This window comes from Sphingomonas sp. (genome assembly GCF_036387535.1).
Classification (GTDB): domain Bacteria; phylum Pseudomonadota; class Alphaproteobacteria; order Sphingomonadales; family Sphingomonadaceae; genus Sphingomonas_R.
Map to the genome: position 1 here is coordinate 1 of NZ_DASVTO010000088.1, position 49,220 is coordinate 49,220.

Annotated in this window: 53 protein-coding genes and 1 tRNA gene; 31 read left to right on the top strand and 23 right to left on the bottom strand. The window is 66.3% G+C overall.

From position 1 onward, the window contains the following. Window positions 1–1,283: sensor histidine kinase (locus VF649_RS07960; protein ID WP_331011428.1), on the bottom strand; the 1,283-nt coding region annotated here is incomplete at its 3' end. 71 nt (window positions 1,284–1,354) lie between these two features. Further along, the gene (locus VF649_RS07965; RefSeq protein ID WP_331011429.1) at window positions 1,355–1,507 is read right to left on the bottom strand and encodes a NepR family anti-sigma factor; all 153 of its coding nucleotides are present in this window, start codon (window positions 1,505–1,507) and stop codon (window positions 1,355–1,357) included. Between the two features lie 277 nt (window positions 1,508–1,784). On the opposite strand from VF649_RS07965, the gene VF649_RS07970 reads away from it, so the two are divergent. The 3 genes from VF649_RS07970 to VF649_RS07980 all read left to right on the top strand — a co-directional run bounded on the left by VF649_RS07970 (window position 1,785) and on the right by VF649_RS07980 (window position 3,549). Continuing rightward, complete coding sequence (locus tag VF649_RS07970; protein ID WP_331011480.1) at window positions 1,785–2,579, top strand: response regulator; 795 nt, start codon at window positions 1,785–1,787, stop codon at window positions 2,577–2,579. A gap of 69 nt (window positions 2,580–2,648) precedes the next feature. Beyond that, on the top strand, window positions 2,649–2,786 hold the full coding sequence (locus VF649_RS07975; RefSeq protein ID WP_331011430.1) for a hypothetical protein: 138 nt from the start codon (window positions 2,649–2,651) through the stop codon (window positions 2,784–2,786). A gap of 103 nt (window positions 2,787–2,889) precedes the next feature. Further along, window positions 2,890–3,549 (top strand): sigma-70 family RNA polymerase sigma factor, encoded by a 660-nt coding sequence (locus VF649_RS07980; RefSeq protein WP_331011431.1) that lies wholly within the window; start codon window positions 2,890–2,892, stop codon window positions 3,547–3,549. 31 nt (window positions 3,550–3,580) lie between these two features. On the opposite strand, the gene VF649_RS07985 is transcribed toward VF649_RS07980, so the two are convergent. After that, the gene (locus VF649_RS07985; RefSeq protein ID WP_331011432.1) at window positions 3,581–3,745 is read right to left on the bottom strand and encodes a hypothetical protein; all 165 of its coding nucleotides are present in this window, start codon (window positions 3,743–3,745) and stop codon (window positions 3,581–3,583) included. A gap of 105 nt (window positions 3,746–3,850) precedes the next feature. Here VF649_RS07985 and VF649_RS07990 point away from each other — a divergent pair, with 105 nt between their 5' ends. From VF649_RS07990 to xth, 6 genes are all read left to right on the top strand, one after another. Further along, window positions 3,851–6,550 (top strand): bifunctional [glutamine synthetase] adenylyltransferase/[glutamine synthetase]-adenylyl-L-tyrosine phosphorylase, encoded by a 2,700-nt coding sequence (locus tag VF649_RS07990; RefSeq protein ID WP_331011433.1) that lies wholly within the window; start codon window positions 3,851–3,853, stop codon window positions 6,548–6,550. Then, window positions 6,550–7,038 carry a peroxiredoxin gene (locus VF649_RS07995; RefSeq protein ID WP_331011434.1) on the top strand — a complete coding sequence of 163 codons (489 nt, stop codon included), beginning with the start codon at window positions 6,550–6,552 and terminating at the stop codon, window positions 7,036–7,038. Before VF649_RS07990 ends, VF649_RS07995 begins: the two co-directional genes overlap by 1 nt. Continuing rightward, window positions 7,028–7,846 carry a ferritin-like domain-containing protein gene (locus VF649_RS08000; RefSeq protein WP_331011435.1) on the top strand — a complete coding sequence of 273 codons (819 nt, stop codon included), beginning with the start codon at window positions 7,028–7,030 and terminating at the stop codon, window positions 7,844–7,846. The genes VF649_RS07995 and VF649_RS08000 overlap by 11 nt, the downstream gene beginning before the upstream one ends. 104 nt (window positions 7,847–7,950) lie before the next feature. Next, on the top strand, window positions 7,951–8,679 hold the full coding sequence (locus VF649_RS08005) for a M23 family metallopeptidase (protein ID WP_331011436.1): 729 nt from the start codon (window positions 7,951–7,953) through the stop codon (window positions 8,677–8,679). A 39-nt stretch (window positions 8,680–8,718) separates the two neighbouring features. Next, window positions 8,719–9,048, top strand: a complete 330-nt coding sequence (locus VF649_RS08010; protein WP_331011437.1) for an iron-sulfur cluster assembly accessory protein — start codon at window positions 8,719–8,721, stop codon at window positions 9,046–9,048. A 44-nt stretch (window positions 9,049–9,092) separates the two neighbouring features. After that, window positions 9,093–9,869 (top strand): exodeoxyribonuclease III, encoded by a 777-nt coding sequence (xth, locus tag VF649_RS08015; RefSeq protein ID WP_331011438.1) that lies wholly within the window; start codon window positions 9,093–9,095, stop codon window positions 9,867–9,869. A gap of 70 nt (window positions 9,870–9,939) precedes the next feature. Here the strand turns inward: xth and VF649_RS08020 are convergent, their stop codons facing one another. Beyond that, window positions 9,940–10,419 (bottom strand): Lrp/AsnC family transcriptional regulator, encoded by a 480-nt coding sequence (locus VF649_RS08020; protein WP_331011439.1) that lies wholly within the window; start codon window positions 10,417–10,419, stop codon window positions 9,940–9,942. A gap of 174 nt (window positions 10,420–10,593) precedes the next feature. Between VF649_RS08020 and VF649_RS08025 the strand changes: the two genes are divergently transcribed. Next, on the top strand, window positions 10,594–12,249 hold the full coding sequence (locus VF649_RS08025; protein WP_331011440.1) for a HAMP domain-containing sensor histidine kinase: 1,656 nt from the start codon (window positions 10,594–10,596) through the stop codon (window positions 12,247–12,249). Between the two features lie 195 nt (window positions 12,250–12,444). On the opposite strand, the gene VF649_RS08030 is transcribed toward VF649_RS08025, so the two are convergent. Together VF649_RS08030 and VF649_RS08035 are read right to left on the bottom strand one after the other, a co-directional pair. Further along, window positions 12,445–12,519 (bottom strand) — tRNA-Ile (locus VF649_RS08030). A gap of 57 nt (window positions 12,520–12,576) precedes the next feature. After that, the gene (locus tag VF649_RS08035; protein ID WP_331011441.1) at window positions 12,577–12,726 is read right to left on the bottom strand and encodes a hypothetical protein; all 150 of its coding nucleotides are present in this window, start codon (window positions 12,724–12,726) and stop codon (window positions 12,577–12,579) included. Between the two features lie 183 nt (window positions 12,727–12,909). On the opposite strand from VF649_RS08035, the gene VF649_RS08040 reads away from it, so the two are divergent. The 3 genes from VF649_RS08040 to VF649_RS08050 all read left to right on the top strand — a co-directional run bounded on the left by VF649_RS08040 (window position 12,910) and on the right by VF649_RS08050 (window position 16,307). Then, complete coding sequence (locus tag VF649_RS08040; RefSeq protein WP_331011442.1) at window positions 12,910–15,150, top strand: VacB/RNase II family 3'-5' exoribonuclease; 2,241 nt, start codon at window positions 12,910–12,912, stop codon at window positions 15,148–15,150. A gap of 164 nt (window positions 15,151–15,314) precedes the next feature. Further along, window positions 15,315–15,653, top strand: a complete 339-nt coding sequence (locus VF649_RS08045) for a tetratricopeptide repeat protein (protein WP_331011443.1) — start codon at window positions 15,315–15,317, stop codon at window positions 15,651–15,653. A gap of 99 nt (window positions 15,654–15,752) precedes the next feature. Continuing rightward, window positions 15,753–16,307 (top strand): CHAP domain-containing protein, encoded by a 555-nt coding sequence (locus VF649_RS08050; protein ID WP_331011444.1) that lies wholly within the window; start codon window positions 15,753–15,755, stop codon window positions 16,305–16,307. Between the two features lie 15 nt (window positions 16,308–16,322). Here VF649_RS08050 and VF649_RS08055 read toward each other — a convergent pair whose 3' ends face one another. Both VF649_RS08055 and VF649_RS08060 read right to left on the bottom strand, forming a co-directional pair. Further along, a complete protein-coding gene (locus tag VF649_RS08055; protein ID WP_331011445.1) occupies window positions 16,323–16,796 on the bottom strand; it encodes a group 1 truncated hemoglobin in 474 nt (157 codons plus the stop codon). Then, window positions 16,796–17,641: a DUF3034 family protein gene (locus tag VF649_RS08060; protein ID WP_331011446.1), complete on the bottom strand. Its 846-nt coding sequence runs from the start codon at window positions 17,639–17,641 to the stop codon at window positions 16,796–16,798. The genes VF649_RS08055 and VF649_RS08060 overlap by 1 nt, the downstream gene beginning before the upstream one ends. 134 nt (window positions 17,642–17,775) lie before the next feature. Here VF649_RS08060 and VF649_RS08065 point away from each other — a divergent pair, with 134 nt between their 5' ends. Both VF649_RS08065 and VF649_RS08070 read left to right on the top strand, forming a co-directional pair. Continuing rightward, window positions 17,776–18,366 (top strand): methylamine utilization protein, encoded by a 591-nt coding sequence (locus tag VF649_RS08065; RefSeq protein WP_331011447.1) that lies wholly within the window; start codon window positions 17,776–17,778, stop codon window positions 18,364–18,366. Next, window positions 18,363–20,696, top strand: coding sequence for a putative bifunctional diguanylate cyclase/phosphodiesterase (locus VF649_RS08070; RefSeq protein WP_331011448.1), 2,334 nt, complete (start codon window positions 18,363–18,365; stop codon window positions 20,694–20,696). Before VF649_RS08065 ends, VF649_RS08070 begins: the two co-directional genes overlap by 4 nt. A gap of 21 nt (window positions 20,697–20,717) precedes the next feature. Here VF649_RS08070 and lepB read toward each other — a convergent pair whose 3' ends face one another. Next, the gene (gene lepB, locus VF649_RS08075; RefSeq protein ID WP_331011449.1) at window positions 20,718–21,476 is read right to left on the bottom strand and encodes a signal peptidase I; all 759 of its coding nucleotides are present in this window, start codon (window positions 21,474–21,476) and stop codon (window positions 20,718–20,720) included. Window positions 21,477–21,605: 129 nt separating this feature from the next. On the opposite strand from lepB, the gene pgi reads away from it, so the two are divergent. Together pgi and gorA are read left to right on the top strand one after the other, a co-directional pair. Next, complete coding sequence (gene pgi / locus VF649_RS08080; RefSeq protein WP_331011450.1) at window positions 21,606–23,120, top strand: glucose-6-phosphate isomerase; 1,515 nt, start codon at window positions 21,606–21,608, stop codon at window positions 23,118–23,120. Window positions 23,121–23,302: 182 nt separating this feature from the next. Next, window positions 23,303–24,649 carry a glutathione-disulfide reductase gene (gene gorA / locus VF649_RS08085; protein ID WP_331011451.1) on the top strand — a complete coding sequence of 449 codons (1,347 nt, stop codon included), beginning with the start codon at window positions 23,303–23,305 and terminating at the stop codon, window positions 24,647–24,649. Window positions 24,650–24,713: 64 nt separating this feature from the next. On the opposite strand, the gene VF649_RS08090 is transcribed toward gorA, so the two are convergent. Continuing rightward, window positions 24,714–26,771: a transglycosylase domain-containing protein gene (locus VF649_RS08090; protein ID WP_414713649.1), complete on the bottom strand. Its 2,058-nt coding sequence runs from the start codon at window positions 26,769–26,771 to the stop codon at window positions 24,714–24,716. Window positions 26,772–26,854: 83 nt separating this feature from the next. Further along, window positions 26,855–27,643, bottom strand: a complete 789-nt coding sequence (locus VF649_RS08095; RefSeq protein ID WP_331011453.1) for a GcrA family cell cycle regulator — start codon at window positions 27,641–27,643, stop codon at window positions 26,855–26,857. 50 nt (window positions 27,644–27,693) lie between these two features. Between VF649_RS08095 and VF649_RS08100 the strand changes: the two genes are divergently transcribed. From VF649_RS08100 to VF649_RS08135, 8 genes are all read left to right on the top strand, one after another. Beyond that, a complete protein-coding gene (locus VF649_RS08100; protein WP_414713650.1) occupies window positions 27,694–28,527 on the top strand; it encodes an ABC transporter permease in 834 nt (277 codons plus the stop codon). Window positions 28,528–28,840: 313 nt separating this feature from the next. Beyond that, on the top strand, window positions 28,841–29,308 hold the full coding sequence (locus VF649_RS08105; protein ID WP_331011455.1) for a hypothetical protein: 468 nt from the start codon (window positions 28,841–28,843) through the stop codon (window positions 29,306–29,308). A gap of 156 nt (window positions 29,309–29,464) precedes the next feature. Next, complete coding sequence (locus VF649_RS08110; protein WP_331011456.1) at window positions 29,465–30,655, top strand: aspartate aminotransferase family protein; 1,191 nt, start codon at window positions 29,465–29,467, stop codon at window positions 30,653–30,655. Window positions 30,656–30,738: 83 nt separating this feature from the next. Continuing rightward, on the top strand, window positions 30,739–31,671 hold the full coding sequence (gene argF, locus VF649_RS08115) for an ornithine carbamoyltransferase (protein ID WP_331011457.1): 933 nt from the start codon (window positions 30,739–30,741) through the stop codon (window positions 31,669–31,671). A gap of 95 nt (window positions 31,672–31,766) precedes the next feature. Next, the gene (locus VF649_RS08120; protein ID WP_331011458.1) at window positions 31,767–32,711 is read left to right on the top strand and encodes an Hsp33 family molecular chaperone HslO; all 945 of its coding nucleotides are present in this window, start codon (window positions 31,767–31,769) and stop codon (window positions 32,709–32,711) included. A 187-nt stretch (window positions 32,712–32,898) separates the two neighbouring features. Further along, window positions 32,899–33,588, top strand: coding sequence for a 7-cyano-7-deazaguanine synthase QueC (queC, locus tag VF649_RS08125; RefSeq protein ID WP_414713651.1), 690 nt, complete (start codon window positions 32,899–32,901; stop codon window positions 33,586–33,588). Continuing rightward, window positions 33,585–34,232 (top strand): 7-carboxy-7-deazaguanine synthase, encoded by a 648-nt coding sequence (queE, locus tag VF649_RS08130; protein ID WP_331011460.1) that lies wholly within the window; start codon window positions 33,585–33,587, stop codon window positions 34,230–34,232. The genes queC and queE overlap by 4 nt, the downstream gene beginning before the upstream one ends. A 75-nt stretch (window positions 34,233–34,307) precedes the next feature. Beyond that, window positions 34,308–34,691 (top strand): VOC family protein, encoded by a 384-nt coding sequence (locus VF649_RS08135; protein ID WP_331011461.1) that lies wholly within the window; start codon window positions 34,308–34,310, stop codon window positions 34,689–34,691. A 16-nt stretch (window positions 34,692–34,707) separates the two neighbouring features. On the opposite strand, the gene VF649_RS08140 is transcribed toward VF649_RS08135, so the two are convergent. The 3 genes from VF649_RS08140 to lipB form a co-directional block, all read right to left on the bottom strand. Beyond that, entirely contained in the window at window positions 34,708–35,451 is a 744-nt protein-coding gene (locus tag VF649_RS08140) for a hypothetical protein (RefSeq protein ID WP_331011462.1), read from the bottom strand. Between the two features lie 191 nt (window positions 35,452–35,642). After that, window positions 35,643–35,900, bottom strand: a complete 258-nt coding sequence (locus VF649_RS08145; RefSeq protein ID WP_331011463.1) for a hypothetical protein — start codon at window positions 35,898–35,900, stop codon at window positions 35,643–35,645. A 110-nt stretch (window positions 35,901–36,010) separates the two neighbouring features. Then, window positions 36,011–36,706: a lipoyl(octanoyl) transferase LipB gene (gene lipB / locus VF649_RS08150; protein ID WP_331011464.1), complete on the bottom strand. Its 696-nt coding sequence runs from the start codon at window positions 36,704–36,706 to the stop codon at window positions 36,011–36,013. 145 nt (window positions 36,707–36,851) lie between these two features. Between lipB and VF649_RS08155 the strand changes: the two genes are divergently transcribed. Further along, window positions 36,852–37,664 (top strand): hypothetical protein, encoded by an 813-nt coding sequence (locus VF649_RS08155; protein ID WP_331011465.1) that lies wholly within the window; start codon window positions 36,852–36,854, stop codon window positions 37,662–37,664. Here VF649_RS08155 and VF649_RS08160 read toward each other — a convergent pair. From VF649_RS08160 to VF649_RS08170, 3 genes are read right to left on the bottom strand one after another with little or no spacing between them, the layout of a single operon-like run. Further along, window positions 37,625–38,224 (bottom strand): GNAT family N-acetyltransferase, encoded by a 600-nt coding sequence (locus VF649_RS08160; RefSeq protein ID WP_331011466.1) that lies wholly within the window; start codon window positions 38,222–38,224, stop codon window positions 37,625–37,627. The genes VF649_RS08155 and VF649_RS08160 overlap by 40 nt on opposite strands. Then, a complete protein-coding gene (gene hemF / locus VF649_RS08165; protein ID WP_331011467.1) occupies window positions 38,221–39,054 on the bottom strand; it encodes an oxygen-dependent coproporphyrinogen oxidase in 834 nt (277 codons plus the stop codon). Before hemF ends, VF649_RS08160 begins: the two co-directional genes overlap by 4 nt. A 21-nt stretch (window positions 39,055–39,075) precedes the next feature. Beyond that, window positions 39,076–39,531 (bottom strand): tRNA (cytidine(34)-2'-O)-methyltransferase, encoded by a 456-nt coding sequence (locus VF649_RS08170; protein WP_331011468.1) that lies wholly within the window; start codon window positions 39,529–39,531, stop codon window positions 39,076–39,078. A gap of 190 nt (window positions 39,532–39,721) precedes the next feature. On the opposite strand from VF649_RS08170, the gene petA reads away from it, so the two are divergent. From petA to VF649_RS08185, 3 genes are read left to right on the top strand one after another with little or no spacing between them, the layout of a single operon-like run. Continuing rightward, entirely contained in the window at window positions 39,722–40,297 is a 576-nt protein-coding gene (gene petA, locus VF649_RS08175) for a ubiquinol-cytochrome c reductase iron-sulfur subunit (protein ID WP_331011469.1), read from the top strand. 10 nt (window positions 40,298–40,307) lie between these two features. Beyond that, window positions 40,308–41,621: a cytochrome b/b6 gene (locus VF649_RS08180; protein ID WP_331011470.1), complete on the top strand. Its 1,314-nt coding sequence runs from the start codon at window positions 40,308–40,310 to the stop codon at window positions 41,619–41,621. A 22-nt stretch (window positions 41,622–41,643) separates the two neighbouring features. Next, window positions 41,644–42,483 carry a cytochrome c1 gene (locus VF649_RS08185; RefSeq protein ID WP_331011471.1) on the top strand — a complete coding sequence of 280 codons (840 nt, stop codon included), beginning with the start codon at window positions 41,644–41,646 and terminating at the stop codon, window positions 42,481–42,483. A 77-nt stretch (window positions 42,484–42,560) separates the two neighbouring features. Here VF649_RS08185 and VF649_RS08190 read toward each other — a convergent pair whose 3' ends face one another. The 4 genes from VF649_RS08190 to ychF all read right to left on the bottom strand — a co-directional run bounded on the left by VF649_RS08190 (window position 42,561) and on the right by ychF (window position 45,942). After that, complete coding sequence (locus VF649_RS08190; protein ID WP_331011472.1) at window positions 42,561–43,016, bottom strand: energy transducer TonB; 456 nt, start codon at window positions 43,014–43,016, stop codon at window positions 42,561–42,563. Between the two features lie 308 nt (window positions 43,017–43,324). Continuing rightward, complete coding sequence (locus VF649_RS08195; RefSeq protein WP_331011473.1) at window positions 43,325–43,783, bottom strand: MaoC family dehydratase; 459 nt, start codon at window positions 43,781–43,783, stop codon at window positions 43,325–43,327. A 66-nt stretch (window positions 43,784–43,849) separates the two neighbouring features. Continuing rightward, entirely contained in the window at window positions 43,850–44,836 is a 987-nt protein-coding gene (locus VF649_RS08200) for a threonine ammonia-lyase (protein ID WP_331011474.1), read from the bottom strand. 5 nt (window positions 44,837–44,841) lie between these two features. Beyond that, window positions 44,842–45,942: a redox-regulated ATPase YchF gene (ychF, locus tag VF649_RS08205; protein ID WP_331011475.1), complete on the bottom strand. Its 1,101-nt coding sequence runs from the start codon at window positions 45,940–45,942 to the stop codon at window positions 44,842–44,844. A 147-nt stretch (window positions 45,943–46,089) separates the two neighbouring features. Here ychF and VF649_RS08210 point away from each other — a divergent pair, with 147 nt between their 5' ends. Beyond that, window positions 46,090–46,659, top strand: coding sequence for a DUF4142 domain-containing protein (locus VF649_RS08210; protein ID WP_331011476.1), 570 nt, complete (start codon window positions 46,090–46,092; stop codon window positions 46,657–46,659). A gap of 155 nt (window positions 46,660–46,814) precedes the next feature. Here VF649_RS08210 and pth read toward each other — a convergent pair whose 3' ends face one another. Continuing rightward, entirely contained in the window at window positions 46,815–47,381 is a 567-nt protein-coding gene (gene pth / locus VF649_RS08215; RefSeq protein WP_331011477.1) for an aminoacyl-tRNA hydrolase, read from the bottom strand. Window positions 47,382–47,460: 79 nt separating this feature from the next. Beyond that, window positions 47,461–48,111 (bottom strand): 50S ribosomal protein L25/general stress protein Ctc, encoded by a 651-nt coding sequence (locus VF649_RS08220; RefSeq protein ID WP_331011478.1) that lies wholly within the window; start codon window positions 48,109–48,111, stop codon window positions 47,461–47,463. 229 nt (window positions 48,112–48,340) lie between these two features. Between VF649_RS08220 and VF649_RS08225 the strand changes: the two genes are divergently transcribed. Beyond that, entirely contained in the window at window positions 48,341–49,213 is an 873-nt protein-coding gene (locus VF649_RS08225) for a glycine--tRNA ligase subunit alpha (protein WP_331011479.1), read from the top strand. Window positions 49,214–49,220 lie beyond the last annotated feature (7 nt).

The window sequence follows — 49,220 nt, forward strand, 5'->3', positions numbered from 1 at the left end:
TCCTGCGTGCAGAATGCGGTCATCAGGTTGAGCGTGATGCCGAACCCGCCGGCGCCGGGTGCTGCGGTCGCACGCAGATTGGCGGCCAGTTCCCCGATCAGCGCCCGCAAGCCGACGCCGCGATTGGCCTCCAGCTCCGCAAAATGGTTGCGATGGACGACCGCCAGTGCGTCCACCCGGCGCTGGATCGACGCATAGGCCGCCGCTACCGCCGGGTCATCGACGCCGCGGGCGTGGATGTTGATCAGGCTGGCGACGACCTGCAGGTTGTTCTTGACGCGGTGGTGCACCTCCCGCGTCAGCTTGGTCTGGCGGGCGAGGCCTTCGGCCAGTTCGGCATCATGCCGGCTGATCCGGTCGGTCATCATCCGGAATGCCGCGCCCAGGTCCCGGATTTCCCGCGCTGGGGTGGTCAGCCGCGGCAGCGCCATCGGGCCGGCATCGGGCCGATACCCCGCCACCACCCGTTCCAGCAGGCGCAGCGGCCGGATCATCAGCCGATCAACCACCAGCCATCCGATCGCCGCCGCCGCCACCCACATCAGGATCGGCAGCAACGCGAGCAGCAGTTCGATGGCGCCGATCGGCACCGCATTGATGACCAGATCGAGCGCGATCTGACCGCTGGCGACCGGCGCGCGGACGACCAGCTTGCGCCCCAGCGCAGCACGATTGACGAACGGGCGGACGATCAATTGCTCGGCATCCTGCCGCAGGACGATGCCGTAGCGGAGCGTGGCGCGCTCTGGCGTGGTGACCAGTCGGGCGAGCGTGGCGAGCGGTGCTTCTGCCACGCCGTAGAGCGCGCCGCCGGGCGATCGCGCTTCGAACTGGACCCGCGCGGCTTGACCAAGCAGTCGGAGTTCGGTTGCGAAGATGTCCTGCGGTCGCCGCGGGACAACGCCGCTGAACCCCGCGGTCGCGCAGACCTTGCGACCACCGATCGTGACGACGGCGAATTCATATTGCCCGCCGCGAGCATCGCGTAAGGCGGCCAGCGCGGGGCGGCACTGATCCCGCAGCGTCGCCGGCGTCATAGGCGCATAGTCCAGCCGGGCGGTGACCGCCCGCAAATCGAGCGAGGTCCGGCCGATCGCCACGCTCAACTGGCGTGAGGCTTGCGACGCCAGCACGCGCGCTTCCTCGCTCCGGCGCAACCGCGCCGTCTGCGCGCTTTCGATCGATGCAAAGATCGCGATCAGCCCCAGCGGCAGCAGGGCTACCGTCAGGATCAGCAGCATTTTCAGGCCGGTCGACAGCCGTGCGAACGAGGGAAGGGTCATGCCACCTGTCTCACCATGCCGACCGGGCGCGGAGGGCGGGCCCATGGCATGGCAACATCAGCGCGTGATCGTCAATCGAGCTTGCCGAGAAGATCGAGCAGATCCGCCGGAATATCCTCGTTCACGGTCCGCTGATAGGCAGAGCGCAACGCCTGTCCGACGTTGGCATCGCCCAGCCCGTTGCCGGTGCCGGTTCGCTTCGGCGGCTTGGCGGTCTTCTTCACTTCAGGAGCCAACTGGTCCGTCCCCCGTCCCTTTTACGCGCGTCGACAGCGCCCGAAAACCTGCGGTCGTGGGCGCGCCGCCCGCCCATTATCGGGATGGTTCGGCGCGATCACGACAGCAGGCAAAATTGCGATCGTGCGCATGGAAACAAAAAACTGTGCGGTTGGTTCCCACTGCGGACAACAAGATCAGGCCGATCGCAAATGGATCGGGGCGGCTTGCCTTGGCGTGCGCCCACCGCGATATGATGGCCTGAAACAGGAGTATAAGTACGATATGTCGCTCGGCCAGGATCTCGCTCCGCACCTTCCCTTCCTGCGGCGCTATGCCCGCGCCCTGACCGGCAGCCAGGCGCACGGCGACAATTATGTCCGCGCGGCGTTGCAGGCGATCGTCGATGCACCGGGAGATTTCCCGCGCGATGTCGATGCGCGGCTGGGCTTGTACCGGACATTCCAGGCGATCTGGTCGTCGACCAACAGCGAACTGGAGAACCGCGACGCCGGCGATACCGGCAGTGAGGGTATCGCCCAGGCGCGGCTGGCGCAGGTGACGCCACGGTCGCGCCAGGCGCTGCTGCTGACGGCGATGGAAGGCTTCACGCCCGAAGATGCGGGTTATCTGATCGATGCGGAGGTCGGCGAGGTCGAAGCGTTGGTGGCGGAGGCGCTGGACGAGATCGAGCGGCAGACGCATGCCGACGTTCTGATCATCGAGGATGAGCCGATCATCGCGATGGACCTGGAAACGATCGTCCGCGATCTGGGGCATTCGGTGAACGGTGTCGCCGTGACGCGGGACGAGGCGGTGGCGCAGGCGCTGGCAAACCGGCCGGGCCTGGTGCTGGCCGACATTCAGTTGGCGGACGACAGTTCGGGGATCGACGCGGTCAAGGATATTCTGGCCGAGTTCTCGGTCCCGGTGATCTTCATCACGGCGTTCCCCGAACGGCTGCTGACCGGTGAGCGGCCGGAGCCGACCTTCCTGATCACCAAGCCGTTCCAGCGTTCCACCGTCAAGGCGGCGATCAGCCAGGCGCTGTTCTTCGATCAGGCGACCGTTCCGGCCTGATGGAACTATCCCGGTGACGGGTACGTTGCCCGTCACCACGATGTGGTACGAACATTCGGAGATGACGACATGGCGGAACAGCCGATTGAAGCGACGCGTGTCGAAGCCCGCGCAGGCGCCAGCACCCATGTCACGCGCTACGTCCTGCCGATCTCGCTGGGGCTGATCGTCGGTCTGTTTCTGGTCCTGCTGCTGATGTACGCCTGACCGCCGGGCCGTTTGTCAGAAACCGGTCGCAATCCGGCTGTAGCATTCCTATTTTCAAGGCATTGGTCGCGCATCGACCGGCCGCGGGGGCATGATATTGGTGATGAATGAGGATCATGGCCGGAGCGACGCCGACGATCTCGACGAGGATGATGTTGATGTCGTTGCGGTCGAACCCGTGCCGTTGCCGGACAACGAGTTCAAGGACGAACTGGCCCGTGTTATCCCGCATTTGCGGGCGTTCGGGCGTTCGCTGTCGGGCAATCGTGACCTGGCGGACGATCTGGTCCAGGAAACGCTGTTGAAGGCATGGGCCGCGCGGAAGCGATTCCAGGCCGGTACCAACATGCGGGCATGGACCTTCATCATCCTGCGCAATCTGTTCCTCAGCCAGATGCGGCGGGCGCGGTTCAAGGGTGAGTGGGACGAGATTACCGCGTCCAAGCTGCTGGCGGCGCCGGCCAGCCAGGACCGGCATGTCGAGCTGGGCGATATGCAGCGTGCGTTGATGCACCTGCCGCAGCCGCAGCGCGAGGCGTTGATCCTGGTCGGCGCGGGCGGTTTCGCTTATGAGGAGGCCGCCGAAATCTGCGGCTGTGCAGTGGGCACGATCAAGAGCCGCGTCGCGCGCGGTCGTGTCGCGCTGGAAACGCTGCTGAGCGAGGGCAAGCTGCCGTCGCGGCGGTCGTATGTGTCTGACCCCGACAAGACCGCGCTGCAATCGATCATGGGTGATGTGGACGAACTGAGCCGTCCGCGCTGAGCGGACGGCCCATGGCGGTGGTCATCCCGGCTTAGTGGAGTCGGTCCAGCAACATCTGCATATCGTGCGGCAGCGCGCCGCCGCCCGGCGTGTAGACCGAACGTAGGGCGCGGCCGATGCCCTTTGCCGGATCGGGTGCGCCGACGATGACCGCCGCGCAGGCCGTCTGCCGGCCGCGATCGATGGTCCTCAACATCGGTTCATCTCCCTTCTTCATGCACCCTGAACGTCCATTTCGCCATGAAGTTGCGGAGAAAAGGTCAGACAGGACAAGTTCGGTCACACTGTGTCATGAAGAGACATGACGGATAGCCGCCGATTTGCCGAAGCGCTGGATCGTGCCCGCGCTCATGCGCCCTTCCTGCGGCTGCTGGCGAACCGCCGGCCCGAGGTCCTCGCGCGGCTGATGGAGAGCGGGATCGATTCCGCGCTTCAGGCCGCCGTCGAGCCGGGTGACACCATTGCGGAGGTTGCGACGGCGTTGCGGCGCGAGCGCCAGGCGCTGGCGCTGGTGGTGGCGCTGGGCGATCTCTCCGGTACGCTGACGCTGGAGCAGGTGGTGGGTCGCCTGTCGGATTTTGCCGATCGTGCGGTCGACCGGGCGTTGACCGCAATCTTCCGCGAGCGTGGCGCACCCGATGTAACCGGGTTCACGCTGTTGGCGTTGGGCAAGCATGGCAGTCGCGAGCTGAATTATTCCAGCGACATCGATCCGATCCTGCTGTTCGACCCCGACACGCTGCCACGGCGGCGGCAGGAAGAGCCGGTCGAGGCGGCTGCCCGGATCGCCCGGCAACTGGTCACCATGCTGCAGGCGCGCGACGGCGACGGCTATGTGTTTCGCGTCGACCTGCGGCTGCGGCCTTCGCCCGAGGCGACGCCGCCTGCTTTGCCGATCGGGGCGGCGATCAGCTATTATGAGTCGAGCGCATTGCCGTGGGAACGCGCGGCCTTCATCCGGGCGCGCGCGGCGGCGGGCGACGTCGCGCTTGGCGGCAGCTTCCTGGCGGCGATCCGGCCGTTCGTGTGGCGGCGCGGGTTGGGGTTCGGCGCGGTCGGCGAGATCCGCGAGATTTCCCGCCGGATCCGCGGCCATCATGGCGGGCAGGCATTCGGCCCGGGTTTCGACCTGAAACGCGGGCGCGGCGGAATCCGCGAGGTGGAGTTCTTCACGCAGATCCAGCAGCTGATCCATGGCGGGCGCGATCCCGCCCTGCGCGCGCCCGCGACGCTGGACGCGCTGGCGGCGCTGACCGTCGCGGGCCATGTCGCGGCGGATGATGCCGCCATGCTGGGAGACGCATACCGCCTGTTCCGCACGATCGAGCACCGGTTGCAGATGGTGGACGACCGTCAGACGCACAGCCTGCCCACCGATCCGGCGGCGCTGGACAGCGTGGCGCAGCTCGACGGGCACGGCGATGGTGCGGCCCTGCTGGATCGGTTGCGCCCGCAGGTCGGGGCCGTCGGCGCGCTTTATGATTGCCTGGATCCCGCAAGCGATGCCGGTGTGCCCCGCACGGCCGACGCGCTGGAGACAGCGGCCGCGGCGGCGGGGTTCGCCGATCCGGCGATGATCCGGGGGCGGATCGACGGGTGGCGGGCCGGTACGCCGCGGGCGCTCCGCACCCCGGCGGCACAGGCGGCGCTGGAAGCCGCGCTGCCGGGGTTGCTGGCGGCGCTGGGCGGCGCGAGCGACCCGGATGCCGCCTTCGTCCGGCTCGATCGAATGGTGTCGGGGCTGCCGACCGCGATCGATTTCTTTCGGCTGGTGGAGGCGCGGCCGGCGCTGGGGCGGCTGGTGGCCGACATCCTGGCCGTGGCACCGGCGCTGGCGGATCAGCTTGGCCGGCGCCCCGCGTTGCTGGACGGGTTGATCGACGCCAGCGCGTTCGACCCGCCGCCTCCCGTAGACAGGCTCGCGGCCGAACTGGTCGCCGGGGAGAGCGGCGAGGATTATCAGCGGCTGCTCGACCGCGTGCGGACGCGGGTGAATGAACGCCGCTTTGCGCTGGGCACCCAGATCGTGGCGGCGGCGGCCGATCCGCTGGTGGTGGCGAACGGCTATGCCCGCGTCGCGGAAGCGGCGATCGCCGCACTGGCGGCGGCCGCGACCACCGAATATGCGAAGGCGCACGGCCATGTTCCGGGTGGCGAGCTGCTGATCCTGGCGCTCGGCCGCTTCGGGGGCGGGGCGCTGACGCATGCGTCGGATCTAGACCTCGTCTATCTGTTCACGGGCGATCATCTGGCGGAATCGGATGGTGCCCGCCCGATCGGTGCGACCACCTATTTCAACCGGCTGGCGCAGCGCGTGACGGCCGCGTTGAGCGTACCCACGCCGGCCGGGCCGCTTTACGACATCGATACGCGGTTGCGGCCTTCCGGTGCGCAGGGGTTGCTGGCGGTTTCGACCGAAAGCTTCGCGCGGTATCAGCGCGAAAATGCCTGGACGTGGGAGCATATGGCGCTGACGCGGGCGCGGCCGGTGTTCGGGTCGGCAGCGGCGCGCGCGGACCTCGATGCGACGATCGCGGCCGTGCTGCGCCGCCCGCGCGATGCCGCCACGCTGATCGCCGATGCGGTGCGGATGCGCGGCGAGATCGCGCAGCACAAGCCGGCGGCAGGCCCGTTCGATGTAAAGCTGCTGCCCGGCGGACTCGTCGATGCGGAATTTTCGGTCCACGTCCTGCAATTGCGCCACGGCGTCGGGCTGGACCCGCGATTGCGCGTCGCGATGACGGTGTTGGGGGAGGCGGGACTGCTGAACCCGGAGATGGCGGCGGCGCATGCGCTGTTGTCGCGAATGCTGGTCGTCATGCGGCTGGTGTCGCCGGATTCGACCGAGCCGCCCCCGCCGGCGCGCGCGCTGATCGCATCGGCATGCGGCCAGGCCGACTGGTCGGCGCTGGTGGCGGCGCGAGACGCCGCAATGCGGTTGATCGCGGACGAATGGGCGCGCATCAGCGGCGGCGGACCCGTGGTGGAAGGACCCCGATGATGCTCGACACGAACGATCGCCTGCCTGACCTTGCGCTGGAAACGCCCGACGGCGGCACGCTGCGGCTGCATGACATGATCGGGGAAAACCTGGTGCTGTTCTTCTATCCGAAGGACGACACGTCGGGATGCACGACCGAGGCGCAGGACTTTTCGCGCCTGAAGGCGGCGTTCCAGATGGAAAGCACGCAGATCCTTGGTATTTCCAAGGGCACATCGAAGGGCAAGGCCAAGTTCATCGAGAAAGCCGGGCTGACGGTCGCGTTGGCCACCGATGCCGACGACAGTGTGTGTGACGCGTTCGGCACCTGGGTCGAAAAGAGCATGTATGGCCGCAAATATATGGGCATCGACCGCGCGACGTTCCTGATCGATCATGACGGGCGGATCGCGCAGGTCTGGCGCAAGGTGAAGGTTCCGGGCCATGCGGAGGCGGTGCTGGAGGCGGCGCGGGCGTTGAAGGTCGTGCGCGGGCCGAATGCCGGCTGAACGCAGCGTCGCGGCGGCGGCGCTGGCGGTCCTGTCGGCGGCGCATCCGGCCGACAAGGTGAAGGCCGCGCGCGCGGCGGCGCGCGATTGGCGCGCCGGGCGGCTGGTAGTGATATGGGACCGCACGATGCCGGACCGGCCGGCGCGGCCCGATCGTCCGGAGCTGTTACCCGCCACCCGGATGCCGCGGCGCGGGCGTGGCGGTAGCGCCGCCGGGCGGATCGCGATGCTGCACGCGCTGGCGCATATCGAGTTCGCCGCAATCGACCTGGCGTTCGACCTGATCGGCCGGTTCGCTATGCTGTTCCCGCCGACGTTTCTGGACGACTGGTTCGGGGTCGGCGCGGACGAAGCGATGCATTTCGCACTGATCGACCGACGGTTGCGCGTGCTCGGCAGCTTCTACGGCGCGCTGCCGGCGCATGACGGTCTGTGGGAAGCGGCCGGCAACACCTCCGACGACGCGCTGGCGCGACTGGCGATCGTACCGATGGTGCTGGAGGCGCGCGGGCTGGACGTGACGCCGGTGACGATCGATCGCTTCGCAGCCGGGGGCGATGCGACCTCCGCCCGCATCTTGACCCGGATTGCGGCGGACGAGGTGCGACATGTGTCGGCCGGGGTGCGCTGGTTCCTGGCCATGTGCGCAGATCGCGGATTACCGCCGGTCGAAACCTGGCGCCGGTTGGTGTCGGAGCGATTTGCGGGTCCGATTAAGCCCCCGTTCAACGACTCGGCGCGCCACGCTGCCGGTCTGACGAAAGGCTATTATACCGACCTTCCCAACCGACCCGATCGTGCCGCATGAAGGATCAACGCCGTCGGGGGGGAGCATTTCCCGATGTCGACCTGATCTTCCAGCAGGCATGCTGCCCCTCCGGGCGGTTTGCAGGCGCCGATACCGGGGTTTGAATGACCTTCACCGCTTCCAACGTCCTGTTTTCTCTTCGGTTCCTGGCCGGGGTCGCGATCATGGCGGGATGCACCGCGGCGCAGGCTTCGCCGCAGGAGGGCGCGGCGATGGATGGCGGCTATGAAATGGTGGACGGCGACGCGCAGGCGGAGCCCGCCGATGCCCAGTTCCATGCGCTGTTCACCACCTGGAAGCGTGCCGATGCGCTGAACGACGGCGGCGCGATGACGATGCCGGGCACGCCGGAGGTCAACGTGCCGTCGCTGCGCCCGGTGACGCTGAAGACCATCAACTTCACCAGCGGGTTTGGTGTGCGATCCGATCCGTTCCGGCACAGCGCGGCAATGCATGCCGGGATCGATCTGGCCGGGCCGCTCGGCACGCCGATCTATGCCACCGCCGATGGTGTGGTGAGCAAGGCCGGGTGGGGCAATGGCTATGGCAACATGGTGGAAATCAGCCACGGTGCCGGCATGGAGACGCGCTATGGCCACATGTCCAAGTTGCTGGTCAGCCCCAACACCCGCGTGCACCGCGGGCAGCTGATCGGGCTGATGGGATCGACGGGCCGATCCACCGGCAGCCATCTGCATTATGAGGTCCGCATCGACGGGCGTGCGGTCAACCCGATCCCGTATCTGCGTTCCGCCGAATATGCCGCGACGTTCGAACAGCGCGCGACCACGGGTACGCAGCTGGCGGCGGTGGGCGGACCAACCGTCAACTGATCCATTGCGGCAGGGGTGGCGCACGCCTATCTCCCACCCATGTCCGAGCCCATCGACCTGACCCCCTCCGCTGCGAAGCGCGTCGCCATGATTGCCGAAAGGCAGGGCAAGCCGCCGATCCTGCGGTTGGCGGTCGACGGCGGTGGTTGCGCAGGGTTCCAGTACAAGTTCGGGCTGGCCGATCTGGTCGAGGCGGACGATGTCGCGGCGGTTCGTGACGGCGTGACCCTGGTGGTCGACTCCGTCAGCCTGGATCTGGTGCGCGGCAGCGCGGTCGATTTCGTGGACTCGCTGGGCGGATCGGCGTTCCGCGTCACTAATCCCAACGCGGCGTCCGGCTGCGGATGCGGGACCAGCTTCTCGATCTGACCGACGGGGGTGCGTCCGGGCGTCGGACCCGCTAGACCCGCCGCATGAAGATCGCGACGTTCAACATCAACGGCATCCGTGCCCGGCTCCCCCGCCTGATCGAATGGCTGGAGGAGACGCAGCCCGACGTCGCCTGCCTGCAGGAAATCAAGGCGCAGGACGAGAGTTTTCCCGAAGCCGACATCCGCGCCGCCGGTTATGGCGCGATCTGGCATGGGCAGAAGGGTTTCAACGGTGTCGCGATCCTGGCGCGGGGATGCGATCCGGTCGAGATCCGCCGCGGCCTGCCCGACGATCCCGATCCGGCGCACAGCCGGTATCTGGAAGCGGCGGTGAACGGCGTGGTGATCGCGTCCATCTATCTGCCGAATGGCAACCCGCGGCCGGGGCCGAAGTTCGACTACAAGCTGGCGTGGTTCGACCGGCTGATCGATCATGCCGCCACGCTGCTGGCGACCGAGCAGCCGGTGGTGCTGGCCGGCGACTATAATGTGATCCCGACCAGAACGCGCGACGACACGTTTTCGGTCCGGGCGATGGCGGACGACGCGCTGCTGCAACCCGAATCACAGGCGGCGTTCCGGCGGCTGTGTTTTCAGGGTTGGACGGATGCGATCCGCGCGCGCCATCCGGGCGGACCCGTCTATACCTTTTGGGATTACCAGGCCGGCGCCTGGGCGCGCGATGCCGGGTTCCGGATCGATCATCTGATGCTGAGCCCCGCCGCGGCCGATCGGCTGATCGATGCCGGGGTCGACAAGGCGACACGCGGCAAGGAAAAGGCGTCGGACCACGCCCCGACCTGGGTGTCGTTGCGGTAGCGCCCGAAGCGTGGGGCAAAAGTCCTGCCGCATAAGGTCACCGGCCGGAACGTCTCGCACCGCGACGTGATCAGTCCGGGTCGACCGGAATCCCGCTCTCGTCCTTTGCGGTACGGATCGTCAGCGATGTCTTGACGCTGGCGACATGCGGGGCCGTGGTGAGTTCCGATGTCAGGAAGCTCTGGAAGCTTTGCAGGTCGTGCGCGACGATCTTCAGGATGAAGTCGATCTCGCCATTCAGCATGTGGCATTCGCGCACCTGCGGCAGCGCCGCCATATGTGCTTCGAACGCGCGAAGGTCCTCCTCCGCCTGCGATCGCAGCGATACCAGCGCGAAGACCATGATGCCGTAGCCGAGCGCGGCGGCGTTGAGCTTGGCATGATAGCCCTCGACGATCCCCGCTTCTTCCAGCGCGCGCACGCGGCGCAGGCAGGGCGGGGCGGTCAGGCCGGCACGGCGGGCAAGATCGACATTGGTGATTCGACCTTCGTCCTGCAGCGATGTGAGGATGGTGCGATCGATGGAATCAAGGGGATAGCGGTTTGCCATGGCATAACCCTATACTGATCTGATCCGACATTGGAATAATCTATCAACGAAATGGAATCGTCTCATAATGTAACGGGGCCAAAACGGGTGTTTCCACTTTGGCGACTTCCCGCTACCGACGGGATGCGCCGGGTGGATCGTCCGGATGGCAGGCTCGCAAAGGATCGACCCCGGGTGCGTTACGATGACATGATCCGCACCGTGATCGATCAGCCGCTGGCCACGGCGGACGCCCGCGATGCGGTATGGGTGCAACTGATCGATCTGATCACGCAGGGGCGCGGGGGATCGGCGATGGCGCACGCCTATGCCATGCTGCGCGACATGCGGGCCGATACCACGATCGCGACGCGGATCCGCGCGGCCCGGATGGTTGCAGGTCGCCGGTTGTCCGCCGCGATGATCCAGCTGTTTGCGGACGATGTTCCCTCGGTCGCGGCGCCGGTCTTGGGCACGGCGCGATTGATCGGTGGCGACTGGGCCGCCATCCTGCCGCAGCTGTCGCCCACGGCGCGTGGCGTTCTGCGCCACCGGCGTGACCTGGACGCGGCCACCCGCCGCGCGCTGGCCGCATTCGGAGCCACCGATCTGGTGCTGAATGCCCCCGCGATGGATGTCGTGGCCGAGCCGGCGTCGCCCGTCGTCACGCAAACCGCCGTCGAACGTCCGGTCGAGCCGATCGTCAGCGCCATGGGCGTGTCGATCAGCGATCTGGTGAAGCGGATCGACGCCTATCGCCGCGATCGCCCGTTGCCGGGCACGGCGATAGCGGCGGAGCCGGTGGTGCCGGCGAGCGAGTTCCGATTTGAAGCGGCGGGTGATGGCGTGATCTTCTGGGTCGACGGTGCGCCGCGGGAAGCGATCGTTGGCGAGACGCTGGCCGAGGTGGCCGGGGACGAGGCCGGGCACGGCGTCGATGGCCACGTCGCCGGGGCGTTTCGCCGGCGCAGCCCGTTTCGCGATGCCCGGTTGAGCGTCGCGGGCGCCGGGCCGGCGGCGGGCGATTGGCGCATTTCCGCGGTTCCGTTGTTCGCGCCGCTGGACGGTCGGTTCATGGGATATCGCGGGACCGCGCGCCGGCCGCGCCCGGACGAGATTGCCACCCCGTCCCGGCGCGACGGGGCGGTGCTGGGCGGGATCGCGCCGGATTCGCTGCGGCAACTGGTGCATGAGCTGCGGACGCCACTGAATGCGATCGTCGGATTTGCCGACATGATCGAGGGGCAGATCCTGGGCCCGGTCGCGGGCGACTATCGCGATCATGCCGGGTCGATCTCCGACGATGGTCGCCGGCTGCTTGCAGCGGTGGACGACCTCGACATGGCGGCGCGGCTGGAAGCGGAGCGGGTCAACGTGGAGGTCGATCCGATCGAGCCGGCGGCGTTGTTGGCGGAGATCGCGTCGCGCCATCAGCCACGCGGAGTGCATGACCCGAGGCTGGACGTGACGATCGCATCCGGGCTGGTCGGTCAGGTCGGCGATCCGATCCTGTTCGACCGGATGTTGTCGCGGATGATCGCCGCCGCCATCGGTTTGGCGGAACCGGCGGAACGTGTCCCGGTGACGCTGGAGTCGGACGGTGCGGGCGGGCTGGTGTTCACGGTGGCGCGTCCCCGTCGCCTGCACGGCCGCGACGAACGCACGCTGCTCGACCCGGGCTATGCGCCCGATGGCGATTGGCCGGATGCGCCGCTGCTCGGGCTTGGCTTTTCCCTGCGCCTGGTGCGCAACCTGGCGTCGCTGGCGGGTGGGAAGCTGTATATCGACGACATGCAGTTCCGGCTGCGATTGCCGCGACCGGTGGCGGACAGCGAAGCCGGCAGCGCCTGATCGAGGGGCAGACCGAGTCCGGGAAAGGGCCCCCGGTCGACCAGAAAGCCGTTGCCGGATGTGATGCAGATATGCCGGACCGGGTATGAGCCGTCGGCACCATCTTGCGGCACGAGAACAAGCCCGCCGGGTCATGCGCAGGGATCGGGCGATCGGGTCATGCTTCGGGACGATCACGGATCGTTGCGGTGCATGTGGTGGGCCCGGCAGGATTCGAACCCGCAACCTAGCCGTTATGAGCGGCCGGCTCTACCATTGAGCTACAGGCCCCGACCGCGCGGATAGCGGAGGCAGGCGCGGCGTGGCAAGTGCCCGTTTCCCTGCGGATCAATGAAGCAGGATCACCAGACAGGCGATGGCGCCCCATGCAGTGGCCGACAACAGCCCGGAACAGAGCAGTGCCTTGGGCACCGTGTAATTCTCCGTCACGACGCGATCCTGCGAGTCGCCGCCAGGGCCGATCAGGTTCGTGGCCATCAGTTCCGCTCCTTCCGACTTATGTTGTAGTATTTTTTATTGATGTGCCATCCCGGCACGAATCTTACAATCGGAATCGATGCGGTTGCGCGAAGTTGCGCATGATTTTCACCTGGCTGTCACCAAAGCAGGATAACCTGCTGGCAGGTGACGCGGCGCATGGCGGAGCCTAAGAGCAGAGCCATGCCAAAACGACACGCCCCGGGGCTGCCCAGCCGCCAGCAAATCCTCGATTTCATCGCCTCCAGCGAAACTCCGGCCGGCAAGCGGGAGATCGCACGCGCTTTTGGCCTGCATGCGCAGGACAAGATCCTGTTGAAAGGGCTGCTGAAGGATATGGCGGATGAAGGGCTGATCGACAGCGCGCCGGGCCGTGCGTTCCACAAGATGGGCGGCGTGCCGAAGGTGACGGTGCTGCGGATCGTGGACGTGACCGATGAGGGCGTGCCGATCGCGGTGCCGGAAAATTGGGACAGCGACCAGCCGCCGCCGCGGTTGCGCGTGATGGCGCGCGGGAAACGCGCGCCGCTGGGGCCGGGCGACCGGATCCTGTCGCGGACCGAAGAGGCGGGATCGGGATGGCTGGCGCATCCCATGAAGACGCTGGCGCGCGGCGAGGAGCAGGTGCTGGGCGTGCTGCGGCGCGAGGGCGATCGGTTGTGGTTGAAGCCGGTCGACAAGCGCGAGAAGCGCGACTGGCCGGTGTCGGACGCGGGCGAGGCCGATGCCGGTGACCTTGTGCTGGCGGAAAAGACCGGGCGTCCGCCGCGGATGACGGTGCGCGTGACCGACCGGCTGGGCGATCCGTTCGCGCCGCGCAGCTTCAGCCTGGTCGCGATTCACAAATTCGGCATTCCGGACGTGTTTTCGGAGGATGTGCTGGCGGAGGCGACCGCCGCGGCCGCACTGCCGATCGGGGAAGGGCGTGAGGATCTGCGCCACCTGCCGATCGTGGCGATCGATCCGGTCGATGCGCGCGATCATGACGATGCGGTGTGGGCGACGCCCGACGATGATCCCGGCAATGTCGGCGGATATCGCGCCATCGTCGCGATCGCCGACGTGGCTTATTATGTCCGCGCCGGTTCCGATCTGGACCGATCGGCGCGCAAGCGCGGCAACAGCGTCTATTTCCCCGATCGCGTCGTGCCGATGCTGCCAGAAATCCTGTCGGCCGATGTCTGTTCGTTGAAGGAAGGCGTCGATCGTGCGGCGCTGGTCTGTCACCTGCGCGTCGCGTCGGACGGCACGCTGAAGGGGTGGCATTTCACGCGCGCGCTGGTTCGGATCGCGGCGAACATCGCGTATGAGGATGCGCAGGCAGCGATCGACGGCGAGCCTGGGCGGGTGTCGCCGGAACTGGTGGACGGCGCGCTGAACCCGCTTTGGGCGTGCTGGCGCCTGTTCGCGGGTGCGCGCGATCGGCGGGCGCCGCTCGATCTCGACTTGCCGGAACGCCGGGTCGTGCTGGACGAAACCGGACGGATCGCGTCGGTGGCGCCGCGGGAACGGCTCGATTCGATGCGGCTGATCGAGGAATATATGATCGCGGCCAACGTCGCGGCGGCCAAGGCGCTGGAGGCGAAGAAGGCGCCGGTCATGTACCGCGACCATGAGCCGCCAAGCCGGGAGAAGCTGGTCGCGCTGAAGGAATATCTGGATACGTTCGGTGTGTCGTTCGCGCTGGGACAGGTGGTGAAACCGGCGACGTTCAACCATCTGCTCGATCGGATCGACGATCCCGCGATCCGGCCGCAGGTGATGGAGCAGATCCTGCGATCGCAGACGCAGGCCTATTATGCGCCGGCCAATACCGGCCATTTCGGACTGGCGCTGGGCAGTTATGCGCATTTCACCAGCCCGATCCGGCGCTATGCCGATCTGCTCGTCCACCGATCGCTGGTCGGGGCGTACGGGCTAGCGCCGGCGGTGCCGGAGACGCGCCTGCCGGTGGCCGATGCCGAGCGGATGACGGAGCTGGGCGAGGCGATCAGCCGGACCGAGCGCCGCGCGATGGAGGCGGAGCGCGAGACAGTCGATCGCTATGTCGCGGCCTATCTGGCGCGGTTCGTGGGGAAGGTGGTGGAAACCCGGATCACCGGCGTGCGCCCGTTCGGCTTCTTCGCGACGGTTCAGGACATTGGCGGCGACGGGCTGGTGCCGGTGTCGACGCTGGGCAGCGAGTATTTCCATTATGACGAAGCCGCGCAGGCGCTGGTCGGCGAGGAGAGCGGCGATCGCTATGTCAGCGGGCAGCTGCTGAAATTGCGGCTGGTGGAATCCGATCCGATCAGCGGTGCGCTCCGGTTCGAACCCGTCGCAGGCGCGAGCCACCGTCCGCCGCTACGGGCGGGACGGTCCGAACGGCCGAGGATGGGGCGCCCGGGCCGACCGCGCAACATTCGGCATCAGGGAAAACGCTGACGCCTGCACCGGTCGTCATAGGCGATATCCGTATCGAGACCCTGCACCCCCTTCGCCGACGCGGAGGGGGTTTTTATTTTTCCGGGACAAAATCAGCCTATTTACAGCTTTTCTTAAAAGCGTAGCCTTCATGTCATCAAGATGTAACACAAATGGAGGGTGTCATGATTCGTTTGCTCGGAGGTGCGTTGTTGCTGTCGGTGGCGGGGGCCGCACTGGCCGCGGATCCGGTCGCGTTTCAGGCGATCGCCGCAAAGGATCTGACCGGCGCTGCGCGGCAGCTGGAAACGGAACTGGCGGCGGGATCGAACGAGCCCGGCGTGCTGCTGAACCTGGCGCATGTCTATCGCCAGACGGCGCGCGACGTGGATGCCGACGCGCTGTATCGGCGCGTGCTGGCGACCCCGAACGTCCAGATGGCGACGCCGGACGGCAATCCGGCGTGGTCGCATACGCTGGCCAAGCGCGCACTGGCGCGTAATGCACAGTTTGCCGCACGCTGAGCACGGTTTGTCGCCACAGCCGATGGGCAGGGGGTGAAGCAGGCTTTTGTTAACCCGTCTTGGACATTTTTCCGTATCCAGAATGGATAGGGGGTGTCGATGCGCTGGTCGAGTCTGCTGTTCCTGTCGGGTTTGCTGTCGGCGGCGGCCGTTCAGGCCGAGGTGACCGGCGAGACGGTTGGGGAATGTGTGCCCTTTGCCCGCGCGATGTCGGGCATCCAGTTGTACGGCGATGCGTGGACATGGTGGACGCAGGCGGACGGGCGCTATGCGCGTGGCAACCGGCCGAAGGTCGGCGCCGTGCTGGTGTTTCGCCCGATCGGCGCGATGCGGCTGGGCCATGTCGCGGTGGTAAGCCAGGTGGTGGGTCCGCGCGTGGTGATGGTCACGCACAGCAATTGGTCGCGGATCGGCGGAACGCGCGGGCAGGTCGAGCGCGACGTGACAGTCACCGACATATCGGACCAGGGCGACTGGAGCCGAGTGCGCGTGTGGTATCACCAGGACGACGCGCTCGGTGGATCGGGCTATCCCACGTTCGGGTTCATCTATGGCGCGTCGGTATCCGACGCCGTCCGAACCGCGGCTCCGTCGCCGAAACTGAGTGGTCCGTCACCCGACATCATCGGTGCGGTGATCGACTCGATCGGGTGAAGGCCGGCGGCGGACTTACCGAACGATGACGTCGCGGTGCATCGGGGCCAGCATGGCGAGCAACCGGTTCTGGGCACCGAACGGCACCCCCTCCGCCCGCATCGCCGCCTGAAGATTTTCGACCAGCGCGTTGAAATCCTTTTGCTGGATACCAAGGTCCTTGTGGCTGCTCTTCATGTCGCGGCCGGAATAGTGGCAGCCTGCACCGACGACATAGCAGAGATGTTCGAACAGTGTGCGGCGCAATCGGACCAGATCCTGCCCCTTGAAGATGTCCCCGATCCGCGGATCGGCCATGTTGCGATCGACCAGGCCATCGACGATGCGGCGGATGCCTGGCTGGCCGTGGAATGCCGCGACCAGCGCGGGGTCGGTCGCGGGCCGCGCGCCGGCGTTGGTGTCCGCCTGCACAAAAGGTGCGACCGGATCCTCGCCGGGCGCGACAGCCGGTACGGCCTGGAGCGCGAGCAGCAATGGCGCGAACATCATCAGAATCTTCCCCTCAGCGACAGGAACAGGCTGCGCTGCTTCTTGAAGGTCGCGATCGATCCCAGGTCGGCATAGGCGACGGTGGCGGTGATGTTGCGGCTGACCGCATAGGCCGCGAACATGTCGCCCCAATCCTGTTCCTTCGCGAACCGAAGATTGTCCGGCTTGGTGCGATATTCGGCGCCGATCACGAGCCGCGGCGACAGCATGACGCCGGCCGATGTCTCGATCTGCGCGCGGTAGCCGGGCCTCTTGTCACCGCCAAAGCCCAGCAGCCCGCCCTGGTTGGCCTTGGTCATGCGCAGCGTGGCATTCAGCAGCACCCCGCGTTTCAGAACCAATTTGGTCGCGGCGACATAATAATCGGTGCCGGTGTCGGATCTGGCCCCCAGCGCCGCGACGAGCGCGGACCGGTTGGCACGCTTGCGCTGCACGCCGACGGCGATCTGGGGAAGGGCGGTGTCCTGATCATAGACCAGATTGCCGATCAACCGGACCTTCGCTCCGAAAACATCCTGCGCGATGCGGTATCCGCGACCGAGCCCGAGTGCGGTTCCCGCCTTGTCCGTATCCAGCGACTGGCGGGCGTAGGAAAGCTCGACCCGGTCGAACAGGCCGGTGGCGATGCCCTGGCTCCGCAACGTGAAATCGGGCGCCAGCACGGCGGTGGCATGGACCGTTCCGCCAATGCCGTTCCGGGTTTCGGCTCCGGCGATCGTCGCCCAGGTCGCGATCCCGCCGCCGGCGGATCCCTCGATCGCCGTCACGCCGTCGGTCAGCAGCATCCGGCCGCCGCCGCGGCGATCATTGGCGTGCGCCGGCGCCGCGACCAGCATCATGGCCATCAGGAAAGAGAGGATCAGACGTAGCATCCAGTCGGCTGGTAGCGCCGAAAGTTTAACGACCCGTTATCCATGCGGCGTCGGCGGGACTTAACCCAATGTTCAAGATCGGCTGTCAGACCGCTAGCATGCGATCCATGTCCTGTCTCCTGCTGCTCCTGTTGCCGGTCCCCGCAATTGCGGCGGATGCTCGGCTGACGATCACCGATCCGGGCGGGCGACCGCTGGCCGACGCGGTGGTCAGCGCCTATCCCGCCGGGGCGCCGAAGGCGGTGCTCCGCGCGGCCGGCCCGTACCGGGTCGCGCAGCAGGACGTGCAGTTCAAGCCGGGCGTGCTGATCGTGCCGGTCGGCGCGAGCGTCGCCTTTCCCAATCTCGATCGGGTGCGGCACCATGTCTATTCCTTCTCGCCCGTCAAACGTTTCGAGCTGAAGCTATATGGTCGGGACGAAAGCCACAGCATCGTGTTCGACAAGCCGGGGACGGTGGCGCTTGGATGCAACATCCATGACGGCATGTCGGGGTTCGTGCGGGTAGTCGACACGCCTTTCGCGGGCAAATCCGCCGCGAACGGCGCGGTGCTGCTGACGGGCCTGGCCCCCGGCACGGTGCGGCTGCGCCTGTGGCATCCCCGCCTGAAAGGGCGCGGGAACGAACTGGAGATCCAGGTCGCGGTTCCGCCGGGCGGCCTGACGCAAACGCTGGCGATTCCGGTGCGGGCGGAATGATCCCGCGCTTCACGCTGCTGCGCACGCGGCTGACGCTGGCATTTGCCGGCATGTTCGCGGTGGTGCTGTTCGTGGCGGGGCTGACTTTGCAGGTCGCGATTTCGCGCACTGCGGAAAAGAGCGTGGCGCATGACCTGAGCGGTGGCGTGGTGGTGTTCGACCGGCTGTGGACGCTGCGATCGGATCAGTTGCGGCAGGCGGCCGCCATGCTGGCGCAGGATTATGGATTCCGGGCCGCGGCGGCGACGGGCGACACCGCGACAACCGAGTCGGCGCTGCATAATCTGCGCAAGCGGATCGGCATCCCGGCCGCGTTCCTGCTGACAGTCGACGGGCAGGTCGTGGGCCTGAACGCGACGGATGCGCGATCGGCAGCGCTGCTGAGCGACCGCCTGGATGACGGAAAATCCGAAGGTATCGTGCAGATCGGCGACGCGCTGTATCAGGCGGTGGCGACACCGGTTCGGGCACCGACCCTGATCGGCTGGGCGGTGTTCGCGGTGCGGCTGGACGGCCGCGCGATGCAGTCGCTGACCAAATTGTCGGCGATCCCCTTCGATGCCAGCGTCGTCCGGCGCGATGCCCATGGGCTGTGGCGGAGTGGTGGAGCGGCAGTTGTGCCGGAACTGGCGGCGGCGCTGACCCCGCTGGACGGGCGCCGTAGCGCGACGCTGGCGCTGGATACGGCGCGCGGCCGGACGCTGACGCGGGTGGAGCCGCTGGCCGGTTTCGATCCCGCCCGCCCGGCGTTGCTGGTCCTGCAATATCCGTTGGATGCGGCGCTGGCCGTGTATCGCCCGCTTGAATATCTGCTGTGGGGGATCGGCCTGATCGGGCTGGCTGCGGTCGCGCTGGGCACCGCGCGGCTGTCGAAATCGATCACGCGGCCGATCGCGGTGCTGGACAATGCCGTGCGCCGGCTGGAGTCTGGCGACGCGGTGCAGGTGGAGATCCGATCGGGCGACGAGATCGAACGGCTGGCCGGCAGCTTCAACCGCATGGTCGCCGCGATCGGCGAACGCGAGCGCAAGATCAGCCATCTGGCGTTCCACGATCCGTTGACCGGACTGCCCAACCGCGCGCTGTTGCGCACGCAGGTCGACGAATTGCTGCGCCGCAGCCTGCATCAGGGGCGCGAAGTGGCGGTGTTCGCGCTCGACCTCGATGATTTCAAGGGGATCAACGACTCGCTTGGCCATCTGGTGGGCGACGCGGTGCTGACGCGGCTTGCCGCGATCATGACGGAGGTTGCCGGCAACGCCTTCGTCGCGCGGCTGGGCGGAGACGAGTTTTCGATCCTGCTGGAATGTGGCGGGCGGCAGGCACCTGAGGCGCTGGCCCGGGCGTTGCTGGACCGGCTGTCGCGCCCCATCGAGGTGGAGGGCCATAGCGTGCCGGTCGGCACCAGCATCGGCATCGCCATGGCGCCCGGCGACGGGAGCGATTCCAGTACCTTGCTGAAGAATGCCGATCTGGCGCTGTACCGCGCGAAGGCGGAGGGACGCGCGACGTTTCGCTATTTCGAGGCGGGGATGGACGCCGCCGCGCGGGCGCGCCGCGTGCTGGAAGCCGACCTGCGCCAGGCGTTGCAGGAGGGCGCGTTCGAACTCCATTATCAGCCGTTGTTCGACCTCAGCAGCAACCGGGTGACCGCGTTCGAGGCGCTGGTGCGGTGGCGGCATCCGGTCCGCGGGCTGGTGTCGCCGATCGAGTTCATTCCGGTCGCGGAGGAAACCGGGCTGATCGTGCCACTGGGCGAGTGGGTGATCCGCCAGGCGACGCGCGAGGCCGCGACCTGGCCCGCGCCGGTGCGGATTGCCGTGAATGTCTCGCCGATCCAGTTCGGCAGCCCCGGACTGCTCGCCACGCTGGTCGACGCGCTGGCGCGATCGGGGCTGGAACCCGGCCGGCTGGAGGTGGAGATCACCGAGTCGATCTTCCTGGCGGACAGCGGGACGACGCTGGCGACGCTGCACAGCCTGCGCAGCCTGGGCGTGCGGATCGCGCTGGACGATTTCGGAACGGGGTTTTCCAGCCTGAGCTATCTGCGCAGTTTTCCGTTCGACAAGATCAAGATCGACCGGTCGTTCATCACCGACCTGTTGAAAGGGCACGAGAATATCGCGATCGTGCGCGCGATCACGCATCTGGCGCGCGCGATGGGGATGGAAACCACGGCCGAAGGCGTGGAGGATCCCGAACAACTCGCGGCGTTGCGGCTGGAGGGGTGCACCAATGTCCAGGGCTTCCTGTTCAGCCGCCCGGTGCCAGCCAGTCAGGTGATCGGACTGTTCGAGATGAGCCAGGCGCCCGAACGCAAGGTGGCGTAGCGAACCGGCGTCCGGCGGCCGTCAGCGGATTCCGCGACCAATGCGATCCCAGCGCGTTGCACGCCACCAGGAGCGTGGCGAATGCCACCGCCCACTGCCGTCCGTCGACCATAGCAAGACGGTGGCGCGGCCGAGCAGCCGGTCCGCAGGGATCATGCCGAGACCGCCATCGTCCCGTGCCAGCCGGCTGTCGGCGCTCTCGTCACGATTGTCGCCCATCAGGAAAAGGCTGTCCGCCGGCACGCGTCGTTCCGCCATCCGGTCGCGCGCGGTGATGCCGCCGTCCAGAACCGGGTGGGGCGCCAGCCCAGGCAGGGTTTCGGCATAGCGGTGGTAGCGGCAGCCGTCGGGCGTGATCCCGACCCCGCCGCAGCGATCGTCCGGTCCGGTCGGCATCACGAAATCGCCGATCCTGAGCCGGGGCAGCGGCCGACCGTTCAGCGACACCGCACCGGCGTCGAGCGCGATGCGGTCGCCGGGCAGGCCGATGACCCGTTTCACGACGTTGCGATCATCATCGCGGATCACCACGACATCGCCGCGCGCCGGCAGCGCCCCCGCCAGCCGCCCGGCGAACAGCGGCGCGCCGCCGATCAGGCCGTAGCGCGACCAGCCATAGGGCCATTTCGCCACCAGCAGATAGTCGCCCGGCCACAGCCCCGGCAGCATCGATACGCTGGGGATCGCGAACAGCCCGAAGGCGACGCTGCGCACCAGCCAGCCCGTGACGAACAGCGTCGCCAACAGACGCAGTGTTTTCAACAGGCTGGTGCGCGACATGCGGCATGCGATGCCGCTGCGATCGGCCAGAGGTCAAGCCGGGCCGCCATTTTCCGCCGAGAAGAGGCATGACGTGGCCCCGACCGCAGGATATGGCGCGCGCGGACCCCCTGATCATGGAGCTTCAGCATGACCGACGCCACCGCCACCCCCGCCGCCGCATGGGACGCGTTGCGGGCCGTGCCGACGCCGCGGCTGACCGACCTGTTCACCGCGGAGCCCGATCGCCTGTCGCGGATGGTGATCGAGGAAGCGGGACTGCGCTTCGATTTTGCGAAGACGCATCTGACGCAGGCGACGCTGGCGGCGTTCCTCGACCTGGCGACGGCGCAGGATTTCGCGGCCAGGCGCGACGCCCTGTTCGCGGGTGCGGCGGTCAACGGCAGCGAGGGCCGCGCGGCGGAGCATGTCGCCGAGCGCGGGCAGGGCGCGCCCGACAGCGTGGCGGCGGCGCGCGCCCTGCATGCGCGGATGCGCGGGCTGATCGACGCGATCGAGGCGGAGGCGATCGGGCCGTTCCGGCACGTCCTGCATATCGGGATCGGCGGATCGGCGCTGGGGCCGGACCTGTTGATCGATGCGCTGGGCGACGATGCCGGGCGCTATGACGTCGCGGTGGTGTCCAACGTCGACGGACTGGCGCTGGAGCGCGTGTTCCGGCGGTTCGATCCGGCGGCCACGCTGATCGTGATCGCGTCCAAGACGTTCACGACCACGGAGACCATGCTGAACGCCGCCAGTGCGCTGTCGTGGCTGGCGGAGCATGATGTCGAGGATCCTTACGGCCAGGTCATCGCGCTGACGGCGGCGCCGGACAAGGCCGTGGAATGGGGCGTCGACGAAACCCGGGTGCTGCCGTTCGCGGAGAGCGTCGGTGGGCGCTATTCGCTGTGGTCGTCGATCGGGTTTCCGGCCGCGCTGGCGCTGGGCTGGGATGCGTTCGAAACGATGCTGGAAGGCGCGGCGGCGATGGATCGCCATTTCCGGCTGGCGGAGCCGCTGGCGAATGCGCCGCTGCTCGCCGCCTTTTCCGACCTGTATTATGCGGTCGTCCGCGGGGCGGAGACGCGCGCGGTGTTCGCCTATGACGAACGGCTGGCGTTGCTGCCAAGCTATCTGCAGCAGCTTGAGATGGAGTCGAACGGCAAGCGCGTGACATCCACCGGTGCGCCGCTCGAAGTGCCCAGCGCGCCGATCACCTGGGGCGGGGTCGGCACCGATGCACAGCATGCGGTGTTCCAATTGCTGCACCAGGGCACGCATCTCGTTCCGGTCGAGTTCGTCGCGGTGATCGAGCCCGGCGACGCGCTGGACGAGGCGCATCATCATGCGTTGCTGGTCAATTGTTTCGCGCAGGGCGCGGCGCTGATGGCGGGGCAGGCGCATGACGATCCGCAGCGCGCCTATCCGGGTGACCGGCCGTCGACCACGATCCTGCTCGACCGGCTCGATCCGGCCCGGCTGGGCGCGCTGCTCGCCTTCTACGAACAGCGGACCTTTGCGAATGCCGCGCTGCTGGGCATCAATCCGTTCGATCAATGGGGGGTGGAACTGGGCAAGGCGATCGCCCGGTCGATCGCCGAGGAAGGAACGGAGCGGTTCGATCCGTCGACCCGCGCGCTGATCGCACGCGCGCTGGGGTGACGGGACGCCCCTACTCGTCATCCCGGCGGAGGGCGGGATCTCCCTTGGGCTTGGGGTCAGTTCTTCACCGAAGGAAGATCCCGGCCTGCGCCGGGATTACGGCGGGTGTGGAAGGAACATATGAGTAGTTTTCCGAAGGCCGCGCCCCATCTACGAACCCTATCGAATCTCCGGAGCCCGGCATGCCGCATTACGACTATGATCTCTTTGTTATCGGCGGCGGTTCCGGAGGAGTGCGGGCGTCCCGCGTGGCCGCGGCTTACGGCGCGAAGGTCGCGCTGGCGGAGGAATATCGCGTCGGCGGCACCTGCGTCATCCGCGGCTGCGTGCCGAAGAAGCTGCTGATCTACGGCGCGCATTTTGCCGAGGATCTGGCGGATGCAAAGGCGTTCGGATGGGATGTGCCGGATTGCCGGTTCGACTGGATCCGGCTGCGCGACGCGGTGCTGGCCGATGTGACGCGGCTGGAGGGACTGTATACCAACACGCTGGAAAACAACGACGTCACGTTATTTCATGAGCGCGCGACCGTCACCGGGCCGCATGGCGTAAGGCTGGCGTCCGGGCGCGAGATCAGCGTCGAGCGTATCCTGATCGCGACCGGTGCCTGGCCGGACGTGCCGACGTTTCCGGGGTCCGAACATGGCATCACGTCGAACGAGGTGTTTCACCTGGATGCGGTGCCGCGCCGCATGATGATCGCGGGCGCGGGCTATATCGCCAATGAATTCGCCGGCATTTTCCACCAGTTCGGATCGCATGTGACGATGGTCAACCGGTCGGACGTGATCCTGCGCGGCTATGACGCGCAGATCCGCGACCGGCTGCTGCATATTTCGACGGTGAAGGGGATCGATTTCAAGTTCCACGCCGCGTTCGAGAAGGTCGAGAAACAAGCCGACGGATCGTTGAAGGTGTTCATGACCAACCATGACCCGATCGACGCCGACGTGCTGATGTTCGCCACCGGGCGGCGTCCGCATACCCAAGGGCTGGGGCTGGAGGAAGCGGGCGTGATGCTGGGCGACCGCGGCGCGATCATCGTCGATGACGACAACCGGTCGAACGTGCCGAGCATCTATGCGGTCGGCGACGTCACCGATCGCGTGCAACTGACCCCGATCGCGATCCGCGAAGGGCAGGCGTTTGCGGATTCGGTGTATGGCGGCAAGCCGCACCGCGTCGATTACCACAATATCCCGAGCGCGGTGTTCAGCCATCCGCCGATCGCTGCGGTCGGGATGACCGAGGCGGAGGTCCGCAACCGCTACGGTTCGGCCAAGGTCTACACATCCGATTTCCGGCCGATGAAGAACGTCCTGGCCGGCCGCAACGAACGCGCGCTGTACAAGATGGTCTGCCATCCGGAAACCGAGGTCGTGCTGGGGCTGCACATGATCGGGCCGGACGCGCCCGAAATCCTGCAGGCTGCGGCGGTGGCGGTGAAGGCAGGCCTGACCAAGCGCGCGTTCGACGACACCGTCGCGCTGCACCCGTCGATGGCGGAGGAACTGGTGCTGTTCAAATAAGGGGGGAGGCGCCGTTCATATCGCCGCTGCCCGAACAGGAGGGCCGAGCCGGTTCCTGAAGATATTACGGCCCCTCGTCCTCAGGCGGTATGTCATCGTCCCGCGGCGGCGGGAGCGGCGCGAAATCGTCGCTGCGTCGCGGTGACGGCGGTGCGCGGTCGGGCGCGGGCGTGAGGGTCAGCCCCTCGTCGTCGACACCGATCGTAACGTCGCCGATCGTGATGGGTGGAATGGTGATGTTGTCGAGATCGGGAAGGGAATCCTGCGCCGGCGGTTCCGGGCGTTTTGGCGCTTCGCGCACCAACGGCGCGCTGCCGATCGCGCTGGCCATGAAATCGCGCCAGATCCGCGCTGGCAGGCCGCCGCCCGCGACGCCCTGCAACGGCGTGTTGTCGTCGCGGCCGATCCAGACGCCGGTGACGATATCGCCGGCAAAGCCGATGAAGATCGCGTCGCGGTTGTTCTGCGTCGTACCGGTTTTCCCGAACACCTGCGTGCGGAGCGCCGCGTTGCGGCCGGTGCCCTGATTGACGGTGGCGGAGAGCAGATCGAGCAGCATCTTGTGGCGATCGCTGCCGAAATTGCTCTGCCGGTCCCACAGCCTGTCGAACCAGCTGCGTTCTTCGGTCGGCAGGCCATGCGGCTTCACCGGATAGGCATTGTCGGCGATCGCCGCGAACGCCGACGTCAGTTCCAGCAGCGTCATGCCCGATGTGCCGAGCGCCAGGCTGGGATCGGTGCGCAGCGGGCTGGTAACGCCCAGGTCGCGCGCGGCACGGATCACCTTGTCGCGGCCGATCTTCTCCTGCAACCGCACCGCGGCGACGTTGCTGGACCGCGCGAATGCCTCGCGCAGGGTGATATCGCCGCGATAGCGCTTGTCGCTGTTGGCGGGGGACCAGCCGTCGACCGTCAGCGGACGATCGGAAATCCGGTCGTCCGGGGTCATGCCGGCGCGGAGCGCGGCCAGATAGACGAACAGCTTGAACGTCGATCCGGGTTGTCGCCGCGCCTGCGTCGCGCGGTTGAAGCTGCTGTCGCCATAGTCACGGCCGCCGATCATCGCGACGACCTCGCCATCGGGGCGCATCGCAACCAGCGCGACCTGCGCCCCGGCCAGCGGTGCGCGGTTGATCGCGCGGATCGCGGCGCGCTGGATTCGATCGTCCAGCGTGGTCTGCACCGTCTGTTCGGCATAGACCATGCCGGCGCGGTCGCGCGCCTGCGGCATCGCCCAGTCCGCGAAATAGGTGCCGGTCGGCAAGCTGCCGACGGTACGGACATGCAGCCGCGCGGGGCGGACGCGCGCACGGGTCCGGGCATCGATGAAGCCGGCCTCCGCCATCGCCTGCACCACCAGTTTCTGGCGCGCGCGGGCGCCCGCCAGGTTCGTGGTCGGCGCCAGTCGTGACGGCGCCTTCATCAACCCAGCCAGCATCGCCGATTCACCGATGTTCAGCTGTTCCGGGCGCTTGTCGAAATTATGGCGGGCGGCGGCGCGCAGCCCGTAGACATTGTCACCGAAGTAGACGTTCGACAGATAGCGCGACAGGATCTCGTCCTTGCTCAGCCACGCCTCCAGCCAGAAGGCGATCATCACCTCGCGCAGCTTGCGTGCGGCGGTGCGATCCGAATCCAGGAACGCGACCTTGGCGAGCTGCTGCGTGATCGTGCTGCCACCCTCGCGTACGCCGCCGGCGCGCAGATTGTGCCATGCCGCGCGGGCGATGCCGTAGGGATCGATGCCGAGATGGCTGCGGAAGCGGCGGTCCTCGATCGCCATGAACGCCTCGCCGACATGCGGGGGCAGACGGGTGACGTCGACGGGAGCCGCGATCACCGCGCCGCGCCGCGCGATGGCGGTGCCGTTCGCCGACAGCAAGGTGACGCTGGGCGGCGCGATCGGGCGCAGCGATTTCGACAGTGGGGCGGTGATCGCCAACCAGCCGATCAGCAACAGGAACAGCAAAAGGATGCCGCCCACCACGCGTCGCCAGCCGAGCCAAGATGGCCAGCGGCGGCGACGCGGCGGAACCGGGGTGAGGACGGAGGCAGCGGGCCAGACCCGGGGATCGATCCCCCGGCGGGAGGGATCACCGGGTTCGATCGGGGTCAGGTCCATATCGGTGTTCTATAGAGGCAATACGCCGGGTGGGCGAGGGGGTTTCTTCCGGTATCCCTCTCCCGGAGGGAGAGGGTCAAAAATCACCGTACCCGTGGACCGCCGAAGGGCAGCGGCGGGGGTGGGCGGCGATCGCGGCGGGGAAGCTGCGCCTGATAGGCGACCGAGCAATGATCCAGGCAGTAGGGAAAACCCGGATTGATCGGCTTGCCGCAGAAATGGAAATCGGGCTCGCCCGGATGTCCCAGCGGCCATTTGCAGATCTTGTCGTTCAGATCGAGCAACCCGGTCTTGCCGGCAATATCGGCCGACGGCTTGGCCGGGACCAGCCGGCGCGGGGGGGCCGGGGTTGCGGGTGGTTGCTGATCACCCGGACCCTGGCGCAGAAAGCCGCCGGGACCGACCGAACGGATCACCGGGTGCGGCGTGGACACCGGCATCGACGAAATCGGGGTGTCGATCTCCCGGATGTGATGCGTCGGCGTGGCGGCGACGGGCGGCACCGTGTCTGCGCCGCCGTCATCCTCATCCACGTCGAACGGGGCCGGTTCCGCCGCGCGTGGCGGCGTCGGCTGTGCCACCGGGGCCGGGCGGGGCGGGGTTGACGCCGGCGCTTGCGGCGCGGCGGCGGCCACAGGGGCGGGTGCAGCCGGGGCGGCGGCCACGGCTGTGGGCTCTGCGGCCGGCTGCGGCTGTGCCTGCGGTTGGCTCGACCGGACCGGCGACGGGCGCGATTGCAGGCCAAGCCGGTGCGCCTTGCCGATCACGGCGTTGCGGCTGACGCCGCCCAGTTCCTCGGCGATCTGGCTGGCGGTGTTGCCGGCTTCCCAGAGCTTTCTGAGCTGCTCGATGCGCTCGTCGGTCCAGGCCATGGTCGTTCTGCTCCTTGCCGGGGGCCGGGTCCGGCGCTAGGCAAAAAGCCATGACACCGACCGAACAGCCGCCCAAAATGACTCTGTCCCCACCGGGCGTACCGGTCATCCCGTTCGTCAACTGGGGGGGAATGCGAGCCCTCTATGTGAAGGAGGTGCGCCGTTTCTTCAAGGTGCAACTGCAGACGATCTGGGCGCCCGCGATCACGACCCTGCTGTTCCTGGTGATCTTCACGGTCGCGCTTGGGGGTGGCGAGCGCACGGTGCTGGGCCGGCCATTCGCGACCTTCGTGGCACCCGGGCTGATCGTGATGGGCATGATGCAGAATGCGTTCGCCAATGCCAGCTTCTCGCTGCTGGTCGGCAAGATGCAGGGGACGATCGTCGATTATCTGATGCCGCCGCTGTCGACGGGCGAACTGGTCGCCGGGCTGGTGGGGGCGGCAGTATCGCGCGCGGTGCTGGTCGGGTTTGCGGTGTGGCTGGCGATGGCGTTCTGGCCGGGGGTGGAGATCGTCCCGCGGCATCCGCTGGCGGTGCTGTGGTTCGGGCTGCTCGGCGCATCGATGCTGGGCTTCCTGGGACTGCTGACCTCGATCTGGGCCGACAAGTTCGATCATGCGGCCGCGGTCACCAACTTCGTCGTTGCGCCGCTGTCGCTGCTGTCCGGCACCTTCTATTCGATCGAGAGCCTGCACGGCGTGTTCCGGTCGCTCAGCCACCTCAACCCGTTCTTCTACGTCATCTCCGGGTTCCGCTACGGCTTCATCGGCACCACCGATTCGCCGCTGCTCGTCGGCGGGCTGGTGCTGCTGGGCGTGAACATCGTGCTGGGCACGCTTTGTTACACGCTGATCCGGCGCGGGTGGCGATTGAAGAGCTGAATGGAGGCGATCGGAGTGGGCCTTGGGTTGGTGATGCAAAAATCAAAAGTTTTGCATCGACCCAAAGGCGCAAGCGGTCGGTCGGCCGTACCCACTAGCGGACATCAGGTGGCTCGCTACAACACGGGGAATGTCATACAAAGGCGTCAATTATGAACCCCTCTACCGATGGGGTTATTGTCGGGCAATCGCAGTTTTCGTAGCTGTGATCGCGATTTTCCAGCCTTTTGCAAAACCACCCCCGCCCAATTCTAGAGCTTACGGATGTTACGTCGCAGATACCGCGCCATCGATCCGGCTCGATAAGAACGGCATGAATATCCTGCAAAAAGGTTTTCCACGTATCGCTTTTCATCTTGAACGCCACAAGACTGCGATAACCCTTACTGCCGACGCGCCTATCCAAGCAGATTGGTCGGGTAACAGATACATTTACTCAATGTATCATCCGGGTGATGGCTGGTATATTGACTTTCAGCATGTCGTAGATGGCAAAAGGTATGGGGAATTTGATGAAAATCAGCTTTCGATGTTTGCAATGCTAGCCCGAAACGGCGATGATATTATTTACAGCAAAGCTCCCCAGCTAAATGCAAGGACGGATAGGGCTGCGGTTTACAACGCTCGCTTTCCACCACTTTTCCGCGCTCGCGATGCGAAACTTACAAGTTCTGCATCGCACAATGGTCCTCGAAACGCCTGCCTCATCACGATGCAGAAATCCGATGCGGTTTGGTCAACCGATCAGGTCGGCATCGCCGGATGGCATTGTCCTCAGTAGGCCCCCGCCGGCCGCCACCTCAACCCTCCCCAAAGCGCTTTCACCCACGGCGCTCCCTTGTTATAGCGATACGCAGGCGGCCCCGTCATCGGTCGCCTTTTTGCGTTTCCGGAGCTGTTTCTAATCTACTAGATTTGCTGAATGGAGTACCCTGCCATGCCGATCACCCCGTTGATGCCCGTCTATCCGCGGTGTGGCGTGCGTCCGGTGCGCGGGGAGGGATCCTATCTGATCGGGGAGCAGGGCGAACGCTATCTGGACTTCGCCAGCGGCATCGCGGTCAACCTGCTGGGGCATGGCCACCCGCATCTGACGGCGAAGCTGCAGGAGCAGGTGGCGACGCTGATGCATGTCTCCAATCTCTATGGATCGCCGCAGGGCGAGGCGCTGGCGCAGCGGCTGGTGGACCATAGCTTCGCCGATACGGTGTTCTTCACCAATTCGGGCGCGGAGGCCGTGGAGTGCGCGATCAAGACCGCGCGCCGCTATCATTTCGCGAATGGCCAGCCCGAGCGGACCACGCTGATCACGTTCAAGAATGCGTTTCACGGCCGGACGCTGGGCACGATCAGCGCGACCGATCAGGAGAAGATGCGCGGCGGGTTCGAGCCGCTGCTGCCCGGCTTCGGCTATGCGCCGTTCAACGATCTTGCCGCGGCCGAGGCGCTGATCGATGACAGCACCGCCGGCTTCCTGGTCGAACCGATCCAGGGTGAGGGCGGCATCCGCCCGGCATCGCCGGAGTTCCTGCAGGGGCTGCGCCGGATCTGCGACGAACGCGGCCTGCTGCTGGTGCTGGACGAGGTACAGTGCGGGGTGGGGCGGACCGGCACGCTCTATGCCCATGAACAATATGGCGTGACGCCCGACATCATGGCGACCGCGAAGGGGATCGGTGGCGGCTTTCCGCTGGGCGCATGCCTCGCGACCGAGGAAGCGGCCAAGGGCATGGTGATCGGCACGCACGGATCGACCTATGGCGGCAATCCGCTGGCGATGGCAGCGGGCAATGCGGTGCTGGACGTGATCCTGGAACCGGGGTTCCTGGATCAGGTGAAGGCGACCGGCGAACGGCTGCGCGGCGCGCTGGAACAGATGATCCCGAACCATGACGCGCTGTTCGAGGGCGTGCGGGGCATGGGATTGATGCTGGGCCTGAAGATGAAGACCGACAGCCGCCGGTTCGTGGCGCATCTGCGCGATCATCATCATGTCCTGACCGTGGCGGCAGGCGAGAATGTCGTGCGCGTGCTGCCGCCGCTCAACATCGAACAGGCGCAGATCGACGAGTTCGTGGCGAAGGTTTCGGAGGCGGCCCGCCTCTATGTGCCGCCCGCCGACGAATAGGGCACCGCCGCGGAGCCGGTGGGCGACGGCGCGAACCGACCGGCGATATGGGATGATGCCGGGCGGCCTTGGGGAGTGACAGCGTGACGAAGACCCGTAATTTCATCGACCTGACCGATGCCGGCGCGGACGCGATCGCCGCGATGCTGGGCGATGCGCTGGACCGCAAGACCGCGCGCGACGGTTGGCCGAAGGGAAAGGCGGATGCCGATGCGCCGCTGGCCGGTCATACGCTGGCGATGATCTTCGAGAAGAATTCGACGCGAACCCGGGTATCGTTCGACATGGCGATGCGCCAGCTGGGCGGCACCACGATCGTGATGGATGCCGGCACGATGCAGCTGGGCCGGGGCGAGAGCGTGGCCGATACCGCGCGCGTGCTCAGCCGCTATGTCGATGCGATCATGATCCGTACGGATGATCATGAAAAGGTTCAGGAAATGGCGCGTCATGCCAGCGTGCCGGTCATCAACGGCCTGACCGATCATAGCCATCCGTGTCAGGTGATGGCCGATATGCTGACCGTGCTCGACCGGTCCGGACGCCTGGCGGGAACGACATGGGCGTGGCTGGGCGATGGCAACAACATGCTGCATTCGATCATCGAAGCCGGCAGCCTGATGCAGTTCGAGGTGCGCGCCGCCTGTCCGGAGGGCTATGATCCGTCGCCGGTGGTGGTGGCGGATGCCTGGGCGCGGGGCAGCCGGTTCGCGGTCGATCGCGATGCCGCCCATGCCGTGCGCGGTGCCGATGTCGTCGTGACCGATACCTGGATTTCGATGGGGCAGGATCATGCCGCCGAAAAGCTGGCGGCGATGATGCCCTATCAGGTCGACGCGGCGCTGATGGCGGCGGCCGCCCCGCAGGCGCTGTTCCTCCATTGCCTGCCCGCGCATCGCGGCGAGGAAGTGGTGAACGCCGTGATCGACGGTCCGCAATCGGCGATCTGGGACGAGGCCGAAAATCGCCTGCATGCGCAGAAGGCGGTGCTGCTATGGTGTTTCGGAAAGATCTGACCGGTCGGGTGGCCGGGTCCTGCCCGAAGGGCAGGGGCTTTAGAAACATCACCGCCTTCCTATCTCTGCGCAAACAGCAGACAGGATAAAGACTCTTGGCCAGCCGCTACGAAGGCCCGACCCCGCCGGCGCCCGAACATCTGGACGAGGCATTGGGCTTCGTCATTCCCGGGCGGCATGCGCGCGGGCGCGTGGTGCGGCTGGGGCCCGCGCTCGATTCGATCCTGAGCCGCCATGCCTATCCGCCCGCGATCGAACGCGTGCTGGCGGAGGCGCTGACGCTGACCGCGCTGTTGGGGTCGTTGCTGAAGGATGCGGCCGGGCAATTGACGTTGCAGGCGCAGACCGAGGGTGGCGTGATCGACCTGCTGGTCTGCGATTATCGCGCGGGCGTGATGCGCGGCTATGTCCGCCACGATGCCGACCGGCTGGCGGAAATGCCGGTCGATCCGTCGCTGTTCGCGCTGTTCGGCCCGGGGTATCTGGCGATCACGTTCGATCAGGTGACATCGGGCGAACGCTATCAGGGGATCGTCCCGCTGGAGGGCGGATCGCTGGCGGAGGCGGCGGAAAACTATTTCGCGCAGTCCGAGCAGATCCCCAGCCTCGTGCGGCTCAGCATCACCGGCAATGCCCGCGACGGGCATGTCGCGGGCGGGCTGATGTTGCAGCATCTTCCGGAAGGAGAGGAGGGGCGCGACCGTATCCATACCCGGCTGGACCATCCGGAATGGGAGCATGTCGCGACGCTGGCCGCGACGTTGAAGCCGGCCGAACTGTCCGACGTCACGCTGCCGCTGACCGACATTGTATGGCGGCTGTTCCATGAGGAGCCCGAGGTGCGCGTGCTGCCAACCGCTAGCCTGGCGCGGGGATGCCGTTGCAATCCGGAGCATTTCCGCGACGTGCTGGCGCGGTTTCCGGAGGAGGAGCGCGTGACGATGGCGGATGACGACGGCGTGATCGGGGTGGAGTGCGAATTCTGTTCGAGCAAATACGGGATCACGCTCGACAGTCTGGCCGCGGCGGATCGCGGATGATGGGGGATGCCACCCTGTCTCATTCACGCTCCGTAAACGGAAGCGCGGCTAACAGGGACGGGTCGTGTCGGGCACGACTCCTAAGACGGCTTCCCCGAGCCGGCCTGGGCCGCCTCCCCGCCGAGGCGGCCCTTTCTTGTTGCGCCGTCGGGCGTGGCGGAATAGCGCGCACCGCATGAGCGAGAGCATGAACGATCCGAACGCCGCCGTCGTGCTGTTGTCGGGCGGCCTCGATTCGATGGTGGTCGCCGGACTGGTCCGCGAACGTGGTCATCCGATCTATGCGCTGACCATCGATTACAACCAACGTCACCGGATCGAGCTGGCGGCGGCGGCGCGGGTGGCGGCGGCGGTCGGCGCGGTCCGCCACGTCATCCTGCCCATCGACCTGACGCAGTTCGGCGGATCGGCGCTGACCGCCGATATCGCGGTGCCGAAGGCGGGGGTGCAGCCGGGGATTCCGATCACCTATGTGCCGGCGCGCAACACGATCTTCCTGTCACTGGCGCTTGGCTGGGCGGAGGCGGCGGGCGCACGCGACCTGTTCGTCGGGATCAATGCGCTCGATTATTCGGGCTATCCGGATTGTCGCCCCGAATTTGTCGACGCGTTCGAGGCGATGGCGAATGTCGCGACCAAGGCGGGCGTCGAAGGCGACCGGTTCCATATCCATGCGCCGTTGCTGGCGTTGGGCAAGGCAGACATTGCGCGGGAGGCGAATCGGCTGGGGCTGGACTGTGGGATGAGCTGGTCCTGCTATGATCCGACACCCGACGAGCGGCATTGCGGCCGTTGCGACAGCTGCCGGTTGCGCGCCAAGGGCTTCGTCGATGCGGGGCTGGCCGATCCGACGCGCTATGCCGAACAGCCCGCATGAGCGGCTATGCCGTCAAGGAGATGTTCCTGACCCTGCAGGGGGAGGGCATGCAGGCGGGTCGGCGTGCGGTGTTCCTGCGCTTTGCCGGCTGCAACCTGTGGTCGGGGCGGGAACAGGATCGCGCAACCGCCGCCTGTGATTTCTGTGATACGGATTTCGTGGGGACGGACGGCGATGGTGGCGGAAAGTTTGCCGATGCCGACACGCTGGCGCAGCAGGTTCGCGCGGTGTGGGACACATGGATGGAGGATCCGGTCGACCCCGCGTTCGTGGTCATCACCGGCGGTGAGCCGATGCTGCAGCTGGATACCCGCCTGGTCGATGCGCTGCACGCGCGCGGGTTCGAGATTGCGGTCGAAAGCAACGGCACCTTGCCTGCCACCGCCGGAATTGACTGGCTGTGCATCAGTCCCAAGCGGGGAACCGAGATCGTCCAGCGCACAGGCGATGAACTGAAACTGGTGTGGCCGCAGCCGGGGGTCGATTATGCCGCGATGGAGGACTGGGATTTTCGCCATTGGCTGATCCAGCCGATGGACAATCCATCCCGGCAGGACAATATCGCCGCCGCGATCAAGTTCGTGATCCTGCACCCGAAGTGGCGGCTGTCGACGCAGGTCCACAAGAGCCTGGGGCTGCGCTGAGCCCCGCGTCCACCATGCTCGACAGCGTCTGTATCGCGGGATAGCATCCCATGTTCAGACCAAGGAGCCGGTGCAATGCGCGATTCCAACGCGACCCGCGTGGTGGCGATCCTTCCGTGCAACGACCTGGATGCGGCCGAGGCCTGGTGGAACCGCCTGGGTTTCTCGCGCCCCGCGGATCAGGGGTATGACGCATATCGCATGCTGGCCGATGGCGCAGGCGGGGAGATCCATCTCAACCAGGCGGTCGCGGGATGGGTGGTGCCGCACCATAATCCGTTCGGCGTGTACCTCTATACCCCGGAGGTCGATGCGCTGGCGGCGCGGATGCGGGACGCGATCATCGAACCATCCAAGGCGCCGGAACACAAGGCATGGGGTATGTACGAATGCGCGCTGAACGGCCCGGACGACGTGCTGGTGCGGATCGGATGGCCCAGCCAGCAGGTCGAACGCTGACGCCCGGCGCCCACCTTCAGCCGGTCGGGCCGCCGGCGCCGCCCGCTACTTGCCCGGCGGACCGGCCAGCCGCCGCCTGCGTCAGGTTCCAGGTCTGGATGCACTTCTTTACCAGTTCGTTCCGCTTGTTCCAGCATTTGGTGTCAAGCGGTGGGGTCGGCAGGCTGGCAAAGGTCATGCGCGGGATCACGAACATCGCGTCGCCCATCGGGACCAAACTGTTGCGGAATTCGCGCATCCGGGTTTCCGCGGTTTCGTGCAGGGTTCCGCGCATCCGGCCGATCGCGTCGCGCCCGATGGCGGCCGCCGTTTCGCAGAAGCCAAGCTGCGCATGCAGCGTGGAAAAGCCATTATAGGTGCGCGTCGTATATTGATCGAGCGCGGTCTGCCATCCCTTCGCCCCGGTCCGCTTGAAATAGTCGGAAATCACGGTGTAGGCAGCATTCAGTTCCGCATCATGCTGTTTCAGCAAGGTATTATAATTCTTCACGGCCGCCAGCGTCGGCGCGAACTGGCATTGCAGCGCCGCGACGTTGAGCCCGGCCCGCATGTTCCAGAGCAGGTGCGCGCTATATTCCCGTGGCGTCGCCCCCGGCAGGGGCAGGCCGATCCCGGGTTCGTCGCCGCGCACGGGCCCGCCGGCGAAGTTGGGCGGTGTCCAGAAGAGGTAAGAGGCCGAGGCCGCTGTCGGCGCAAGGCCGATCCCGAGCAGGGCGAGCATACCGGCGAACAGAGGCCGGCGGAAAAGACGGACGATCATGACACAACCCCAACGCTAACCGCGTACAGATTAAGCATGTTTGCGCCGTCCCACAAAGGGATTCGACGGTGCCGATCGCACGCGGACCGCAGCCGGTCGGATGCGGTGCATCGAACCGCGACGGTCCCGGACAAAGAAAAGGCCGCCCGGTTTCCCGGACGGCCGTTTCCGCATTCCTTCCGAAGAAGAAATTACATCGCGTTCGACGCGTTGCCCATGCTCATGTCGTTCGACATGGCGTTGTCGGACATGTTGCCCATCGCGCCATTGTCCATGGCGGCGTTGTCGCCGGTCATGGCGCCGTCAACGGCGGTCACGTCGTTCATGGTGCCGTCGGTCGGCTCCATGGAGTTCATTTCGGTCATGTTGGTGTCGGTGGTGTTCGCCGTTTCGCTACCGCCGCAAGCGGAAACGAGCAGCGCCGCGCCCATGATCATCGAACCGGTCATCAGCTTTGAGAAATTACGCATGTCGGGACTCCCTAGATAATCCGATCTGGTTTGGGTCTAGCCCTTCATACCCAAATCGCTTCCGTCATTAGCCGTTCTGCAACAACCTCTCAAGAGCCGTGCGGCGATGGCCGCAAGCCTTCGAGAAATCCGGGCAGTCCAGCTCTCAACGCGGCGTCAAACGCCTCAAATCCCAAAGGTTTCCCAAGGTCGGCCAAACTGGTCACGGCAAAATCGGGAAGACCACACGGAACGATACCGCCAAAGTGCGACAGATCGGGGGCGATATTGACCGCAAAACCGTGGAAGGTGACCCAACGCCGTACCCGAACGCCGATCGCCCCGACCTTGGCCTCGCGGCCATGGGCATCGGTCCAGATGCCGACCCGGCCCGCCTCGCGCCGGGCTGCGACGCCCAGCAGGCCGAGCGTTTCGATCACCCAGCCTTCCAGTCCGTGGACGAAGGCCCTTATGTCCCGCCCGCGTGCGGCCAGATCGATCAGGACATAGCCGATCCGCTGTCCCGGGCCGTGATAGGTATATTTTCCGCCGCGCCCGGCGTGATAGACCGGGAAGCGATCGGGACTGAGCAGATCGTCCGTCACGGCGCTGGTCCCGGCGGTGTAGAGCGGCGGATGTTCGAGCAGCCATACCAGTTCGGGCGCGGTGCCGGCCCGAATCGCCTCGGCACGCGCCTCCATCTCCGCAAGCGCATCCGGATACGGCACGCGGCCGGGGGAAACCCGCCATTCGATGGCATCGGTATCGGCATAGGCATAGGCATCGGGCAGCGGGGTGGCAGGCATCATGGCGCCGATCTGATCCCTCATACGGGATGTTGCAACCCGTCAGCGTCGGTCCGCCGCGTGTGCGGTATCAGTGCAGATTGCGCGGGGGCGCGGGGAGTGGGATAGGCGGACGACATAGCCCGCCGTTGCCCCGAGGATCTTGATGCCAGCCACGCCCCCCCGTTTCTCGATTGCGGATGTCTGGGACGAAACCAGCGCGTTCGTGCGGCGCGAGGCCGGGCTGTTGATGCCGCTCGCCTTCGCCACCACCGGTGTCAGCGCCTTGCTGTGGGATCTGGCGGTGCCGGCGCCGTTGCAGGGGATGCGGCCGCAACCGGGCCTGTGGCTGCTGGTGCTGATCCCGGTCACCTTGCTGTTGCTGATCGGCAATATCGCGACGGCGGCGCTGGTGCTGCATGGCGGGATCAGCGTGCGTGAGGCGCTGCGCACGGCGATCGAGCGGATCGGCAATGCCGTGCTGTTGTTGCTGCTGTTCACCGCGGTGGCGGCGGGCGCGACGGTGATCGTCACGCTGATCGCGCTGGCGGCTGGAGCGGCGGTCGGCTGGGGCGCGCAACAGGCGACGACGCTTGCGGTCCTGCTGCTGCTGCCCGTGCTGCTGTTCCTGGGGATACGGCTGCTGACCCTGTGGCCGGTGATCGCGGTCAGCCCGGCCACGCCGGCGCCGATCCGCGTGTTGAAACGCGCCTATGGCACGACCCGGGGCGTGTTCGGCCGGCTGGCGCTGGCGGCCCTGCTCTACGGCCTCGCCTATCTGGTGCTGTTGACCGCGATCCAGTTCGGGCTTGGTTCGGTGTTGCTGCTGATCGGTCGCGCGACCGGCCAGGCGGAGGCGGCCGGGCTGGTGATCGCGATCCTGACCGCGCTGGCGGGCGCGGCGGTGCAGGCGGTGTGGGGCGTCTATGCGGCGATCGCCTATCGCCGGCTGTCCGCGGACAGCAGCGGGATCGCCTGACCCGCATCCATCGGCAACAGCCCGATCAGGCGCGGGTCCGGAAAGGTTTCCAGCGTCCGTGCGATCGCGGTGAACCCCTGCGCGCGGTAGAAGCCGAGTGCGTGCGGATGATCGAGCGTGCAGGTATGGACCAGCATCCGTGCCGTATCCCGCCGCCAGCCCAGCGCGAGTGCGTGCGCCATCAGCCAACGGCCATGGCCGCGCCCGGTCAGTTCGGGCACCAGCCCGAAATAGGCGATGCGGCAGGTGCCCGGCTCGTTCCGGTCGAGTTCCAGCATGCCGACCTCGATCCCCGCCGGATCGACGACGGCGTGCACCTCCACCGCCGGGTCGGCCAGGATGGCGGTCAGCGCGGCGTCCGTCATTCCCAGCCGCGAATACCAGAGCCAGCGCGTGCCGACCCGCGCGAACAGCGTGCGATAGGCGGCGGGCGAGGGGGTGCGCCACCGGACCAGCCGCCATGGCGCCGTCGGCATCGGCCGCGCCGGCGGACGCGTGCGCAGTTCCAGCGTGGTGACGACCGTCGCCACGTCGGACGGCGCGACCGGGATCAGCGTCATTCCCAGGTCGCCAGCGGCGGCAGGCTCATCAGGATCGCATCGATGTTGCCGCCGGTCTTGAGCCCGAACAGCGTGCCGCGATCATAGACCAGGTTGAATTCGGCATAGCGCCCCCGGAACGCCAGCATCGCCGCGCGATCCGCGTCGGTCCACGGCATGTCCATCCGCGCGCGCACGATCGCGGGGAAGATGTCGAGGAATGCGGCGCCGACGTCCTGCACGAACGCGAAATTGGTCATGAAATCGCCTTCGAGATGGTCGAAGAAGATCCCGCCGACGCCGCGGTGGACCTGGCGATGCGGGATCCAGAAATAGTCGTCCGCCCAGGCGCGGTAGCGTGGATAATAGGCCGGGTCGTGCGCATCGCACGCGGCCTTGAAGCGGGCGTGGAACGCCTCGCTGTCGTCGGCGCGGGGGAGCGGCGGGTTCAGGTCCGCACCGCCGCCGAACCACCGTTTGGTGGTGCAGAGGAAGCGGCAGTTCATGTGAACGGCCGGAACATGCGGATTGGCCATGTGGGCGACCAGGCTGATCCCGGTCGCGAAGAAGTTCGGATCCTCCGCCGCACCGTGGATGGACTTGGCGAATTCGGGGGCGAACGCGCCGCCCACGGTCGATACATTGACCCCGACCTTTTCGAACACTCGCCCCTTCATCAGGCCGCGGACGCCGCCACCGCCGCCCGCGGGTTCGCGTTCCCATGCGGCATAGTCGAACGCCGCGTCGCTGCCGGCCTCGCGCTCGATCGCTTCGAACGTGGCGCAGATCCGGTCGCGCAGCCCCTCGAACGCCGCGCGGGCCGCCTGTTGTTCGTGGTCGAGACCGATCATCCGATATCCTGTTCCCGCCGCTCAACCAGCCTGCGGCCATCCGCCGGTCTGGCGCAGCGCCTCGCCGAGCGCGATGCCAGCCGCCACCGCGACATTCAAGGACCGGTAACCAGCCCGCATCGGGATCCGCACACGCAGGTCGGCCGCATCATGCACGGCGCGCGGCACGCCGGCGCCCTCCGACCCCAGCAGCAGCACGTCGTCCGCGACAAAGCCGGCCGCGTCCAGCCGCACGCCCCCGGCGGTCGTGAGCAGCACGAGACGCCCCGGCGCCGTGCCGCGGAAGGCGAGCCAGTCGGCGTGGCGCCGCACGTCCGCGGTTTCGGCATAATCCATGCCCGCGCGGCGCAGCGCGCGATCGCCGAACGGGAAACCACAGGGTTCAACGATATCCACGCCGATCCCGAGACAGGCGGCCAGACGCAGGATCGTGCCGACATTTCCGGCGATATCGGGCTGGTAGAGGCACAGGCGCATCCAACATGCTTTACGAAAACATGTTGCAACTGTCATGGTCGGACGGATACGCACTTGGCAACCGGGCCGGGCGGCGGCTATCAGCCAAGTGTCGCGGGCCATGTCCGCGCGACGAAGCGTTGCGCGTGTCGCCCGGATCGGGTGCGGTACCGATGGCGTAAACAGGGCAAAGGGTCGAGGGTTCCAGCGGATGGCGAATGTGGAAGTGGTCGATCAGGCCGGAGTGACCGAAACGGTCGAGGGGGTCGGTGTCCGCCGACGCGACTGGCTGAACATCGCGGCGGTCAGCGTGGCGGGGGTCGGCGGCATCGCGGTGCTGATCCCGCTCGTCAACCAGATGAACCCGTCGGCCGACGTGCTGGCGCTGGCGTCGATCGAGGTCGACATTTCCAAGATCCAGTCCGGCATGGGCATCAAGACATCGTGGCGCAAGCAGCCGGTGTTCATCCGCAACCTGACCCCGAAGGAGATTGCGGACGCCAAGGCGGTCGACGTGTCCTCGCTGCGCGATCCGCAGACGCTGGCCGAACGGACCAAGGAGGGCAAGGAGAACTGGCTGATCACGCTGGCGGTCTGCACGCATCTCGGTTGCGTCCCGCTGGGCATTACGGAGGGCGAGAATCGCGGCGCCTATGGCGGCTATTTCTGTCCCTGCCACGGTTCGTCCTATGACACCGCCGCGCGGATCCGGTCCGGACCCGCGCCGCTCAACCTTCATGTGCCGGAGTATAAATTCAACTCCGACACCGTCGTCCAGATCGGTTGAGGAAACAGAGATGAGCTTTCCCTGGGCCGCCCATTATGCGCCGAAGAGCGCGTTCACGCAGTGGATCGACCAGCGGCTGCCGCTGCCGCGTCTGGTCTACAACGCCGTCGGCGCCGGATATCCGGTGCCACGCAACCTCAACTATTTCTGGAACTTCGGCGTGCTCGCCGGCGCCGCACTGGGCTTACAGATCATCACCGGGATCATCCTGGCGATGCACTATGCCGCCAACGGCGCGATCGCGTTCGATTCGGTCGAGCATATCATGCGCGACGTCAATTCCGGGTGGCTGCTGCGCTATGCTCATGCCAACGGCGCGTCCTTCTTCTTCATCGTGGTCTACATGCATATCGGCCGCGGTCTCTACTACGGATCGTACAAGGCCCCGCGCGAGATGATCTGGCTACTGGGTGTCGTCATCTTTCTGTTGATGATGGCGACGGCGTTCATGGGCTATGTGCTGCCCTGGGGGCAGATGTCGTTCTGGGGGGCGCAGGTGATCACCGGCTTCTTCTCGGCGATCCCGCTGGTTGGCGAACCGATCCGCCAATGGCTGCTCGGGGGCTTCGCGCCGGATAACGCTGCGCTCAACCGCTTCTTCTCGCTGCACTATCTGCTGCCGTTCGTCATCGCCGGCACGATCTTCCTGCATATCTGGGCGCTGCATATTCCAGGTTCGAACAACCCGACCGGCGTCGATGTGAAGGGCCCGCAGGATACGGTGCCGTTCCATCCCTACTATACCGCCAAGGACGGGTTCGGCCTGGGCATCTTCCTGATTGCCTTCTCGCTGTTCGTGTTCTTCATGCCGAACGCCCTGGGTCACCCGGACAATTACATCCCGGCGAACCCGCTTTCGACGCCCGCCCACATCGTGCCGGAATGGTATTTCCTGCCTTTCTACGCGATCCTGAAGTCCTTCACGGTCAACTTCCTCTGGATCCCGGCGAAGCTGTGGGGCGTGATGGCGATGTTCGGATCGATCCTGCTGCTGTTCGTGCTGCCGTGGCTCGACACGTCGCCGGTGCGCTCGTCCAACTATCGCCCGATGTACAAGTGGTTCTTCTTCGTGCTGATCGCCGATGTCGTGCTGCTCGGCTATCTGGGGCAGGCGCCGGCCGAGGAACCCTATGTCCGGCTGAGCCAGTTGTGTGCCGCTTATTATTTCGCGCACTTCCTGATCATTCTGCCGATCGTGTCCAGGATCGAACGGCCGAAGCCGCTGCCGATGTCGATCTCCGAGTCGGTGCTGCACGGCGAGGCGCAGGAATCGGCGCCGTTCGGGGCCGGCGGCGTGGCCAATGTGCCCGCGCGCGCATCCTGAACCCCCAAGGGAGTTGAATTAGATGGTTCGCATCGTCGCCTTCCTTGCAGGGCTCGTCTTCGTCATGGCGCTGGTCGTCGCCATCCTCATGCCGCGCCAACCCGCGGTCGAGAATGCCGCGCATCATTTCCATGTCGAACCCGCCAAGTTCGCATTCGCCAGCGATGGTCCGTTCGGGCGGTTCGACCGGCAGCAACTGCAGCGCGGGTTCCAGGTTTACAAAGAGGTCTGTTCGGCCTGCCATTCGCTGCGCCATGTTGCATTTCGCGATCTGGAGGATCTGGGCTTCACCAAGCCGGAGGTGAAGGCAATCGCCAGCCAGTGGGCGATCGAGGTGCCTTCGGTGAACCCGGAGACCGGAGAGGCCGCGACCCGCAAGGCGATTCCGTCCGACATGTTCCCCAGCCCCTATGCCAATGAAGTCGCGGCGCGGGCGGCCAACAACAACGCGCTGCCGCCTGACCTGTCGCTGATGACCAAGGCGCGGGAGGGGCATGCGGACTATGTCCACTCGCTGCTGACCGGGTATCGCACCCCGCCGGCGGACCTGCCGAAGGAATCGCGTCCGGGGCCGGGGCTGTATTACAACCCCGTCTATGCGAACCTGAACATCGCGATGCCGCCGCCGTTGGTGGCCGAAGGCCAGGTTTCGTTTGCGGATGGCACCAAGCCGACCGTGGAGCAGATGTCTCAGGACGTGGCGGCATTCCTCATTTGGACTGCCGAACCGAAGCTGGAGAACCGCAAGCGCACCGGTGTCGCGGTCGTCCTGTTCCTCCTGCTGGCGACGACACTGGCCTATCTTGCCTATCAGAACATCTGGGCGGACAAGAAGCATGGGAAGCGGACCTCGCTGACCTGATCACGGCCTGATCCCACGCGGCAGGAACGGAACGGGCGGCTCGGAAACGGGCCGCCCGTTTGCGTTGGGCGCACCCGTCAGCGGGCGGCGTAGCGCGTCGGGTTGGTGGAGACCGGCGCCTGTTTGCCCTCGATCAGCGGGACACGGAACTGCACCGGCTGCGCGGTTTCGGCGGTCGCGGCGGGCAGGGGCGCCAGCCGGAGCGTGGCGGCGCGACGGAGCAAGGCGGCGTCGACGGCGCGGCTGCCGCTGGACTGGCTGATCTTCGGATCGCGGACCCGGCCGTCGGCAGAGACGGTGGCGTCGATCTGCGCATCGCGTACGGCATAACGGCGGATGTCGCTCGGGACGACGGCCATCGTCTGGTCGAGGCGGTATGCGGCGTTCGCCTGCCATGCCGTGATCGTGGCTGGCGTTTCGACGCCAGCCTGTGCGGGGACGATGGCGGCGCCCAGGCACAGGGCGGAAAAGACCAGCGCGCCGGCGGCGGAAACGGCAATACGCTGAGCATCGAAGCGGTCGAAGGTGAACATGATCGTGGTCCCTGATCTGTCGGCGGAGGCCGGTCCCGCGTGGATCGCGGCGACGTTCGGTACTTTGCAGGGACTGTGCCAAGTCAGAAAAAGCGCCGGTGGCGGGGGATTTTCTAAGTGCACCCGCCTCCGCAGTCGTGCGATTTCCCAAAAAGTGGAGATACGCCACATTTCTCGGTGTAGTTTGCAACTCCGGCGGTCTGTCGTCCGGCACCAACGAACAGGCGGTCACGGCGCCCGCGTCGCTATGTCCTGGCGTACCCGAACGGCCGCGTCCGGTTCCGCACACGGCCTGTCCGGAACCGGCGCTATTCGGTTTTGGGGCGGCGGCGGAACAGCGCGATGGGAATGAATGTCATGACCGGATCGTCATGCTGGTTGAACACCGTCATGCGGGTGCGGACGATGCCACGATCGGGGCGGCTGTTGGACGGTATGACGGCGATGACCTCCGTTTCGCACCGCAGGACATCGCCGGGATGCACGGGGCGCAGCCAGCGCAGTTCATCGACCCCCGCGGCGCCCAGACTGCCGCCGACATCGCCGTCGTCGCCCATATTGGCAACGATCATCGCCATCGTCATGGCGGTGCTGTGCCACCCGCTGGCCGCCAGTCGTCCGAAATGCGTCGTCGCAGCAGCTGCATCCGAGAGATGAAAGGGTTGCGGATCATAGCGCCGGGCGAACTCCAGCACCTCTGCGCGTTCGACCTCGTAGCGCCCGAACGCGGCGCGCTGGCCTACCTCGAAATCCTCGAACCAGGCCATTGCGATCCTTCCCTGTCCTGCACACCAGCCAGGACCTTAGCGGGGTGGCAGGGGATAGGAAGCGCGTCAGCCGACCAGGATCGCCGCATAGGCGGCCGGATCGACATTGCTGCCGGATATGACGAGTGCCAGATCACCGTCGCCCGCCGGGGCGAGCCCGTTGAGCGCCGCGGCCAATGCCACGGCACCGCCGGGTTCGATCACCAGCTTCATCACCGCAAAGGCGTAGCGCATCGCGTCGCGGACCTGGTCGTCCGTGACGGTCAGGCCGCCGGCGAGCAGCGCGTGGTTGATCGGGAAGGTGAGCATGCCGGGCGCGGGCGCCATCAAGGCATCGCAGATCGATCGCGCGCCGGCCGGCACGGTTTCGCGCCGGCCGCTGACGAGCGAGCGCGCGGTATCGTCATAGGCCAGCGGTTCGACCGCATGAATGGCGATTGCGGCACCGGCGTTGGCGTCACGCACGGCGGTCGCGATACCGGCGGCCAGCCCGCCACCGCCGCAGCAGACCAGCAACTGGCCGAGACGGGCATCCAGTGCTAGCGCCTGTTCCAGGATTTCCAGGCCGATCGTGCCCTGACCGGCCATGACGAACGGATCGTCATAGGAGGGCACGAGGATCGCGCCGTGCGCCGCGCAGAGATTGCGGGCGATGTCCTCCCGCGATTCGGTGGCGCGATCATAGAAGACGATGTCCGCCCCCAAGGCGCGGGTGTTGGCGGCCTTGATCGTGGGCGCGTCCGACGGCATCACGATCGTGGCGGGCATGCCCAGCCGCTTGGCGGCGGCCGCCACACCCTGCGCATGGTTGCCCGACGACCAGGCGACGACACCCGCCGCGCGATCCGCCGACGCGATCCGGGCGAGCCGGTTATAGGCGCCGCGAAACTTGAACGAGCCGGTATGCTGTGCCCCTTCGAACTTCACGAGCACGCGCCGGCCGACGGCGGCGTTCAGCGGTGCATATTCCAGCAACGGCGTCCGCACCGCGACGCCGTGCAGCACCGCCGCGGCATCGTGAACATCGGCGGCAGTGATCGCGAAGGCAGTCACGGGCTTCAGACGTTGAACCGGAACAGCAGGATATCGCCGTCCGCCACGATATAGTCCTTGCCCTCCGACCGCAGCTTGCCCGCGTCGCGCGCCGCAGCCTCGCCACCCAGCGTGACATAATCGTCATAGGCCATGGTTTCGGCGCGAATAAAGCCGCGTTCGAAATCGCTGTGGATCGCGCCAGCCGCCTGCGGCGCCTTCGATCCGCGCGGGATCGTCCAGGCGCGGGCTTCCTTCGGGCCGACCGTGAAGAAGGTGAGCAGCTGCAACAGATCATAACCGGCGCGGATCACGCGGGCGAGGCCGGTTTCGGACAGGCCGAGGTCGGACAGGAACTCGGCCCGGTCGTCGACTGCCATGGTCGCAATCTCCGCCTCGATCGCGGCGGATACCACGACCGACTTCGCGCCTTCGGCCGCGGCCTTTTCGGCGACACGCGTGCTCAGCGCATTGCCCTCCGCCGCCGCACTTTCATCGACATTGCAGACATACAGGACTGGTTTCGACGTCAGCAGCTGCGCCTGCGCGAAGATGCGGGCTTCGTCCTCGTCCTTCGGCACGGTCAGCCGTGCGGGCTGGCCGGCGCGCAGCAGGTCGAGCGCCTGGCCCAGCACGGAGGCGGCGACCTTCGCCTCCTTGTCGCCCTGCATCGCCTTTTTCTGTGCGGCCGGTACGCGCTTTTCCAGGCTGTCGAGGTCGGCCAGCATCAATTCGGTCTCCACCGTTTCGGCATCGGCGATCGGATCGACCTTGCCCTCCACATGGGTGACGTCGCCATCCTCGAAACAGCGCAGGACATGGACGATGGCGTCGACCTCGCGGATGTTGGCCAGGAACTGGTTCCCCAGGCCTTCCCCCTTGGATGCGCCGCGCACCAGCCCGGCGATGTCGACGAAGCCGAGCTGCGTTTCGATGATCTTGGCCGATCCGCCGATCTTCGCGATCCGGTCCAGCCGCGGATCGGGCACCGCCACCTGCCCGACATTCGGTTCGATCGTGCAGAAGGGATAATTCGCGGCCTGCGCCGCCGCGGTTTCGGTCAGCGCGTTGAAGAGAGTGGACTTGCCGACGTTCGGAAGGCCGACGATGCCGCAGCGAAAACCCATGTTCTGATGTCCCGTCAGGATGCCGGCCGGTCGGCCGTTCGATGGCGCCGCCGATAGCCCGGACTGGGCCGCGATGCCAGCCGTGGGGAACTATCGCTTGGATTGAACGGTTTGGCTGGTCTCTTCGACCAAAGAACAGGTGTTTCGATGAACCGCATGATGATGATCGCCGGCGCGATGCTGATGACGACGACCGTCCCCGCACTGTCGCAGACCGCAACCACCGGCACGATGGCGGCCACCGATGTCGGTGTGCAGCCGCTGACCGGGACCTCGGCAACCGACTATGTCAAGCTGGCCGCGGACAGCGACATGTATGAGATCATGTCGAGCAAGCTCGCGCTGAGCAAGAGCAAACGCGACGACGTGAAGAGCTTCGCCCGCGAGATGATCGCCGATCACATGAACACGACCAAGACGTTGAAGGCCGCGCTGGTGAACGGCGATCGCCGGATCGCACCGCCGTCGACCAAGCTGTCGGCGGCGAATGCGGCGAAGATCACGCTGTTGAAGAAAGCGCCGAAGGGCGGTTTCGACGACCTGTATCTGCAGCAGCAGGCAGCCGCGCACCAGACCGCCTGGGCGCTGCACAAGGGCTATGCGACCGATGGCACCGACCCGGCCCTGAAGCAGGTTGCGTCGACCGCGGTGCCGATCATTGAACGGCATTTGATGCATGCCAAGCAGATGACGTCGGCGGCAATGTCGGGAATGTAATCAGGCGCTTCCCACCCGCGTCATCCCGGCGGATGCCGGGATCCCCCTCAGGTGAAGGGCTTAGCGCAAGCCAAAGGGAGATCCCGGCTTTCGCCGGGATGACGATTGGGGGGAAGGGTGACGGTCGTCGGAAAGGATGACGCCTTCGCCACGCCTTATCCCAGTCGCCGCGAAACCTCATTCATGAAGCGCACGTCGTCACCCGTGGCGAGCAGCGGCGCTTCGGCAGCGATCGCGCCCAGCATGTCGGCCAGCCGGTTCATCTCGCTCTTGGCGTAATTACCCAGCACATGGCCGGTCACGCGGTCCTTGTGGCCGGGATGGTCGATACCGATCCGCACGCGGCGGAAAGCATTGCCGACATGCGCGTCGGCGGATCGCAAACCGTTGTGGCCGGCATTGCCGCCGCCGGTCTTCACCTTCACCTTGAACCCGACAAGATCGAGTTCATCGTGGAACACGGTCAGCGCTTCTTCGCCCAGCTTGTAGAAGCGCAATGCCTCGCCGATGGACCGGCCGCTATGGTTCATGAAGGTGGCGGGCTTCAGCAGCAGGATCCGTTGCGTGCCGATCCGGCCGGGGGCAAGCCAGCCCTGGAACATCTTTTTCCAGGGATCGAAGCCATGAACTTCGGCGATCGCATCGACCGCCATGAACCCGACATTGTGACGGTGCAGCGCATATTGCGCGCCGGGATTACCGAGACCGACCCAGAGTTGCATTGCACCGCGTCCCGTCGATCAAGGGATCGCCCCCCGTCGTTCCGACCACGGTCGGAACGACGGGGGGCGATACCCGATATCAGGCTTCGCCTTCCTCGGCGGCGGCAGCGGACTGCTCGGCGGCCAGGGCTTCCTCGGCCGCTTCGTCATCGGCGGTCGGTACGGTCGGGGCGGCCATCGTCGCGATCGTGAAATCGCGATCGGTGATGGCGGGGGTGACGCCCTTCGGCAGCGTCACGTTGCTGATGTGGATCGAGTCGCCGACTTCGACGCCCTTCAGCGAGATCGTCAGTTCGCCCGGAATCTCCGACGCGTCGCAGATCAGTTCGACTTCATGCTGGACGATGTTGAGCACGCCACCGCGCTTGATACCGCGCGATTCGTCCTGATCGACGAACACGACCGGCACCGACACGGTGATCATGGCATGTTCGGAAATGCGCAGGAAATCGACGTGCATCGGCCGATCGGTGACGGGATGGAACTGCACATCCTTGGGCAGGGTGCGGATCGCGCCGGTCGCGGCGCCTTCGATCATGACGACCGAGTTCATGAAATGCCCCGTGTTGAGCATCTTCATCAGGGCCTTCTCCTCCAGATGGATCGAGACGGCTTCCTGCTTGTTGCCGTAGATCACGGCGGGAACGCGGCCTTCACGACGCATGGCACGGGAGGCTCCCTTGCCAGCCCGATCGCGCGTCTCGGCCGACAGCGTGAGCGTGTCGCTCATATTATGTCTCCAGACTTCGGTTGAACCACCCGCCGCGCCTCCAGGGATGACCATGGCGGGGAGCAGGGCCGTTAGCGGGGAATGGCGGGAAATGCAATCTGCCAAGGATCTGTCGGGGGGCCCGTTCCGAACCGAACGGATGCTGCGTTGGCTGAGACGTGATTGTTGACGCTCCACCCTGCCGTGCCGCAAGGGACTTCTCTATTATTGAGAAACCGACAAGGCGCCCATGGCCGACGTGAAACCCCTCAGCTTCCAGGGCCTGATCCTGATGCTGCATGACTATTGGAGCCGGCATGGCTGCGTGATCCTGCAGCCTTATGACATGGAGATGGGTGCGGGTACCTTTCACCCGGCGACGACCTTGCGCGCGCTGGGGCCGAAACCGTGGAAGGCCGCCTATGTCCAGCCGAGCCGTCGGCCGACCGACGGGCGATATGGCGAGAACCCCAATCGGCTGGGGCATTATTATCAGTATCAGGTGATCCTGAAACCCAGCCCGGACAATCTGCAGGACCTGTATCTGGGATCGTTGGCGAAGATCGGGATCGATTTCACCGCGCACGACATCCGCTTTGTCGAGGACGACTGGGAAAGCCCGACGCTGGGCGCCTGGGGCCTTGGCTGGGAAGTGTGGTGCGACGGGATGGAGGTGACGCAGTTCACCTATTTCCAGCAGGTCGGCGGCTATGACTGCAAACCGGTGGCGGGGGAGCTGACCTACGGTCTGGAACGGTTGGCGATGTACATCCAGGGCGTCGACAATGTGTATGACCTGGCGTTCAACGACGACGGCGTCACCTATGGCGAGGTGTTCCTGGAAAGCGAAAAGCAATTCTCGCGCTATAATTTCGAGGAAGCCAATACCGATACGCTGTTCACGCAGTTCACGCTGGCCGCGGACGAGGCGAGGGCGCTGATCGCGGCGAAGCTGCCGCTGCCGGCCTATGACCAGGCGATCAAGGCCAGCCATATCTTCAACACCCTGCAGGCGCGGGGCGTGATCTCGGTCGCGGAGCGGGCCGCCTATATGGGACGGGTCCGCGATCTGGCGAAGGGCAGTTGCCAGGCCTGGGTGGAGCAGCAGGGATGGGATGCATAAGGTCTGC

Bases quoted from the DNA above. Each gene is read 5' to 3' on its own strand.
- VF649_RS08065 (WP_331011447.1), top strand. From the start codon at position 17,776: ATGTCCTGTCTCCTGCTGCTCCTGTTGCCGGTCCCCGCAATTGCGGCG.
- VF649_RS07995 (WP_331011434.1), top strand. From the start codon at position 6,550: ATGCTCGACACGAACGATCGCCTGCCTGACCTTGCGCTGGAAACGCCC.
- VF649_RS08105 (WP_331011455.1), top strand. From the start codon at position 28,841: ATGAATATCCTGCAAAAAGGTTTTCCACGTATCGCTTTTCATCTTGAA.
- VF649_RS08180 (WP_331011470.1), top strand. From the start codon at position 40,308: ATGAGCTTTCCCTGGGCCGCCCATTATGCGCCGAAGAGCGCGTTCACG.
- VF649_RS07980 (WP_331011431.1), top strand. From the start codon at position 2,890: ATGAATGAGGATCATGGCCGGAGCGACGCCGACGATCTCGACGAGGAT.
- VF649_RS08070 (WP_331011448.1), top strand. From the start codon at position 18,363: ATGATCCCGCGCTTCACGCTGCTGCGCACGCGGCTGACGCTGGCATTT.
- VF649_RS08090 (WP_414713649.1), bottom strand. From the start codon at position 26,771: ATGGACCTGACCCCGATCGAACCCGGTGATCCCTCCCGCCGGGGGATC.
- queC (WP_414713651.1), top strand. From the start codon at position 32,899: ATGAACGATCCGAACGCCGCCGTCGTGCTGTTGTCGGGCGGCCTCGAT.
- ychF (WP_331011475.1), bottom strand. From the start codon at position 45,942: ATGGGTTTTCGCTGCGGCATCGTCGGCCTTCCGAACGTCGGCAAGTCC.
- VF649_RS08010 (WP_331011437.1), top strand. From the start codon at position 8,719: ATGTCCGAGCCCATCGACCTGACCCCCTCCGCTGCGAAGCGCGTCGCC.
- VF649_RS08160 (WP_331011466.1), bottom strand. From the start codon at position 38,224: ATGACGCTGATCCCGGTCGCGCCGTCCGACGTGGCGACGGTCGTCACC.
- VF649_RS07985 (WP_331011432.1), bottom strand. From the start codon at position 3,745: ATGTTGAGGACCATCGATCGCGGCCGGCAGACGGCCTGCGCGGCGGTC.
- VF649_RS08020 (WP_331011439.1), bottom strand. From the start codon at position 10,419: ATGGCAAACCGCTATCCCCTTGATTCCATCGATCGCACCATCCTCACA.
- VF649_RS08005 (WP_331011436.1), top strand. From the start codon at position 7,951: ATGACCTTCACCGCTTCCAACGTCCTGTTTTCTCTTCGGTTCCTGGCC.
- VF649_RS08145 (WP_331011463.1), bottom strand. From the start codon at position 35,900: ATGACCGGTTCGATGATCATGGGCGCGGCGCTGCTCGTTTCCGCTTGC.
- VF649_RS08225 (WP_331011479.1), top strand. From the start codon at position 48,341: ATGGCCGACGTGAAACCCCTCAGCTTCCAGGGCCTGATCCTGATGCTG.
- VF649_RS08170 (WP_331011468.1), bottom strand. From the start codon at position 39,531: ATGCGCCTGTGCCTCTACCAGCCCGATATCGCCGGAAATGTCGGCACG.
- VF649_RS08100 (WP_414713650.1), top strand. From the start codon at position 27,694: ATGACACCGACCGAACAGCCGCCCAAAATGACTCTGTCCCCACCGGGC.
- petA (WP_331011469.1), top strand. From the start codon at position 39,722: ATGGCGAATGTGGAAGTGGTCGATCAGGCCGGAGTGACCGAAACGGTC.
- lipB (WP_331011464.1), bottom strand. From the start codon at position 36,706: ATGCCTGCCACCCCGCTGCCCGATGCCTATGCCTATGCCGATACCGAT.
- VF649_RS08195 (WP_331011473.1), bottom strand. From the start codon at position 43,783: ATGGCCTGGTTCGAGGATTTCGAGGTAGGCCAGCGCGCCGCGTTCGGG.
- xth (WP_331011438.1), top strand. From the start codon at position 9,093: ATGAAGATCGCGACGTTCAACATCAACGGCATCCGTGCCCGGCTCCCC.
- hemF (WP_331011467.1), bottom strand. From the start codon at position 39,054: ATGATCGGTCTCGACCACGAACAACAGGCGGCCCGCGCGGCGTTCGAG.
- VF649_RS08050 (WP_331011444.1), top strand. From the start codon at position 15,753: ATGCGCTGGTCGAGTCTGCTGTTCCTGTCGGGTTTGCTGTCGGCGGCG.
- VF649_RS08185 (WP_331011471.1), top strand. From the start codon at position 41,644: ATGGTTCGCATCGTCGCCTTCCTTGCAGGGCTCGTCTTCGTCATGGCG.
- VF649_RS07975 (WP_331011430.1), top strand. From the start codon at position 2,649: ATGGCGGAACAGCCGATTGAAGCGACGCGTGTCGAAGCCCGCGCAGGC.
- VF649_RS08110 (WP_331011456.1), top strand. From the start codon at position 29,465: ATGCCGATCACCCCGTTGATGCCCGTCTATCCGCGGTGTGGCGTGCGT.
- VF649_RS08040 (WP_331011442.1), top strand. From the start codon at position 12,910: ATGCCAAAACGACACGCCCCGGGGCTGCCCAGCCGCCAGCAAATCCTC.
- gorA (WP_331011451.1), top strand. From the start codon at position 23,303: ATGCCGCATTACGACTATGATCTCTTTGTTATCGGCGGCGGTTCCGGA.
- VF649_RS07970 (WP_331011480.1), top strand. From the start codon at position 1,785: ATGTCGCTCGGCCAGGATCTCGCTCCGCACCTTCCCTTCCTGCGGCGC.
- pth (WP_331011477.1), bottom strand. From the start codon at position 47,381: ATGCAACTCTGGGTCGGTCTCGGTAATCCCGGCGCGCAATATGCGCTG.
- VF649_RS08190 (WP_331011472.1), bottom strand. From the start codon at position 43,016: ATGTTCACCTTCGACCGCTTCGATGCTCAGCGTATTGCCGTTTCCGCC.
- VF649_RS08140 (WP_331011462.1), bottom strand. From the start codon at position 35,451: ATGATCGTCCGTCTTTTCCGCCGGCCTCTGTTCGCCGGTATGCTCGCC.
- VF649_RS08135 (WP_331011461.1), top strand. From the start codon at position 34,308: ATGCGCGATTCCAACGCGACCCGCGTGGTGGCGATCCTTCCGTGCAAC.
- VF649_RS07990 (WP_331011433.1), top strand. From the start codon at position 3,851: ATGACGGATAGCCGCCGATTTGCCGAAGCGCTGGATCGTGCCCGCGCT.
- VF649_RS08220 (WP_331011478.1), bottom strand. From the start codon at position 48,111: ATGAGCGACACGCTCACGCTGTCGGCCGAGACGCGCGATCGGGCTGGC.
- queE (WP_331011460.1), top strand. From the start codon at position 33,585: ATGAGCGGCTATGCCGTCAAGGAGATGTTCCTGACCCTGCAGGGGGAG.
- VF649_RS08060 (WP_331011446.1), bottom strand. From the start codon at position 17,641: ATGGCCATGATGCTGGTCGCGGCGCCGGCGCACGCCAATGATCGCCGC.
- lepB (WP_331011449.1), bottom strand. From the start codon at position 21,476: ATGTCGCGCACCAGCCTGTTGAAAACACTGCGTCTGTTGGCGACGCTG.
- VF649_RS08155 (WP_331011465.1), top strand. From the start codon at position 36,852: ATGCCAGCCACGCCCCCCCGTTTCTCGATTGCGGATGTCTGGGACGAA.
- VF649_RS08055 (WP_331011445.1), bottom strand. From the start codon at position 16,796: ATGATGTTCGCGCCATTGCTGCTCGCGCTCCAGGCCGTACCGGCTGTC.
- VF649_RS08000 (WP_331011435.1), top strand. From the start codon at position 7,028: ATGCCGGCTGAACGCAGCGTCGCGGCGGCGGCGCTGGCGGTCCTGTCG.
- VF649_RS08095 (WP_331011453.1), bottom strand. From the start codon at position 27,643: ATGGCCTGGACCGACGAGCGCATCGAGCAGCTCAGAAAGCTCTGGGAA.
- VF649_RS08210 (WP_331011476.1), top strand. From the start codon at position 46,090: ATGAACCGCATGATGATGATCGCCGGCGCGATGCTGATGACGACGACC.
- pgi (WP_331011450.1), top strand. From the start codon at position 21,606: ATGACCGACGCCACCGCCACCCCCGCCGCCGCATGGGACGCGTTGCGG.
- VF649_RS08035 (WP_331011441.1), bottom strand. From the start codon at position 12,726: ATGGCCACGAACCTGATCGGCCCTGGCGGCGACTCGCAGGATCGCGTC.
- VF649_RS08045 (WP_331011443.1), top strand. From the start codon at position 15,315: ATGATTCGTTTGCTCGGAGGTGCGTTGTTGCTGTCGGTGGCGGGGGCC.